Raw genomic sequence first — 57,671 nt, forward strand, 5'->3', positions numbered from 1 at the left:
TCCCCAGTTACTGCACTGACGCCCTGTTAACAATGCCACCCTCAAACACAGCCTAGGTCTGACTGAGTATCGGGCTTTGCGCTATTTTGCACGCTTACCCACCTAAACTGCCGAAGCAGGTTCACTTGCGTTGTGTACTGTTAACTTCCTATCGCTTCCTTCAGACCCTGCCGTTGGCCAGCAACGCCCTTGCGATTCGGATTCTCTTCCCCCCAGTCGGGGTGAGACAGGTTTCTTACAACCTGACGGGTTTGCCAGCTTCGCTGGGCAAACAAAAAAGGGCTGTGATTTCTCACAACCCTTGCATTTAAAAATGGAGCTACTTTAAGCAACTTTGGAGTTAGCTTCTTTTGAGCTGTCTTTTTGATGCTCAAGAACACCATTACTTGCTTGGTTAATGGCAATATTTCTTGGTTTCATTGCCTCAGGAATTTCTTTCACCAAACTGATGGTAAGTAGTCCATTTTTTAGCACCGCATCGGTTACCTCAACGTAATCGGCAAGGTTAAACTTGCGCTCAAACGAGCGGTTTGCAATGCCTTGATGGAGATATCTGTGCTCACCGGAATCCGCTTTTTCACCACGGATGGTTAACACATTTTTTTCCACCTTAATATCTAGATCGCTTTCTTCAAAACCTGCTAAAGCAAGCGAAATAGCGTAGCGGTTATCATCGACTACTTCGATATTATAAGGTGGATAACCCGCAGATACATTGTCGGTGGTTAGCGCATGGTCGAGTAAAGACGCCAATCGGTCAAAACCAATGCTACTGCGATAAAGTGGAGTAAAGTCAATTGAGTTCATAATAAGTCCTCCTAATTGAAGCAAAATACTAATCATCAAAAGGCGTAACAAAAGCTCTCTTTAAACTAAGACGAACCTGTCACATTGCTAAAAATAGGATCGCCAAGCAAATTTTCAAGTACTTTTTTTAGAAAAAAAAGTCCTACTTAAATAAGAATTTTTTATAAAGCATTTCGTAAAGCAAAGTATTTAATCCTCTAGCACACTTTTCTCTAACAATCCCTTATCTACTAATTGCGTTAAAAGCGCCTTAGCACGCTCTCGAAACATATCTCGCAAGAGGCGTACTGTTGGCGTAATGGATTGACGACTCGGACTAATTAACCAAAGCTCCACTTGGGGAATTTTATAATCCGGCATCAAAGAAACAACATGACCTGCAAGCAAGTCATTGGCAATGTCCAGTGAGGATTTTATTGCCACGCCTTTCCCTGCCACGCACCAACGCCGAACCAAATCACCATCGTTCGCCGCACAATAGGCTTTGGGCTTAATTTTATAAGAACGCTCTGCACCAGGCTTTTCACCCGACTCTGTACATAAGAAGTGCCAAGTATCGTTCAAGATATTTTGTAGCTGATAAAACAAACCTTGATGATTAAGCAAGTCTTTAGGATGTTCTGGCGTGCCATGCAATTCAAGATAGCTTGGACTCGCCACTAATAATCGAGGCACATTACATATTTTAAAACCGTATAAATTTGAATCTGCAGGCGCGCCATAACGCAGGGCAATATCCAACGCATCACGATAAAAATCTATATTGCTGTCGCTAACATGCGCTCTTAAGGTGACTTGTGGATACTGCTCCATAAAATCATCCACCCAAGGAATAGCAATATTTCGCCCCAAATCAGACGACACCGCTAAACGAATCTCACCGCTAATGATATCCAAATCATTGTGAATAGTTTGTTTAGCTTGATCCAACATAGACATGGCGGCAATACATTGTGGCAAATAGCGCTCACCAGCACTGGATAAACGTAAGTGACGCGTGGTTCGAACAAACAACTCAACACCAAGTGCAGCCTCTATTCGCTTAACCGCCGCACTTGCTGTCGCCATTTGCATATCTAAATGTGTTGCAGCAGCCGTGATGCTACGAAACTCTGCGACTTTCAGAACGACTCGAAGATCTTCAAGTTGCATGGTTTAGTCCTTATTAACGAAGAAAACTACCATCTATTATCAAATAATATTTGATAATAATTCAATAAAAACCCTGTTCTTCATTTAATAAAGTCTCGTTACTATAGCGCCATTAATTTTAGCGCTGCTAGTTTTCAGAGTGCTAAACACTTTTGCTTATTGTGGAGATAGAACATGTCACACCAGATTATCACTGACTTAGAAAAACGTCATACAGCAAAGCAATACGACGCTTCGAAGAAAATTTCTCAGGCCGATCTAGAGGTTATTTACGAAGCAATGCGCCTATCGCCTTCTTCTATTAACTCCCAACCATGGAAATTTATCGTGATTGAAAGTGATAAAGCGAAACAACGCTTTCACGATACGTTTGCGAACAAATTCCAGTTCAACCAAAAGCACGCCAAAGATGCGTCACACATCATCTTATTTGCTCACAAAACCCATTACAAACGTGAGGACTATGCAAAAGTTGTAGACAAAGGCATAGAAGACGGCCGTACTAAACCTGAAAACAGAGAACAGGCCTTCGGTGGTTTTGCCTTTGCAGAAATGAACATGGATGAGAACGGCAACAACGCAGCGTGGACAAAATCTCAAGTTTACATCGCTCTTGGTAACGTCATGCACACCGCAGCGCGTCTTAGTATCGATTCAACCCCAATGGAAGGTGTGGACCCAGAACTGATCGGAGAAATATTCAGCGCAGAATTAGAAGGCTACCAATGCGACGTAGCTCTCGCTATTGGTTATCACCACAAAGACGAAGACTACAACGCAGCGTTACCAAAATCGCGCTTAACTATGGAAGACGTAGTAACCGTGCTTTAAGGTTAGCTCAGTTTCTATAGACAAAAAAGAGCAAGCGATGAAGGCTGCTTGCTCTTTTTTATTGGCGAATAAAACTCTTTTTATTAGAGGATCAATAAATACGTCGTCAGCATTAATTTAATCAAGCTCTAGTTTATCTCTGAATATTTGAATTAATTCGCTATTCAACGACTGTACGATTCCGCCCCTGATTCTTTGCTTGATAGAGCAGCCTATCAACCCGTTTTAAAAATTGATCTTGGCTTTCATCTTGCTTTACTTCGGCCAACCCTGAACTAAAAGTAACAGGACCATTTAACAGTTTCATCTCTGCAAATCGATCATGTAATATCTGTATATGTTGATAAGCTTCGTTGAGTGAGTATGGCATCATCAACATAAATTCTTCGCCGCCTGTACGAAACGCTAAAACATTGTTTTCTTTGGCAATTTCAGCTAATAAAGTAGAAGCTTTTATAAGCACTTCATCACCATATTGGTGACCCCATTGATCGTTAACCTGTTTAAAGAAATCAATATCTACTGCCGCAATAGTAAAGTACTCTTTAGTTTCCTTCCATTCGACAAAGCTATTTACAAAGCTTCGACGGTTAAGTAACCCCGTCAATGCATCTTGCTCAGATAATTGCCTAAGTTGTTCTGACAATTGCTCTACTTTTGACTGTCTTAACAGAAACTTTTTAGTCTGATTTTCCATCATTAACAACATAAAGATGCTAGTGACAACAGAAGTTGAAGCGAGGTCAATTAATCGTGTTTCGTTATCCGTATAAGGCGAAATTAATTCAGGAAAACAATACTCAATAGTAACCAATGGGATGGGGACAAAAACAGAAAAAAACTGGCCAAAATAGCGATACGGTGGATTGTTGCGAAATGCCACAGTGATGTACATGAAAACACAAATATTTAAGAAAAAGGTTGGCCCATAAGAACCACCATTCAAGAACCAATTAATAGGTAATGTGATCGTCGTAATCATGACCATAAAGGTAACGGCCATACGCTGATAATCATTATGCCAACGAGAACGATACCAAACGCCTAATGTACCGACAGACATCGCTAACTGTATGCTAATATTTAAATAACCAGATGCACCAGTGACGTAGTTGATTGCTGCAGCATATAAGAAAGCTACTGAGACAATTAATTGCACCGCATGCTGAATATATTGCTGCGGGTTATCCTTACTTCCAAGTAACCAACTCCTTGTTTTTTCGATCATGTTTCTTCAATCCATTATTAGGAAGTAAAAAATATACCACTGGACCATTGTTAGTTTTTCTACTTCAGGGGTCAAATAAACTGAATACAAAACCATCAAGTTTCCTAACTCATTCCGCTATATAATTTGAAAGCGCTTCCGGCAGTTAAAAAAATAAACGGTGAGCCTGAGCCATTATGTTGAAGAAACTGACCAAGGGTAACTGTTGCTGGGGATATGCTTTCAAAATCAGTGGGTATATACAGTGACCAGTTAAACCAAATTTCACCAGTCACATCACCAGCCGAATATTCATGGCGTTGACGATCATTTTTGCAGTCACTCCACCCCGCTCCATTATGACCGCAATCTCCATCTCGTACTTCAAACCGAAAGGCACTATCACCGGTACGGACTGGCTTCCATCGAATACACTTACCGTTGCGACACCATAAGGCTTAAATCCAACAGATAAACTCTTTTTAACCGATAAATTGGTATTGGAATCCAAGGTAAAGCAAGCACTCAGAAATAAAAAGCAGCTTAAAAATAGTAATATTTTAATCCGGATTATCAATTTACCCATGAAAATAAAGCGTTTTATCAATCTAATACACTAGCCTTTTTTCAGATCAATTTATTATTGATCAAAAAACACTCTTTACATTATAAAAATGAACACTGGATAAAAAATCAATACATAAAAAGAGAGCTATGAGAATTAGAAACTAGAATTTGGCCCAGCCAAAAAAGCTAATTCCTCAGGGGTAGATGTTCGGCCTAAAATGGCATTTCGATGTGGATAACGGCCAAAACGATCCACAATTTTTTTGTGCTTTAACTCGAAATCCAAGTTGTTAACAATTCCCAAGTCTCTATAGAGATTTACCGCTTCTTCATGAATCACAGTGGACTCACTGTGCATAAACGGCATGTATAAAAAGCTTCGCTCAGTTTGCGTCAGCTCTTGGTCAAAGCCTTTGGAGATAGCCACTTGAGCCAAGACTAAAGCCATTGGATCAGCCGCAAAGGACTCGGGCTGATCACGATAGATATTACGAGAAAATTGATCGAGCACGATGATTTCTGCCAATGCACTTTTGGCGGAATAACGCCAAGAAGACAGCTCCCCCTGAACAGCTTGGCGATGGAGTTTGCCAAATCGAATGATGATTTTATTATCAAAGTCGATGTCTTTCTGAAACCATTGTTTTGATTCAATATCGTTAAACCAAAAATCCAATACTTCTTGATACATTACGTCAGCCTCAAACTACCAAGTAACTTAAAATATAGTGCTTGGAACCGTTATATTCCAATCACTGTATGCTAAACCTACCCATGCAAAGTCTTTAGGGCATACTCCGAATCAGCATCGACGATTTTTAGCAAAGCTCGTGCTGGTCCAGTTGGATGACGGCGACCTTGCTCCCAGTTTTCTAAAGTACGCTTGCTGACACCAAGTAGGTTAGCAAAACGACTTTGACTTAAACCTGTTTTAGTGCGAATTGCCTTCACTTCTGGGTCTGCAAATTCTGTGATATGTGTTGCTGTGGCTTGGCCTTTTATAATGTTGTCAGCTTGTTGTACGCTTTCCAGCAATTCATTGAACATGCCGTCATTCATCGAGACATCCTTTCAAAAACTACCATAATATCACCAAACTATACGCCATTGACGTAATGATTCGGTTGATAATTGAACAAAAATACATAAAAGCAGGCGACAAGCCATTACAGTATCGTCAAGACAATGGGGCTAGGAATTCTTTTGCCAAAAAAATCCCCACATCGTTTTCACAATATGGGGACTCTTAAACGATAAAATTCAGATATCAAAAACGAAGGTGCTGACAAGCCTCAATTACTTCACGCAGCTGCTGTTTAATAAAAGGCAGTTTCGTTTCATCCAATTGATATTCATGTTGCTTCGCCATTTCATCATTTAGATAAGTTGCTTGAGAAAGTTCTAGCTGTATTGCGTGAATACCATTCTCTGGTTGTCCGAAATGACGAGTAGTGTAGCCGCCTTTAAAACGTCCATTAAGTACTTGCGTGAAATGTGGTGTTAAAATTTGTGTTGCTGCGTTTGCCAGTAAAGGATCACAGGCTTTGCCGTCGTTTGTTCCCCAGTTAAAATCAGGAAGAACACCATCAAACAGCATAGGTACTTCTGCTGCAATGCTGTGGGCATCAAACAAAATCGCGTAACCGAATTTTTCTTTCAAACGCGCTAATTCTTGCTCAATCGCAGAGTGATAAGCTTTCCAAATATGTTCTTTATAGAACTCTTTTGCTTCCTCGGATGGTTTTTTTCCTTCAAGAAAAACAGGACTGTCTTCGAACAAAACATCAGGAAATAAGCCAGTTGTTTTCGTTTCATATAGAGGTTTATCGTCGTAAGGTCGGTTCAAATCAATCACAAATCGAGAGTAATTGGCTTTGATGTATCCCACGCCAAGCGGCGTTAAAAAGTCATACAATTCCGGCATAAACCAGTCGGTATCCGGCAGTTTTTTCGCTAAATCGGTGAGACAATCATCGACCTCTGGCGTCAGGTGCAAGCCAGGATGCGGCATACAAACCAACAAAGGCGAGTCTCCTTGTACAAAATCAAATGCTGGTACAATCAGCGTCTTGTGCGTTGTCATCTTATCTTTCCCCTTATTCTTTCTCGCCTTGGTACACACGAGCTTTTAATAAACTGCCACCTAGCCAATAGCTTAGTTCACCCGGACTTTCCACGTCCCAACAAACAAAATCCGCGACTTTACCAACTTCCAAGCTCCCATGAGTATCAGACAGACCCAATGCTTTTGCAGCATGAATGGTCGCGCCCGCAAGGGCTTCTTCTGGCGTCAGTGCAAACAAGGTACACGCCATGTTCATCATCAGTCGAAGCGATAAAGCTGGCGAGGTGCCAGGGTTAGCGTCAGTAGCAACCGCCATGGGAACGCCATATTGTCGAAGTAAATCAATCGGAGGACGTTGAGTTTCTTTTAGGGTAAAAAATGCCCCAGGCAATAACACCGCCACTGTGCCCGATTCTGCCATGGCTTTGACGTCTGATTCTTCAATAAATTCGATATGATCGGCCGACAAGGCTTTGAAGGACGCGGCCATGGCCGTTCCACCTAATGACGACAACTGCTCCGCATGAATTTTCACTGGTAAGCCTAAAGATTCCGCCGTTTTAAAATAGCGGGCAACTTGTTCTGTGCTAAAAGCAATTCCTTCACAAAATGCATCCACGGCATCCGCCATGCCTAGCTTAGCTGCCTTCGGCAGCAAGGTCTCGCATAAATAATCTATGTAGTCGTCTTTCTCCACAAACTCAGGAGGCATGGCATGTGCCGCCAAACAAGTACGCTTTACAGTCACCGGAAAATCATTACCTAGTTGACCTGCCACTCGCAGCATTTTCAACTCAGCATCCAGTGACAGTCCATAACCTGATTTGATCTCAACTGTGGTCACACCATCGGCTATTAAACTTTTCAGACGACGAGAAGCACTGGCGATTAACTCCTCTTCGCTGGCCTCACGAGTGGCCTTTACAGAGGATGCTATACCGCCGCCCTGCTTGGCGATTTCTTGATAACTTACGCCATTCAATCGTTGTTCGAATTCACCTGCACGGTTACCACCAAAAACAAGGTGCGTGTGGCAATCGATCAAGCCAGGTGTAATCCATCCGCCATCCAGATCATGTTCGCTTTGAGTCTCATGGTCTGGCAGATCTTGCGCTTCGCCAATCCAAACGATACGGCCGCCGACGACGCCTATCGCTGCGTTTTCAATCACGCTATAAAGGCCATCTTTCATGGTGGCGATATGAGCGCCACGCCATAAGCTGTCTAATTTCATTGGAGTATCGTTTGTCATAGCTGTCCTTTTAAATATTTACTTTTCGCTTTACCTATAAGCTTTGCTATTTATACGCTAGGTTACTTATAAACTAGGCTATTTAACACTAGGTAATAGCCATTCAGGCATCGTTTCGTTATGCACCGCTTCCAACAACAGCTCATTCGCTTTTTCAATATCGGGCGCGAAGTAACGGTCTTTATCGTAAAAAGGCACGCGAGCACGTAACGTTGCACGAGCATTCTCTAGACGTTTGCTGGATTTCAAAGGTGCACGGAAGTCTAAGCCTTGTACCGCAGACAAAATTTCCACCGCCAAAATACCACGGGTATTTTCCGCCATGTCTTTCAAGCGACGCGCTGCGAAGGTCGCCATAGAAACGTGGTCTTCTTGGTTCGCCGAGGTCGGCAAACTATCAACAGACGCTGGGTGCGCGTAGGTTTTATTCTCGCTCGCCAATGCCGCCGCCGTTACTTGCGCGATCATGAAACCTGAGTTCACGCCGCCGTTGTCCACTAAGAATGGTGGTAATTTACTTAGATTACTATCGATCAGCAAAGCCATACGACGCTCAGACAAACTACCAATTTCAGCAATCGCCAAAGCAAGGTTATCTGCGGCCATAGCCACTGGCTCTGCGTGGAAGTTACCACCAGAAATGATGTCACCTTCCGCGGCAAATACTAATGGGTTATCCGATACTGAGTTCGCTTCCACGCGCAAGACTTTTGCAGTGCTGCGAATTTGTTCAAGGCATGCGCCCATCACTTGCGGCTGACAACGCAGAGAATACGGATCTTGGACTTTCTCACAGCCTTGGTGAGAATCGCCAAGCTCGCTGGTTTCACCTAATAGATGACGATACGCAGCGGCTGCATCGATTTGTGTTTGATGACCACGCACTTCATGGATACGCGCATCAAATGGGCTACGGCTACCTAACGCAGCTTCTACAGACAAAGAACCACAAACAATGGCAGAGGCGAATAAATCTTCCGCTTCAAACAATCCTTCAAGAGCAAACGCGGTAGAAGCTTGCGTACCGTTTAACAACGCCAAACCTTCTTTAGGTGCTAAAGCGATTGGCTCAAGACCGGCAATGGACAACGCTGCTTGGCCTGAAATCACTTCGCCACGGTAACGAGCTTTGCCTTCACCTAACAAAATCGTACTCATGTGAGCCAATGGCGCTAAATCGCCAGATGCGCCAACAGAGCCTTTTTTCGGAATACATGGATACACTTCTTTGTTAATCAAAGTAAGTAGTGCTTGAATCACTTCCAAACGAATACCAGAAAAACCACGCGCTAGACTGTTTACCTTCAACGCCATGATCAGTTTGACGGTTTTGTCTTCCATCAAAGCACCGATACCTGCAGCGTGAGATAGTACGATACTACGTTGTAACTCATCCAAATCTTCTGGGGCAATACGCGTATTCGCCAACAAACCAAAGCCTGTGTTAATACCGTACACCGTACGATTTTCCGCTATTACATCGTTAACCACTTGCGTGCTAGCATGAATCGCTGGGAAAGCGCTTTCGTCTAAAGTCAATTTAACGTGACGACGGCTAATTTGACGCAATTCGTTTAGAGTCAATTGACCTGGTTTTATGGTTAATTCAAACATAGTGCTCTCCAATCTTGATGTCATATTCTGCCATCAAATAATTTTTATAATATTGTTTTGCGCCCTTGTGAGGCTTCTTCTATAGGCAGTACACAGCACTTAAAACAAATAATATTTAAGTGCTGCGTCGTATATTAAGATCTTGTAACTGTCTATTACTTTCCGGTAATCATAGGCAGATTTAATCCCTGCTCTTTCGCACAATCGATAGCAATCTCATAACCCGCATCTGCATGACGCATCACGCCTGTCGCTGGATCGTTATGAAGAACACGAGCAATACGCGCTGCCGCATCATCACTGCCGTCACACACAATCACCATGCCAGAATGCTGAGAGAAGCCCATGCCTACGCCACCACCGTGGTGCAAAGATACCCAAGTTGCACCTGATGCTGTGTTCAATAAGGCATTCAATAATGGCCAATCAGATACGGCATCTGAGCCATCTTTCATGCCTTCCGTTTCGCGGTTCGGGCTAGATACAGAACCAGAGTCCAAATGATCACGACCAATAACAATTGGCGCAGACAATTCACCGCTACGCACCATTTCATTAAAAGCTAAGCCAAGTTTGGCACGTTGACCAAGACCAACCCAACAAATACGCGCTGGCAAACCTTGGAATTGAATGCGCTCACGTGCCATATCTAACCAACGATGTAGATGTTCATCATCAGCGATCAATTCTTTTACTTTGGCATCCGTTTTGTAGATATCTTCTGGATCACCAGACAAAGCCGCCCAACGGAAAGGACCTATACCACGGCAGAACAAAGGACGAATGTAAGCAGGTACAAAGCCTGGAAAATCAAAGGCGTTTTCCACGCCTTCTTCCATCGCCATTTGACGTATGTTGTTACCGTAATCAAACGTCGGCACACCCATTTTTTGGAAATCCAACATAGCTTGAACGTGTTTCGCCATGGATTTTTTCGCGGCGGTTACGATTTCTTTTGGCTGAGTTTGTGCTTTCTCGCGGTACTCTTCCCAGCTCATACCTAATGGCAAGTAGCCGTTTAATGGATCATGAGCCGATGTTTGGTCTGTCACCATATCTGGACGAATACCACGTTTTACCATTTCAGGTAGAATTTCTGCGGCGTTACCGCAAAGCGCGATAGAAACCGCTTTGCCTTCCGCTGTGTATTTTTTGATGCGCGCCATTGCATCGTCTAGGTCCGTCGCTTGCTCATCCACATAACGAGTACGTAGACGGAAATCGATGCGGCTTTGCTGACATTCGATATTCAACGAACATGCGCCTGCCAAGGTTGCTGCTAGAGGCTGTGCGCCCCCCATGCCACCAAGGCCCGCCGTTAATACCCAACGGCCAGCCAAGTTACCATCGTAATGCTGACGACCCGCTTCAACGAAAGTTTCGTAAGTGCCTTGCACAATGCCTTGGCTACCAATGTAGATCCACGAACCCGCTGTCATTTGGCCGTACATCGCCAAGCCTTTGGCATCCAACTCATTAAAATGTTCCCAGTTGGCCCAATGTGGCACTAGGTTTGAGTTGGCAATAAGTACACGCGGTGCGTTGCTGTGGGTTTTGAATACACCCACTGGCTTGCCAGATTGCACCAATAAAGTTTCGTCTTCTTCTAGTTCTTTTAGGGATTCAACGATCTTGTCATAACATTCCCAATCACGCGCCGCACGACCAATACCACCGTAAACCACCAATTCTTCTGGGTTTTCAGCCACATCAGGATCTAGGTTGTTCATTAGCATACGCATCGGCGCTTCAGTAAACCAAGATTTTGCAGTAAGTGTCGTTCCTGTTGCCGCTTTGACGACACCTGCGCGGTAACGTTTTTGAGCGAGTGTTTGCTTAGTCATTTTTTCACCTATCAAAGAATGTCTTTTTATTCTGATTAGAAGGAAGATTTAACGAACATGTATATACAATTAACCCAAAGATAAAATCTAATTTTTCTGGATGCAAGCCATTTTTTAAAATAAATCGCCTTCTCATCTTTAAAAATAGAGAAAAAAACCATCTACACAACAAAAAAACCTTAATAAACAGTCACTAAATAAATGAGTAAATAGATAACTCATAAACCCATTAAAAACACACTTGTATATACATTATATTTTCTATTACACTCAAAGTATCAATATTCATTAGGGAATGACTTGTGACGGGCCATAACTCAACTCATTGCGATAGCACTCAATACTATTTTTCTGAACGCGCTTTGCTTTCTTCTGGCTGGTCGAATAATGTGCTTTTCTCAGTAAAAGACGGACAATTTCATTCTTTTAAAGCAGACAGCACACCGACAACAGACTGCCATGTATTATCTGGCCCAGTCTTGCCAACGCTTGCCAACGTTCATTCTCATGCCTTTCAGCGAGTGATGGCTGGTGCCGCAGAAGTCAGCTTAAATCCAAACGATAGTTTTTGGAGTTGGCGCGATTTGATGTACAAGATCGTGCAAAAACTTACGCCAGACGATGCTCGTATTATTGCCAAACAACTTTATATCGACATGCTAAAAGCTGGTTATACACAAGTCGGAGAATTCCACTATCTGCACCACGATATTGGCGGAAAGCATTATGGCCAGCTTGGTGAGATGTCGAATCAGATTATCGCCGCGGCAGATGAGTCTGGTATGGGCTTAACTTTGCTACCAGTGCTGTATTCGCACTCTGGTTTTGGAGGGCAAGCACCTAACGCCGGACAAGCGCGTTTTATCAATTCCACAGATTCTTATTTGGCATTACATCAAGCCTGCGATAAAGCGTTAGCGAATCATGCTCGCCATAAATTGGGGATTTGCTTTCACTCATTGCGCGCGGTGACCAAACCGCAAATAGACACCGTCTTACAATCTCTCGCTAAAGATTGCCCGGTTCACATTCATATCGCGGAGCAACAAAAAGAAGTTCAAGACAGCCTAGCCTTCAGCGGACAACGTCCAGTGGAATGGCTTAGCAACGAAATAGGTTTGAATGAGCGCTGGTGCTTAGTTCACGCCACTCATCTAACAGATGCAGAACGCCAAGCCATTACGAAGAGCAAAGCCGTTGCTGGATTATGCCCAACTACCGAAGCGAATTTAGGCGATGGCATTTTCCCTGCTGTGGAATTCGAGAAAGAAAATGGCCGTTGGGGAATTGGCTCTGACAGCCATGTTAGTTTGTCGATTGTAGAAGAGCTCAGAACACTGGAATATGGACAACGTTTGCGCGATCAACAGCGCAACCGTTTATACCGTGCGGACCAAACCAGCGTCGGCGACAACCTATACCAACAAGCCTTATTGGGTGGTAATCAAGCTTGCGACGTGTCATTGGGATTAAGCCAAGGTAACCGAGCTGACTTTATGGTGCTCGACGAGTCTCACCCTTTTATCGCCGCAAGCGAATCAAAGGACTTACTCAACCGTTGGCTATTTGCCACCAATGAAAATCTCGTTAAAGACGTTTTTGTCGCTGGCAAACACACAATAAAAGACTTCCACCACCAGCAAGAAGAAAGCAGCCGTCAGGCTTTTATTCAAGTGATTAAAAAGGTGATGTATGACGTTTAATACTTCGTTGCCATACCAGATCATTGCGCAAAGTGATTACCAACGCATGCCTTGGAAAAACGGCCTTGGCGAAACCCTAGAGATGCAACGCCATGAAGATGAAAGCGGCCTGCGTTTTCGTATCAGCCAAGCTTCTGTGGTTGAAGACGGGGTATTTTCAGACTTCAGCGGATTGCATCGCACCTTAGTCTTGTTGTCTGGCGAAGGAATGACACTCGAACATGCTGTCAAAAACAACAGCCACACAAACAAGTTAAGTAATGCATTGGATATAGCGCGCTTTTCAGGTGGAGATACAACTTACGCAACCCTGAAAAATGGCAAGATTGAAGACCTTAACATCATGGTGCGAGAAACCGACACTCAGGCCAATGTTCAAGCTTTCACAGCACCTTGCTCGCTCTTATTTTCAAATAACAGCACCTTGTTTTCAAATGACCACTTCTTGTTCTGTGGTTTCTATGTTTGTGAGGATGGCGTACTGGAAATTGAGAATACCGCCTTGACGATAAGTGCACACAGCATGGTGGTTTTCTCGCAAAACGCCAATGCAAAATTAACTAAAGGCAGTGGCGTTTTTATCAGAATTACTGAGTTAGATTAACGACCAAAATGCCCGAAAAGTTGGAAACGAGAACCAGGATGCAATAAACGCGCAGCGGTGACGATGTCATCGCCCGCCCAAGTACGGCGTTTTATTTGCAAACACGGCTCTGATGCTTGAATTTGTAAGCGTTCACATTCGACTGCATTAGGTAAAATAGCTTCCACCAAATGCTCGCCTTCTGTCATCGGTGCAGCACTCATCAAATATTCGTAAGACGTATGCTTTGCAAAATCCTGTTTATCGTATTCTGGTGCTAATGTCGCGTTCACAACACGTTCTTCGATTTGAATTGGCAAATCATTTTCGAAATGTAAAACAACCGAACGGAAAATCCCATGATTGGTACGAACGCCTAACGTCATCGCTTCTTCCATTGTCGCTTTGGCAGATTCCAAGACTAATAATTCAGAACGATGTTTATGACCGCGAGCAGCCACCTCCTCCGCGATGTTATGAACATCAAAAAGTGCTGAATGAGCTTTTTTCTCGGCAACAAAAGTGCCTAACCCTTGGTGACGAACAAGAAAACCTTCAGCAGTTAATTCGCGCAATGCGCGGTTAACTGTCATACGACTCACCCCCAAAGCTTTCACGACTTCAGATTCCGAAGGTATACGCTGATTTGTCTGCCATTCTCCTGATGAAATTTTCAACGAAATCGCCTGCTTTAACTTGGCATATATGGGCAAAGGGGCATCCGGTAAATCATCGAATAAATTCGCTAAATTGGGAGCAGTTACGTCAGACACTAAAGATTCCATATGTTCGTGAATTTAAGGAAGAATTATATCGTGAGTCGATAAGAACAAACAATCAACTTGTCTATACATCTAGAAAACAAGTCTTTTTAGATAGGCGCTAGCCATAGTGCTGCCAACCAGGAAAGACCCATCAACAAAGAAAATATCACGCCCCAGCGAGGCGTCTTCACTTCAACTGATGTTATTGTATGATGTTTTTTACGTCCGAGAATCATAGCTTCAATAAGGCGCTCTTTAAGACACAACTCATGATAGAACACAGCCAGTACATGCATGGCAACTAAACCAAGTAACACGTTAGGTAAAAAATGATGAATCGATGCCAATTGGCTAGCCAAATCTTCTGAAATAAGAGAATAAAAAGGCCCAAACCAAAACACTTCATCACTGGTAAATAAGCCTGTTCCCCACTGCACAGAAAGCGCAAGCAATAAAACTACCACCATCAATGCACCAACTGGATTATGACCTAAGTATTTTTTGGGTCGACCTGATAACAACGACATAGCAAAGCGAAAAGCAACCTTTGGCCCCTTAACAAACTGACTAAAACGCGCGTAATAAGAGCCATAGAAACCATAAAGTACGCGAGCAATAACTACCGCTGACAAACCATACCCCATGTAAAAATGGTACTGAATATAATTGCCTTCTGATTTACCCGTAATAATCAAACCAGTAAATAAAAGCACAATCAGCCAGTGGCTAATTCGCACAGGCCAATCCCACACCAGTGTTGATTTCATCTTAACTATCCTCTCATGCTCTCATTAAAGTGTTCTTTCATAGGAACCTATATAGGCTGCTCAAAAAACGCGCGCTTGCAAAATAGTGACATTAAACACTATGCTGTGAAAAGCAAGATTCTGATTGCCTATTTTCAACACTTAGCGAATAAACGCTTCTTTAAATGTATTATAAGGATGAGATATGTATGCTTGTCACGTTATTCTTGATCACGCTTTCCTGCGTTGTATTATTAGCGTATTTATTGTTATTTAAAGGTCGCTTTTTTAGTAAACAAAGTGCGGTCATAGGTGCACCGATTGATAAGATTGCAGAAGATTTAAGTGACCTTACCAATTGGCAAAGCTGGCTACCTTGGCTCATTTATGAATCTAAGCCCTATGTAAACTTTGAATACTTAAACTCAGGCATTCATTCCGTTTTTCCTTCCTGCTTGGCTTGGCAAGGCAAGCTAATTAAAGATGGGCACATTACTTTAGAACCGGCTCGCTCAGGCGCCCATTATTTCCATACATTATTAGAAGCACCTGCGTTTTACCCAAACGACGTACACTTCAACATTGACCTCACTAAACAAAAAGAACGTACTTTAATCACCATTCAAATAACGGGCAAGCTGCCTTTTTTTACCCGTTGGAAACAAAAAAATTACAGCATTCGCGCTGATAAAGACGCAGAACTCGCACTACTAAAATTATTGGCTTACCTAAACAAATACAGCAAAGCATCTAGCCATGAATACAACGCGCCAACCTTTGAATGGCTTAACAAGACCAAACTAGACAATGTTGATGCGGTGACTCGACCTTTCGTGGTGAGCAACCAACCTATGTCGCAAAAAATGGATCAAGGCTTTCATGACTTGATTACCGAGCTTGGTCCAGAAAACCCACCCGCTGGCCCAAGTTTCGCTCTATATAAAAAAGCCGACATCGCCCATCATTATTTTTCTGGTCGATTAGGTATTCCCGTACAAAACCTTGTGCCTTGTGAACTCTGCCCTGAACGTATTGTCTTACGAGGTAACTATTTGCATTTACGCTATATTGGTTGCTACCAAAACTTATCTTTAGCTTGGCATGTGTTGTACAGTTTTATGAGACTACACAACTTAAAGCCCCATCGCCGACACTATGGTGTGGAAGTTTTTGAAGCTGGACCAATGCAAAAAAATAGCTCAAAGGATTATGTGACTTCGGTGTACTTACCTATCAAATAATTGGCTTAACGGCCTTTTTATGGGAAGGTCTCATTTTCGCCTAATAAACCGCAAGGAAATACAAACGTGGCAAAACTTTATCCTCTTATCGACAGCTTGATTCGCATCATGCTGACCATCGCCTTTTTCTATACTTTCAAACACTTCATGAGTGTACAAAATGATTTGTTGTTGGCCTTTATTTCTGTGCTTTGTGGGTTCGTGACTTTTCGTATTTTAATGTTTGCTTTTAATAAAATAACTACTAAAAAGTAGTTCTGTCCGTTTACAAATTTAGCGTATCCTAATGGCTTATCCCCTGAATACACAATGCAGATTTAATGGATAAAAATCTGCATTCTTGCTAACACTTGAAGATAATATGAGTCCTTCTATGACCACACTCTATCAAGAACATCTTGCCGTTCTCTGCAATCGATATGAAAACGCTATGGCGCATTTTTGCCTAGACGCCATTGTTTTAGCCTCAGGGGAAAAAAGCTACTATTTCCAAGATGATCACACCCATCCTTTTCATGCCTATTCTGGCGCACAACAGTGGTTGCCATTTACACTAGGGGCAGAAACCTATGTCATCTTAAAAACGGGCGAAAAACCGACGTTAATTTGGCCTGTTCGTGACGATTTCTGGCACGCTCCCAATCCTGTTCCTAGCGGCGATTGGCAACAAAACTGGAACATTGTAACGGCGAAGAAAACAGACAAATGGTTCTCCGATTTACCCAATAAAACCGCTTGGCTTGGTCCGCAAGCAATGCCATTTGCTATCGTTTGTGCAGGATTAAAAGCTTATGTAGATTTTGCTAAAGCCGTAAAAACAGACTTCGAAATTCAAGCCATGCGCCAAGCAAGCAAACGCGGCGCCGCAGGTCATATCGCAGCAAAAGAGGCTTTTTTAGCTGGCTGTAGCGAATTAGAAATTCACCTCGCCTTCTTAAAAGCTAGCCAGCAAAGCGCTTTCCAAGAACCCTATCCAGGCATTGTCGGCTTAGACGAGCACGCTGCTGTGTTGCATTATGAACATAAGTCCATAGAGCAAGTCGCAAACTCTCGTACGCTACTGATTGATGCAGGTGCCAACGAACATGGCTATGCCAGTGACATTACCCGTACTTTTACGCGTCACGATGATGACTTTAACGCCTTGATCAATGACCTTGATGTAATGGAACAAAAGCTTTGCCGTAGCGCCATATCTGGTGTTGCCTTCCAGGATTTGCACCAAAACACGCTAGCAGGTATTGCGGCATTACTGCTTGAACATAAGATTTGTGCTTTAAGCGTTGAAGAGCAATTAGCAAAACGCATTCCACAAGTTTTCTTTCCTCACGGCTTGGGTCATTTATTAGGCTTGCAAGTTCACGATGTGGGCGGCCATCAAATTGATCAAACAGGCACATTAAGCATGCCTGACGACAGCGCTCCCTTCTTACGTCTGACTAGAAAACTAGAGAAAAACATGGTGATCACTATAGAGCCAGGATTGTATTTTATTCCAATGTTACTAGATAAAATGCAGGCCGACATACTCGGCCATGGTTGTGATATGGCACGGATCCAACATTTTATGCCTTATGGAGGCATCCGCATCGAAGACAATGTGGTGGTGAAAAACGACCTGCCAGAGAACCTTACTCGTAACGCTTTTTCCAACCAAGCTTAGGTAATATCGATTCCTTTTCCATCAGTATCAAAAGACTGATATTGATGGAAGCCCCCCCTACCTTTTCTAGCCACATAATCCGTAATTTACATATTAAAACTTAGCCACCTATAACTAAAAGATAATAAAATGAGTAAAATATGGAATACATACAGTCTTTATCAATAATCACTCATCGGCTAGAGTTATAACGGTTACGAAATACTCGCTCAAGGATTGGCCAAGTATTATCTATCGCTAATAATAAAAATACTAACCAAGCCAACCATCGAAAGATGGATAGCACAGAGGCCCCCTAATGAAAAAAACAACGATTGCGTTACTAGCAGCACTATCTCTTTCTTCCTCTTTAAGTTTGGCAGATTATCCAACCAAAGACATACAAGGCATTATTCAATGGGGCGCTGGCGGCTCAACCGACACGGTTATGCGCTCAATTGCCCCTCACGTTGAAAAAGAGCTTGGCGGAGACATCATTCTAACGAACAAAACTGGCGGTGTTGGTGCCATTGCAACCAAATATGTCAATGCGAAAAAAGCTGATGGCTACACACTTTTGATGGGGGCTGAAAACCCTCAGATGTACAAAATTTTAGGGCTTTCAGATATTGACTACAGCGACATGATCGCGATCAATGTACTGGCTCGTGGTACGCCAATTATTGTGGCAAATAACGATGCTCCATTTAATACAATGCAAGAACTGATTGAGTATACAAAAGCTCATCCAGGCGAAGTTAAATTTGGTTCTACAGGCCCTGGCGGTTTAACATCGATAGTTACCGCTATGATAGATTCTCAAGTCAAACTAGACTACACCAGCATTCCGTACAATGGTGATGGCCCAGCGTTAACAGCTCTTCAAGGTGGTGCTATTGATGTAATGCCAGCTGTGCTAGGTGCTACTATCGAACAAATCAAAGCTGGCCGTATGAAAGCCATCAGTATTGTAGATATTGAAGCCAATAAACTTTTGCCTAACCTTGCTCCTATCACTGATGCACTACCAGGCATGAAGTCTTACCTACCATGGGGGCCTTTCTTTGGCGTGTTCGTGAAAAAAGGCACTCCTGATGAAGCGGTAGAAAAACTACAAGCTGCCTTCCAAAAAGCGGCTTACAACAAAGACTTTGTTGACCTAATGCAGAAGCGTGGTTTCACTATTATGAATATTTCAGGTGATGAAGCCGATTACTTTCTAGAGGCATACCGTTCTACCTCTTCTTGGTTAGTGCATGATGCGGGCTTTAGTAAGTTCTCACCTGAAGATTTTGGCATCCGTAAACCATAAGATTATCGTTCCATTTTGATCCCTAGGTGCAGCTTAATTGACAATAAGTTGCACCTCCTCTTTTCGCTTTATCTGGAGTTATCATGTCCAGTCAATCACCTATGATAAAAACCCGTAAACCTGGTGAACGCATATTCTGTTTTCTATTGGTTTTAGGAAGTGTTTATCTATTTTGGCAAGCTTATAATATTTCAGGGTTCAGTTCGTTAAGTTCTCCTGGCGCGTTTCCACTCGCGGCTTCTGCCGCTATGGTATTGGCATCTTGTGTGACTTTTTTGAACACATTGAAATTACCAGCAGCAAAGGATGTTAGTTTCGCTTATCACTGCTTCCCGCCAGTTATTGCAACCATTATGGCATTGATTTTGATCTACTCAGTGGTGCTAGAAAGCTTAGGATTCATTCTTACAAGTTTTGCTTTCCTATTCATTTCCATCCAATTTTTATATCGACGCAGTCCACTCATAACACTCGCTATTACGCTGTTCGCACTGATTGTTGTATACATTATTTTCCGCCTCGTTTTTCAAGTCGTGCTTCCAGAAGGCATAGTACCTGAGCGCGAAATCCTATCCTCAATAAAGTCTTTGTGGAGATAGTCATCTTATGGATGCTTTTAATTATTTCGCCATGTCTTGGTTGTCCCCAGAATTACTAGGCTTAACCGCATTAGGGACATTTTTAGGAATATATGTCGGCGCCATTCCCGGTTTATCGGTCACTATGGCCGTTTCTATCTTGATCTCATTTACCTTCTCATGGGATGTAAATTACGCGCTGTGCCTTATGGTTGGTGTCTACATGGGTGGGGTATATGGAGGTTCTCGTACTGCTATATTACTTAATATCCCAGGTGCTCCTTCTGCTATTGCTACGGCTCTAGATGGTTATCCTTTGGCGAAAAAAGGCCTAGCTGGGGAAGCCATTGGCTTGTCTACAATTATGTCCGTGGTCGGTGGCTTTGTCGGCATTATCGTCTTGGCCATTGCCGCACCAACGGTAAGTGAATTTGCTATTACCTTTCAACCACGTGATTACATGATGTTAGGCATACTCGGCATTATGTTAGTAGGCTCTTTGTCTGGCAGCAGTTTGGCTCGAGGTATTTTTGCTGGCGCTCTTGGACTATTGATCGGCACCGTTGGGCTAGATCCTATGACAGCCGAAGAGCGTTTCACCTTTGGCGTTGTCGAGCTTTGGGATGGTATTAACCCTGTTGCCGTCATGATAGGTATGTTTGGTATTTCTGAAGCCCTACATCAGTTACACCACATGAATAAAGCAGTTATAAAGCAAAAGATATCTCGCATAATTCCAAAATGGTCAGACATTAAAAAGTACATGCCGTTGAGCTTACAAACGTCTTTCATTGGAGTCATCGTAGGAGCGCTACCCGGAACCGGTGGTGATATTGCCGCGCTGATGGCTTACGACCATGCTAAACGTATAACCAAGAATCCAAAAGTTCCATTTGGTGAAGGCGCTAAAGAAGGCTTGATCGCACCAGAATCGGCGAATAACGCTGCTGTAGGCGGTGCATATATTCCAATGTTAACCTTGGGTATCCCTGGGGATGCAGTAACAGCGGTATTTATCGGTGCCTTGTTTATTCATGGCTTAAACCCAGGGCCACTTTTACTGGTCGAACAACCCCATATGTTCTGGTTTACAGTTGGAAATCTAACACTGGCCAATATTTTCGTGCTGATTTTTGGCTTAACTGGTATTAGACTTTTCTCGAAAATTGTCGAATGCCCTAAAGGCATTTTGATTCCGTTAATTTTCCTTTTGTCTATTGTTGGTGCGTATGCAATTAACAATGCTATTACAGATATTTGGTGGATGTTAGCCTTTGGCGTGTTTGGCTATTTTATGCGCCTCTATAACTTTCCTGTTGGCCCTGTAATCTTAGGTGTTATTTTAAGTTCCTTGACTGACGAAAACTGGCGTCGAGCGATTCTGTCCGAACGTGGCAATATTGGGGACTTATTTATTAGCCTATTCCACAGCCCACTTTCAACTGTGCTATTTAGTGTGATTGTTTTAATTCTATTTACGCAATCGCCTCTTTGGACAAAATGGCTAAAGCGTAAGTTTTTCCGTTAATTCATTTAGTTGTTAATTAGAAAACATCGATTCCCTTATGAAATAAATCAGGGAATCGGTGCTTTTTACCTTCAAGTAGCTCAAAAGATTCGCTCTATATCTTCACACAAAATCCTTATTAAATACCCAAAAACGTCAATTAATTGCCTTTCTCCATCAAATCGAACCAAATTAAAGCAATATAAATCAATAAAACACCAATAGAGTGCAAGGCAAAAACATCCGTTTTAAATAAATCACTGCTTTCTAAAACATATATAGACGAATGATAAGGTATTTTTATACGTTAGCAGTACATCAAACTAAAGTTTTATATTGAAAAAACAATGGCAAAAAAATTGCTTTTTATAAAGCTCCCCTAAGCGCATGCAACGAAGTAGTGCTTAACGCAACGGAGCAATATAGATATGAGTTTGAAAAGCAATCAGATGTTACTTTCAGCAAAAGAACGTCGTTGGTTACCTTGGTTTGGCAATACTGGCCGACTCTCTCTCTTTTGGTCATGCTACTTAAATAAAGAAACCTACCCTAATATTGAAAAAACCTTTGAAAACATCGCCAACACAAGGGTAAAACTGCTCAACACTTGGGTAAATAACCAATGGTCGCAACTCGATGTTTTATTAGAAATCATCACAAACTCATTCCCACATATTGAACAAGAAGCGCTAGAAGAACGTCTAAACATAGTACCTGAGGTGTCTGAATACTTTGTGATTGATACCCAAGGAAAAGTCCTCAAATCCACCTACAAAGATCGCGTTAATAAAATAGACTTACAAGCTAAAGCAGTAGAAGCTGGCTTAAATCAGCAGTTCCTCCATGGACCATACGTGGACCCAAACACGCTAAGCATCGGCGCTTCCAGCTCAAAGTTCCATGATGCAGTGACCCTAATGTTCTACCTACCCATTAAACAAAACGGCGTCAGCGTTGGTGCTATTTGCGCTCGAGTTCCCAATGATGTAGTTGGCGACCTAATTCAACGGGAAGCGGGACATATTTATAAAGAATCCGGCGACAACTATTTATTCATGGTGAAGTCTGAATTCGATAATTCCATACAGGCCGGTACCGCTCTTTCTCGCTCACGCTTTGAAGATAATACTTTTAGCCACGGCGAAAATCTTAAAAGTGGAATAACGACCAACTGGGGAACGGTTAAGGTTCAGCAACACACAGAGTTTGAAATCCATTTCACTGATCCAGCCACAAAAGAGCTGCACCCTGGCGTAAGAGAAACCATTAAGAATGGTCAAAATCTCTTTGTGACTTATCCCGGTTATTCTGACTATCGACACATTCCTGTTATCGGCAAAGGCGTTACCTTTCAGTTAAAAGGCAGCCCAGACACTTGGGGAATGATGTGTGAAGGCGATTTGGAAGAAGTCTATCGTCGTCGCTCTATCAATCTAAAATTAATGAAAAGCTACCTACTGGCTTCCAGCGTGCCTCTGATCGTCAGCACTTCATTACAGGCTTACACCAGCTTATCCATTGTCTTGACCAGCTTGGCGGCTTTCTCCAGCTTAGCCGTCGCAGGGCTGCTGTTTAATAGGCTCAGCACCAAAAAAATAAGCAGCAGCATGAGCCAAATGACAGAAGTAATTCAAACCATCGCAGAGGGTGAAGGCAACCTTAAGCAGCGTCTTGACGACAATCTTGCCAACGACGAAACCGGCGATATGGGACGCTGGATGAACAGTTTTATAGATAATCTTGATACCACTATGGGACAAGTTATCTCTGCCAGCACCAACGTCAAAAAATCTAATGACTTTATGGTTCGCACTAATGAAGAAGCAAGCCAAGCTTCCCAATACCTCGAAACGACGGTCGAAAGTATGCTGAATGTTTTTCAGCAACAAATAGATGAAGTGCAAAACGCGTCCAAAACCGCGGATGATTTGAAGCAAGCGATGAATAATGTAGCTGCAGAGACACAATCTCGCTTAGAAGACGCTAAAACAGGCACACAAGAAATACGCGATGTAGTGCGGGCTACGGCGGAATCGGTAAAATCACTAGATCAAAAAACCAATGAAGTCGCAGGTATCATTACCACTATTTCGGACATTACCAACCAAACCAACCTATTGGCATTAAATGCCGCCATTGAAGCCGCAAGAGCGGGCGAACATGGACGTGGATTTTCCGTGGTGGCCGATGAAGTACGCAGTCTAGCGTCCAAAACAGCCGCCGCTGCAGAAGAAATACAAGCCATGCTAGAAGGTATTCAGGAAGAAACACGCAGTGCGGTGAGTTTTATGGAAAAAGGCGCAGAAAATGTCGATAAAAACCTCATGGCAAACGAACAAACCAACACGGGCGACAGTGCTTTATACGCCTTAGTCGACACCATGTTTGAGGCTATTTTACTGCTCAACGAAAGCAATAAAGAAAACGCAAAAACCGCACATGAAATGGGTGCTGCGACAGAACAAATGCAGCGCTCGATTGCGGCACTACAAAGACGTTCGTCCCGCGTTGGATTGTCAGCATTAAAGCTCAACTCGCTGGTTGGTCAGTTCCAAGTAACCGCCAAATAACAAAAAGACGCAGCTGTCTTTTCCACTTTTTAAAGCAAAAAAAACCGGAGGAAATTTCCTTCCTCCGGCAATTTCCTCACAAAAGCATACGCCTAAAATACATCATTCCCCGCAATGACAATGATTTATTTTTGCTCTTGGCGCGCCTGTGAGGCAAGTCGAACAAATGCATTCGCTTCGCCATATCGGCTGTAATCACCAACTCGTTGTACAACTTCAAAAAAGACGCCATGTACTTCTTCTGTGTAAAAATGGAAGAATTCACCTTCGTCATTTTTGTCATACATGATGTTGTGTGACTGCAATTTTTTAATCATCTCTGCAGGCAAACCAAAGCGCGCTTCAATATCACGATAATAGTTCTGTGGGATTGGCAGCTGTTTTTCGCTATCAATGTTTTTTGCCGCCGCAAAAATATCATCACAAGCAAAAGCAATTTGATGCACACCCGAACCTTTTGACTTCTGCATAAAACGCTGTGCCGACGCACCACGAGCATTGGTCATATTCAATGGAATACGCACCCGCTTGTCTTTGCTTAGCGCCGTACGACTCACGACCAATCCATGAATGTCCGGCAAGTCTTGGCTGGCATCGATATCGAAACCAAACAACGATTTATAAAAGAAAGTCGCCGACAAAAAGTCGGTATTGGAAACCGTTTGGCCGATATGATCGAAACGTGTTAAACCAACGCCTGTTTCACCTTGAATACCCTGAATTGGTTTGAAATCCACTTCGAAAAAACGCACTGCAGCGTCTGCTGAAACAAGGTACACCAAGCTATCACCAATACCGCGAAGCGCTGGGATATTTAATTCACCAGGACCTGCCTGATTATCAAAACGCTCAACTCTATATCGTTCAGCAAGTGACAAAGTAGCTTTGACGTTTTCAGAGGCAAACGCCATCGCACAAACCGATACTCCGTGCTTTTGGAAATGCTCGTGGGCTTGACTTTTCGGCTCGCGATTGAGGATCAGGTTAATATTGCCTTGACGCATCAAGCTAACGTTTTTAGAGCGATGTTTATGTGTTTCATGGAAGCCCAACTGAGCCAAGATGTTGATCAGCGCTTCACCACTTTCGCCCTCAATCGCAAATTCAATAAATTCCACATCGCTGACTTGTGGCGCCACAATCGGAGTGGTTTTTTCTTCACGCTTACTCACTGTTTGGTCATCAAGCCAAATCAATGAACGCATGCCATCAATGGCTTTTTCTAATGGAGAAGACGAACGAAATTCATCATTGAAAATTTCATGAGACAAATAGTCATCAAAGCCTTTGTCTTTCAAAGCTTGTAAAAACTCAACTACAGGCATATCGCCTTGGCCAGGGAAGCAACGGAAATGTCGGCTGTATTGCAACACATCCATTTGTAGACTTGGCGCATCGGCCACTTGCACAAGGGCTATCTTGTTTAAAGGAATGTCATCACGCAAAACATCTAGCGTATTACCACGGGAAAACATGTGGAAGGTATCTAAAATAATACCCAAATTCGGGTGATCAACTCGTTTAATTAAATCCCATGCTTCATGATAGTCAGCAATATGGTAACCCCAAGCTAAGGCTTCATAACCCAGCATGATGCCTTCTTTTTTGGCTATTTCAGCCAGAGCAAATAAGTCTGCTGCGCAAACGTCACGATCAGCAGAAGAGTAAGGCTGCACGTTACTGCAAAACAACAAACGATTCGTACCCAACTCATGAGCTACATCGATTTTATGCTGCAACATCTTTGCCTTTTGCGAACGCATTGGCTCAGGCATACCTTCCATATCACGGAATGGTTGTAAGGCAATAATTTCCAAGCCTAGATCTTGCGCCATCCGACGCACATCTTTTGGCGAACCATCGAACTGAGTTAAGTCATTTTCAAAGATTTCCACGCCTTGGAAACCGGCTTTTGCCGCCGCTTCGAATTTCTCTCTCAGCGTGCCAGATAGGGTAACGGTTGCGAGTGCTGTTTTCATTCTTACGCCCTGACTGTCTATTTTTCATAACGAAAACGATATATGAGAAACAAACCTGATTTTTGTTTCTATATTTACTAATGTCGATGCTAGCACAAGATTTTTATGTTGAGAGTCATATTAAGAATGAAATAAAGTGCTAAAAATATATCGAAAAAGGAATACATAGCACCTTTCCAAAAACGTGATATAGGAGTGTAATATAGGAAAATTATTCCCTTATTAGCACTTATAATGAGCCTAATTCCTTAGTGTTTCTTACTTAGTGGCTGACTACCTAATAGCCAATTAGCTGCGACTGAAACCATGCGAGTACGATGGGAGACTTTTTATGTTAGAAAACCGTATTAAATATCGCCACCTTCAGTGCTTTTTAGAAGTCACTCGCCAAGGCAGCGTGGTTCGCGCTGCTGATGTACTGGCCCTAACCCAACCCGCCGTATCGAAAAAACTCAAAGAACTAGAAGATATTCTGGGTGTTAGACTATTAGAGCGCAGTAAAAAAGGCGTTGAACTTACTCCATTCGGCAATGTGTTTCTAGAACACGCCAGCACTAGCGTCGCCGCATTACGAGAAGGCACAGAACGTATTGTACAAGCGCAACAAAAAGGCATCAGCCGTATTAGTATTGGTGTATTGCCTACTGTTGCGACCAGTATTTTGCCAGAATCCGTGAAACGCTTTCGCACTGGCGGAATTGATGTACGCCTGCATTTAGTATCTGGCCAAAATGCTTTATTAATGAGTCAGTTACGCGTTGGTGAGTTAGATTTAGTGGTCGAACGTTTAGGGGTTCCGGAAGCCATGTCGGGCTTGTCATTCCAACATTTGTACTCTGAGCAAGTGGCTTTTACTGTTCGCCCAAATCATCCATTGCTAACAAAGGAAAATTTCCAGATCAGTGATATTGCCAATTACACGGTTCTTTATCCGCCGAAAGGTTCTATTACCGCACCCTATGTAGACCGTTTTTTATTATCCCAAGGCGTTAGTACTCTCAACGATAGAATCGATACTGTATCAGACTCATTTGGTAAGGAATTTATCCGTAATAACGATGCAGTATGGATCATTTCGCGTGGTGTGGTAGCCCGCGAAATTTCTGATGGAGAACTAGATGAATTGCCTATCGACACAAAAGAAACGCTAGGAGCAGTTGGCTTAACAACACGAGCGGACTCGGTTCCCTCTATGGCGCTTAAACTTTTTATGAATGCGATTCGAGATACTGCACAAACCTTAGACAGCTATTACAAACCAATTGATCATCATCATAAAGATGAACCCGCAATTTAAACCGCCCATACAGGAACCATAGATGCTGACCATTATTGCGATCACAACCCCGATTTTTATCATGATAATGTTGGGATACTTTGCGGTTCGCGTTAAATTGGTTCCTGGTGACACCATTGCGGGCATGGCAAAAATCGTCATGTATTTCACGCTTCCTGCGTTGATTTTTAGTACCTTGGCCAGAATGGAGTTTGATGAGGTCATTGTTCCAACCTATCTCGCCACTTACGCCATCGGCTCCTTATTAACCATGCTAATCGGCGTATTAATCAGCTTAAAAATAATGAACCGTTCTTTAATCGAGAGCACATTAAAAGGCGTGGGGATGGCAAATTCAAACTCTGCGTTCTTTGCCTATCCGGTGATGTTGCTGGCATTCAGTAATCCCCCAACGGCGGCGTTTGCCATGTCGTTAATCATTGAGAACATTTTGGTTCTACCCATCACTTTTGTGATTTTAGAAATCAGCTCATCCAGAGGCCAAGGTCTTAAACCCACCTACATGTTCTATACTGTGGTAAAAAGGTTGATCAAAAATCCGTTAATTCTAGCCGTCACTGGCGGGGTATTAGCATCGACTTTTCACCTAGAACTGCCTGCAGTAATTGATCGAGTATTAGTCATGTTATCCGGCGCATCCGCGACTCTCGCACTCATTGTGCTTGGAGGTTCATTAGTCGGAACCAGTCTAACAGGCAATGCCAAAGACATTTGCTTTGTCACCACAGGAAAACTAGTACTACATCCATTGATGATTGCTGTCGTGGCGCTCTTTATGCCAGAAATAGACCGCAACCTTTTGCTCGGCGGCATCTTGATTGCGGCAGTTCCTATGATGAGTATTTATCCAATTATTGGTAGCCAATATGGTTTTCGCTCGATTTGTGCGAGTATTTTATTGGTTACCACATTAGTCTCATTCATAACACTTGCTGTGATCTTGTCATTAATGGGATTAAATTAATTATTGCTGAATACAAAAGCTATTATCACGCTTTAAGCTTATGCACTAAGCCCTGAATACCCAATACATACCCTTGTATACCCATTCCAACGACAATTCCTGCCGCTGCTGGAGATATATAAGAATGATGACGGAAAGCTTCACGAGCGTGTACGTTAGAGATGTGGACTTCAATCACAGGTACTTCAGCACCTTTTATTGCATCGTGAAGAGCAACAGATGTGTGAGTATAAGCACCTGGATTGAATACTACGCCCAATACTTCGCCCGCTTTAATACGGCGACCTGCTTCATGAATTAGATCAATCAATACACCTTCATGGTTAGATTGATGGCATTCCACCTCATGGCCTAATGACAATGCCGCTTCGCGACACATAACTTCCACATCAGCTAGAGTGTCATAACCATAAGTTGCTGGCTCACGAGTACCCAATAAATTTAAATTTGGACCGTTCAATACCATGATGGTAGACATAATAATTTCTCCTATAAATCAGCGTAAATATTCAATCAATCGCATTGCTATATTTTCATACAAAAAAGTGTAGTAAGACACTCAAGGTAAAAAATGACAACACGGTAGTAATTAGCAAAGTACTAGCACAAAAACTGCGCGATCCATATTCCCCACATACAATGGGATAAGAACTGAACATAGATACCGAGGCAAAAATAACCACTGCAATTTTTAATTCGTTTGGCATAGTGGGTGTAAGTAACAAGAGCAAGGTGACAATCAGTGGAAATAAGACCAGTTTGCCAATCGCCACCAGCAATATGGGAGCCCATTGACCTTTAATCGTCACACCCACCAAAGACCCGCCAATAACAATCAAGGCCACTGATGAGGCCGCTGCTGCCAGTAAATCAAACCCTTTACCTATAAAGCTCGGCAAGTTCAATTCAAAAACAGAAAATACCAGCCCTGCGGCCAAGGCAATTAATAACGGATTCGTTGAGATACGCTTCAGAACAACCATAAATAGGCTTTTCCCACTACTCTCGCTCTTACCCAACACAGTTTCGATAAAAATTAAGCAAACTGGCAATAAAATGATATTTTCGACCATCAATGACATCACAAAGGCTTGTGTCAAAGGGTAATCAAAAAACTGTAATAACACAGGAAAGCCAATAAAAGCGCTGTTTGACATGGTCGCCCCAACGCCTCTCACGCCAGCATCCACCAAACCACTTTTAAGTAATCGCCAGCTCAGTAACACAATAATAAAAAAGGTGGCTAAACCACTCGCTGCATACACGGCAAGATAGTCAAACTGTAGGACTTCTTTTAGCTCCATGCTGGAAAGCTTGATAAAAATCAAAGCAGGCAAAGCTAGGTATAAAACAAAACGGCTTAACCCAGGTATCGCTGCTTGAGGAAGGAAAGAGTATCGAATGCTGAGAAAGCCAATAAGGATCAGAAAAAAGATCGGGGCTATGATGCTAATTACAGCTTCCATGTCATCATTTCCTCGTTGTTACATGCATTAGATTGACCTTGAGTCTCTGTATTTTTCATTAGTTAGAATATCCTTACGAAGGATGAGTATTAGGCGATGGCTTTAGATTTCATTTCTAATGATGTTTTCTCAGGGTCCGGTAAAAACAAGCCTTTTTGAATATGCGAGTCCAAAATAGCTAATACAAACTCGGTTTCATCATCAAGAAGGTGTTTAAGCAATTTTTGGTGCTCTTCTACAGAGGCCTGTCCGCGAAATGGTCGACGATGCAACGCCAACACCTGATAACGCATGTAAAGCTCAATCACCGAAGCATGATAGCGAATCAGCTGCTGAGAACCACAATGAGACACCATGGTCACATGAAAATCTCGGTCTGCTTTTTCCCACGCCTGAACATGGCTGCCTTCATCTTCCATCATCAGCTTTTCAACACAATTCAAGCGAAAATGCGCGCTTATCAAAGCTGACTTCCACTCCATTTGACCCGCTTTATTTTCCATGGATTTACGCACAGCCGACAACTCTAACATCTGTCGAAGCTCTAATAATTCACGCAAATCTGCGGTAGAAACAGGTTTTACCGAAAAGCCTTTTTGATCAACAAACAGCACAAAACCGTCTGATACTAAGCGCATCAAAGTTTCACGCAAGGTATTCACACTAGCACTGTAACGGATTCGTAGAGCGTTTAATTTAAGCTTTTCACCGGGTAAAAGCTTTCCTGTCACAATATCAGAACGCAGTTGTTCATAGACGGATTGCCCAACCAATTTACGGTCATCGGAGTTAATCATATAAAATTCAAAGGGCCTTTTATTTTTTTTGTAAGACCTCTGCACTATATCATGAGCAAAGATATCTTAGTTGCTGAGCCCCATAGAATAAATGACTAAAAGACACCATTTAGCGTCTTCTTTTCATCATTTATCCTATGAATTTATTTAGTTACCAACAATCTCTAGATCAACGAACTGACGACATTGTATTTTTCACGGAACTGGTCCCAAACAGGTTTCACATCCGTTATTTCCTGTCCTGTGAAAATTTCGAAGGCATCGATGCCTTGATAAAAGAACAAATCAAAGCCTGACACAATTTGCAGACCTTTTTTATTAGCTTCCACTAAGAATTCAGTATCCATTGGGGTGTAAACCGCATCAAATGCCCATTTTTGTCCTTGAATCAGCTCCGCAGCCAATGGCATGCCTGGACTTTTCAAATGACCTACAGGTGTACAGTTTACCAATCCATCGACTTCTGCGGCGGCTTCTGCAATGTCTTCTTTGGCAACAACACGCGCCTTGTAGCCGGCTTCATTAATAGCATCAACCAAAGACTGTGCGCTACGTTCGCTCAAATCGGTGACTAATACTTCTGTCGCCCCCACTTCAAACAAGGCAAATCCAATCGCTCGCCCCACCCCACCAGCACCAATCATCAGCACTTTACCCGCTGGCACGTTTCCAGCGAGGGAATGTCCCACTCGACCTTTATAACCGCGAATAAAACCAGTGTAATCCGTATTAAAAGCACACACTTTGCCGTCTTTTAGCAGCAAAGTATTACTCGCACCGACTTTCTTCACCGCGTCGTTTACTTCGTCTGCGCTGTCGATGGCGATTTGTTTATAAGGAAAAGTAACATTAGTACCGACAAAACCTAAGGCACGAATTTCAGCAAGCTTGGCGTTAAAGGATTCCGCCGTATCATCTTCTGGCACTTGCAACTGATAATCCACTGGCAACTGCTTTAGTTCACCCAACATCATGTGTAAAGAAGGAGATCGAGAAGCGGCAATAGCCTGACCAATTAGACCTATATGTAACATTGTAATTGCCTCCAACGTATTCCAAAAAAGAATGTCATAACGTTAATAATTGAGAATTAGAAGATAAAAAGCGCTGCCGCTAACAGCATGTCAATACATTATTAAAAAGGCTTTCTTGAGTGAATACCCTTGTTCAGTGTTGCGTCAGCAGCAAAGGTCACTGATACAAAAACGCTTCTTTTATCAAAGATAGAAGAAGCGTATACCAAAACTCACGTTTTGTTGTATGACAATTTGACATGTATTTTGAATGAAAAAATTATATCAGCATTGCTAGACCTAAACAGCGTCGCTTGTCGCCAATAATTGCAACCCAGCCCCCGTATTTGAAATCGGCAAATGATAACTACGATGCAGTTCGGTTAACATCCCCTGTAATGCGCCACGCATCGCTAACCACATATTCAACTCAACACCTTGAGAGCCTGCTTGTTCTACCAAGTCAAAATTAGTGAGTTTGGTAAGCGCTTCCGGTTCATTCACAATTTTATCCATGCAATATAAATCGAATGGTTTATTAATGAAGCCCGCGCGCTGTCCATCTAGCTGATGAGACAAACCACCAGTTCCAAACACCACAACTTTCTGATTACCAGAGTAAGAACGAATAGCATCACCAATCGCCTTACCAAAATCAAAACATCGACTGGGCTTTGGCATAGGATGACGTTCACAGTTGATCGCAATTGGAATCACTTTAATATGACCGTATCTATGACCAGGCCACATGAGCGTCAGAGGTACTGTCAATCCATGGTCCACTTTCATTTCTTGGCAAACGGTTATATCAAACTCGTGCTCAATTAATTGATTAACGATATGCCAAGACAACTCAGTTTCCCCAGTTACTGGTGGAATTTCAGCAATTCCCCAACCTTCGTCGGCATTCTCATACTGAGCAGCAGCACCAATAGCAAAAGTCGGTTTGCGATCATGAAAAAACTCTAGTCCGTGATCATTATAAAAAATGACGGCGATGTCAGGCTCTTGCTTATACAGCCATTCACGCACTGGTGGATAGGCATCGAAAAAATCTTTCCAATAAGGTGTTTGCTCAAGACCTTTATCCATCGCTACACCAATGGCAGGAATATGTGATGTGGCGATACCGCCCAGTATTTTCGCCATTATTTTTCTCCCTGCTGTACTAAGAACGCTTTAAATTCGTCTGTTGTCATGCCCGTCTGTAAACCACCAACATCTTGTACATTTAATCCCAAGATCCCAGCAAATTTTGCTAGATAATAAATACTTCCACCGGCTTCTAGCATGGCAATGACATCACGATTTTTTACCGCCTGTTTTTGCTCTACAGAAAGTCCAAACTTTTCACAATAATCGTCTTCATTAGCGAGGAATGCTTCTCGCCCATCTGCGTTATTAAAGGAATAACACATTTTATTTAAAGGGTAGCCCTTCGTTGCCATCGGTCCATCAAACATAATATTGCCCGGAATATGACTCACCTGACTCATACTGTTACCTCGCTATAAGATTGTTTATTCAATGGCGTAAACGCCCATTAGGAGCGAGTATAAGAACAAACGAGCTGTACAAACCTTGATCTACATCTATTTTTCACTATTTAAAAAATAGAACGCATTATTTTTATACTTTTTAAATGAGAGGCCATTCTTGGCCATATATAGGAAAAAAGATGCAATTAATCCTTCAATTTGGTTTATTTGATATTCATTTTTGATATAGTTTATAAAAAATAAGGAGGTCTTATGGAGATAGCAATTCCCAACTTACGGCATTTGCGTGTATTTCTCGCGGTCGCAGAGCTAAAAAGCATCACCCGAGCTTCTGAAAATATCTTTTTATCTCAGCCTGCCATCACTCAAGCGATCGCTAAGCTAGAAGGATTATTGGGCGCGTCGCTTTTTGAGCGCCATTCAGATGGTATGTATCCCACTCCATCTGGTGAGGTGTGGCAAAAACGCGTCAGCCGCGCCATCGATCATATTCAAACCGCTACACAAGAAATCGTGAAAGACACGACTCAAAAAGAACGCACGCCTAAAAATCTTATCGCCTTAATTAGCACCACCCAATTAAGAGCTTTAATCGCTGTGAGCGAAGCACAAAACTTCAGCATTGCGAGCCGAAATTTGGCCGTGTCGCAGTCTTCCGTACACCGAGCCGCGCGAGATTTAGAACGTCTGCTCGGCGTTGTATTATTCGAAAAAAACAGCCTTGGAACCAGCGCAACCAAAGCAGCACAAACCTTGGCAAAAGCCACCAAACTGGCTTTCAGTGAATTACGCCAAGGCATTTACGAGATCAACGCTTTACAGTTTAAAGATGTCAGTACCATCACCATAGGCAGCATGCCTTTGGCACGTATGACCATTTTGCCCAAATCAATTTTGCAGTTCAACGAACGTCACCCTGACGTGAATATCAATGTAACCGAAGGTCCGTATGCCGATTTACTTCATCACCTTCGCCAAGGCGACATTGATATTATTTTAGGTGCATTACGTCATCCAACACCGGCTGACGATGTGGTGCAGGAAGAATTATGGGCGCCGCCATTGTCAGTAGTGGCTCGTAAAGATCATCCATTAATGAGCAAACAAAACATCAGCGCACAAGATCTTGCCGAGTTTGCTTGGGTCGTTCCAGCCAAAGGCACACCGACTCGACAAGCTTTCGAAGACATTTTCAAAGACGCTGGTATCGCCTTACCAACACGATTAGTTGAATCCAGTTCACAGATACTTATTCGTGAGCTATTAATCGAAAGCGATCGATTGACACTCATCTCGGCACACCAAGTAGAGCGAGAAATTAATATTGAATTGCTCAATATCATAGACTTTCCGTTGGACCATACACGCCGCCCAATTGGGCTTTGTGTGCGAAAAAGCTGGCTTCCAACCGTCACTCAATCCCACTTTCTTAGCTTATTACGAGATATCTCAGAACGTTTTCGATGAAAACTACAAAAGCCTCATTGCAAAAAATGAATAGCTTATGCGGTTTATGGATTATCCCCATTAGGTGTCGGATGCTAGATTTGTTATCAATATAAGACTCGGGCAATGTTACGCCCTTACAATAAACACTCGCACTTTTAGGAGTAGATTAATGAGAATTTGTATCGCTGGCGCATCTGGCGCTTTCGGCATGAAACACATGGACGCCATCGCGGCGATCGAAGGTGCAGAAGTCGTTTCTGTGGTTGGCACAAAAATCGATGCGATTAAAGCCTTCGCTGAAGAGCGCGGTGTTCCTCACTACACAACCGATCTAGCAGAAAGCCTAGCTCGTGATGATGTTGATGCGGTAATCCTAGCTACTCCGACTCAAATGCATGCTGCGCAAACTATCCAATGTCTTGAAGCCGGCAAACATGTTATGTCTGAAATCCCAATGGCAGACAACATTGAAGACGCTCGCAAAGTGGTTGAAGTACAAAAGAAAACTGGCCTGGTTGCCATGGCGGGACACACCCGTCGTTTTAACCCTTCGCACCAGTGGATTCATAACAAGATAATGGCTGGCGAATTAAACGTTCAACAAATGGACGTACAAACCTACTTTTTCCGCCGTTCAAACAAAAACGCCCTTGGCCAAGCGCGCTCTTGGACTGACCATCTACTATGGCATCATGCTTGTCATACAGTTGACTTGTTCCAATACCAAACTGGAGAAACAGCAAGCAAGGTTCAAGCACTTCAAGGTCCAATCCATCCAGAACTTGGCATTGCTATGGACATGAGCATTGGTATGAAAGTGCCAAACGGGGCAATTTGCACTCTATCTCTGTCATTCAACAACGACGGCCCATTCGGCACTTTCTTCCGTTACATCTGTGATAATGGCACCTATATCGCACGTTACGACGATCTATTTGACGGTAGCGAAAACAAGATTGACCTATCTGGCGTAGCGGTTTCAAATAACGGCATCGAACTACAAGACAGAGAATTCATTGCAGCGATTCAAGAAGGTCGTGCGCCCAATGCCTGTGTGACACAGGCAATCGAAGCGATGGAAACCTTGCATCGCTTAGAAGAATGCTTAGAAGCATAGAAACAGTGAAAAGCTCAATAAAGTAAGATACAAACAGGGAGCCTAGGCTCCCTGTTTTCGTTACACTGTTTTGCAATAGCAGTAGCGCAGTAAAACATAGCAAAGCAAACTAACAAGGACCCTTTTTATGTCAAAACATCCGCATTTAGCTAATCCAAACATCGGCCTTGGCTGCATGAATTTATCCCATGCTTACGGTTCACCTGTTGCAGAAGAGCAAGGCATCAAAGCACTTCATCAAGCCTTTGAAATGGGCTATCGCCATTTTGATACCGCGACATTATATGGTGGAGGTAACAATGAGCTCTTAGTAGGCAAAGCACTAAAAGATCGCCGAGATGAATTTTTCCTTGCCAGCAAATGCGGTATGGCCATGGTTGACGGCAAAAAAGAGATTAACGGCCGACCTGAAAATATTCGCAAGCAGTGCGAAGACAGCCTAAAACGCCTGCAAACAGACCATATCGATTTGTATTATTTGCATCGCTTGGACTTCAATGTGCCCATCGAAGAAAGCGCAGGCGCTCTGGGCGACCTGGTAAAAGAAGGCAAAATTGGTGCGATCGGTTTATCTGAAGTGTCTGCTGAAACGCTAACTCGTGCCCACAATGAGTTCCCGGTTACCGCGATTCAGTCCGAATATTCTTTATGGACACGCAACCCAGAAATTGCCGTGTTAGAAGCCTGTAGGAAACTCGGCGTTACCTTTGTTGCTTTCAGCCCATTAGCACGCGGATTCTTAACCGGCACATTAAAAGACGTTGCGGATTTAGAAGCTAAAGACATTCGCAACAACATGCCACGCTTTAACGCCGAGCATTATCCTAACAATCTAGCCTTGTTAAACGACTACTTTGCGCTAGCAAAAGACATAGGCTGCACACCATCGCAACTGGCTTTGGCTTGGCTCACCGCCAAAGATAAAAATATTGTCCCTATTCCGGGCACTCGTTCGGTTAATCATATGAGAGACAATTTTGAATCAGCGCAATTAAAGCTGGATGCCAAACAAGTCAGCCTGCTAGACGAGATGATTAATCAAAATAACGTACATGGCACGCGCTATACCGCTGCACAACAAGCTGAGATAGATACCGAAGAGTTTTAAACACGTTTTAATACCATAGTTAAATAAAAAATCCCTCTTTGTGGCTATTCTATAAAGAATAACAAGGCAGAGAGGGATTTTTCATATCTAGAGACGAACAGCTATTAAATTAGCCAATCTCAATCAATAGCTCTCCCGGTGTGACTCGGTCGCCTTTCTTAACGAAAACCCCTTTTACCGTACCCGCCACGTTGGCATGCACTTCAGTTTCCATCTTCATCGCTTCCGTAACGAGTACAGCTTGACCCGCTGTTACCGTGTCGCCTTCTTTGACCAAGACATCAATGATATTACCTGGCATTGCCGCACTAACATGACCTGGCTCAGTCGCACGAGAACGGCCCGTACCACCTTCGGCAACGTATTCATTCAAAGATTCGAATACCACTTCTTCTGGCATACCGTCCAAAGACAAGTACAGCTTACGCTTGCCAACACCAAAATCACCTACACCAGTAATTTCGACATTATAGACTTCACCATGTACGTCAATCTTGAACTCGGTAGCCAAGCCTCCTGCGGCTGCACCTTGACCCGCTTGCTCAGGAGGTAGCAAAACTTCTGGCGTCAAAGTACCATCGGCACGTTGCTGTAAAAATTCGCGGCCTAATTCAGGGAACATAGCGAAAGTCAGCACATCTTCTTCTGATTTCGCTAATTCACCGATTTCATTGCGTAATTTATAAAGCTCTGGCGACAACGAATCCGCAGGACGAGCATCATTAACCGCTTCATTACCCACAGCTTTTTTCTGCACATCAGGGTTTACCGCTGCTGGCGGCTGACCGTAACCACCCAATAAATAACGTTTTACTTCATTGGTGATGGTTTTATAACGCTGGCCTGCCAACACATTATAAACCGCCTGCGTACCAACGATTTGCGAGGTAGGCGTTACTAAAGGCGGATAACCAAGATCAGCACGCACACGTGGAATTTCTTCAAATACCTCTCGGATCTTGTCTAACGCATTTTGCTCTTTCAGCTGATTTGCCAAATTCGACATCATGCCGCCCGGCACTTGGTTAACCTGTACCGACACATCTTCACGAGTAAACTCACTTTCGAATTGATGGTATTTTTTACGCACATCTCGAAAGTAATCGGCGATTTCTGACAACAAGGCCAAATCAAGCCCTGTATCATAGTCCGTCTCTTTCAAAGCTGCCACTTGAGTCTCAGTCGCTGGATGGCTAGTGCCACTGGCAAAGGATGATATCGCCGTATCAATACGATCCGCCCCCGCTTCAATAGCTTTCAACTGACACAAAGGTGCCAAACCAGACGTTGAGTGACTATGAACTACCAGTGGCAAATCAACCGCTTCTTTGATGGCTTTAACCAAATCATAAGTCGCATAAGGTGTTAACAATCCCGCCATATCTTTAATGGCAATAGAGTCCGCACCCATGGCTTGCATGGCTTTGGCTTGCTCGACAAACAAGGCTGGCGTATGTACTGGGCTGGTCGTATAACAAATCGTACCTTGCGCATGTTTACCGGCTTTTTTCACCGCTTTCATGGCAGTTTCGATATTGCGAAGATCATTAAGAGCATCGAATACTCGGAACACATCAATGCCATTGTCAGCCGCTTTTTGTACAAAGGCTTCCACCACATCATCGGCATAATGGCGATAACCCAAAAGGTTTTGACCACGCAACAACATTTGCAAACGGGTATTTGGCAAAGCCGCACGAAGCTGACGCAATCGCTCCCAAGGGTCTTCTTTCAAAAAACGTACGCAAGCATCAAAGGTCGCGCCGCCCCACACTTCTAAAGACCAAAAGCCGACTTGATCGAGTTTTTCACAAATAGGTAGCATGTCCTCCGTGCGCATACGAGTAGCAATAAGTGATTGGTGAGCATCACGCAAGGTTACATCTGTCACTTCTATTTTTTGTTTAACTTGACTCATTTTTCTTCCTCCTGCGGATTATCGACCAACATGTGCAGCGATAGCTGCTGCCAGTACGAGTGCTATATCACTTGGATCACGTTTAACGGAATAATTCAGTAACTCAGGATGCGCTGGAACAAACCCAGTATTGAATTCACCCTTAATAAAGTCTGGGTGCTTCAGAATTTGTTGATAATAATTAGCTGTGGTTTTAATACCGTGCAAACGCATATCGTCAATAGCACGACGACCTCGTGCCACCATCTCATCCCAGGTCAGCGCCCACACCACCAACTTCAAACACATGGAATCAAAGTAAGGTGGAATGTCATAACCTGTGTAAATCGCCGTATCGACGCGAACCCCTGGACCACCTGGTGCGTAGTAGTGGGTAATACGCCCAAAACTGGGTAGGAAATCATTCTTCGGATCCTCCGCGTTAATACGGAACTGCATCGCATAACCACGATAACTAATGTCTTCTTGGCGGAAACTAAGCGGTGAACCAGCCGCGATACGAAGCTGTTCACGGACAATATCGACACCCGTGATTTGCTCGGTAATTGTATGCTCGACCTGTACTCGTGTATTCATCTCCATGAAATACACTTCATTGCCAGACAATAAAAACTCCACAGTACCAGCGTTAACGTAATCCACCGCTTTGGCTGCTCGCACCGCAAGATCACAAATATACTGGCGCTGCTCTGGGGTAAGTTGCGGACTTGGCGCAATTTCGATCAATTTTTGATTACGGCGCTGAATCGAACAATCACGCTCATACAAATGAATCGCATTGCTGTGGGAATCCGCCAATATTTGAACTTCAATATGACAAGGGTCGACAATACACTTTTCTAAAAACACTTCCGCTGAACCAAAAGCCTTGGTCGCTTCAGAAATAACACGAGGGTATTGAGAAGTTAATTCTTCCGGGGTGTCACAACGTCGAATACCTCGACCGCCACCGCCAGAAGTTGCCTTGATCATCACTGGATAACCAACCCTCCCTGCTAGAGCAAGCGCCTCTTCAAGGTTGGCTAAATTTCCCTCTGAGCCAGGTGTGATTGGAATACCAGCGGCACGCATACTGTCACGGGCTTGTGTTTTATCCCCCATTTTATGGATGACAGAAGAATGAGGTCCGATAAAAGTCACCCCTTTTTGCTCACACAACTCCGCAAAATGGGCATTTTCAGACAAAAAGCCATAACCAGGATGAATCGCGTCACAACCCGTTTCTATGGCTAAGTTCACTAGACGCAAAGGGTCTAAATAACCGGCAAGTGGATCATCGCCTAACGAGTAAGACTCGTCTGCACGCTTAACGTGCAACGCATATCGATCCGGTTCCGTAAATATCGCAACAGAGCGAATCCCAGCCTCTGAGCAAGCGCGAATGATACGAACCGCAATTTCACCTCGGTTAGCGATCAACACTTTTTTTAACATGAGTCACTCCTTTCTTGTTTGAAGAGATCACTGCACAACGTAGTGAGCACAACTTTTGTACAAATATCTCTGAATATTCAGACTACTCAAAGATCAACCAAAGTAAAAATTGATATTACGACATTTATGTATAAGCTATTCCTGATAGATAAAAGCTGATAGATAAACCAAGGGGAAACAAAAACAATGCCTCAAAGCGTACAAAGTTTAGTGAACCGACTCACATTTAGACAATTACAAGTATTTAAGAGCGTTTATGAATTGAGTAGCTACAGTCGAGCTGGAGATATGCTGGGGTTGAGTCAGCCTGCCGTTAGCAACCAAATACGACAACTTGAACAAGCACTAGAACAACCACTTTTTGAATACGTTGGTCGCCAGCTTTACAGCACAGCGACGGCCAAGCGATTAGCTAAATGCATTCACGCCATGTTTGATGAAATACAACGCTTTCAAGACGACTTATCAGAGGAAACTGGCCTAATATCTGGTGAGTTAACTTTGGTGGCTGTGAGTACGGCGCAATATGTGGTGCCTTACTTACTTCGGGCTTATACCAGCTTGCACCCAAACGTCACGATAAACGTGAAAGTCATGAACCGCGCAGCGGCCATTGAACGACTCAATGAAAACCATGATGAATTAGCGATCATGGGCATGGTACAGAATGATAAACCTATGTTTAGCATACCTTTTTTGAACAATGAGTTAATCGCTGTTGTACCACAAAACCATCCTCTTCTCGCTTTGGAAGACATCTCATTAAGCACCTTTTTAGAACACAACTTACTGCTTCGAGAAGCAGGGTCAGGCAGTCGATTAGCACTAGAACTGCATTGTCAAAAGCAACGTATTCGTCTGCACGCAGAGATGGAAATTGGCTCCAATGACGCGATCAAACATGCCGTTATTGCAGGGCTTGGCGTCGCAGTATTACCCAAACTAGGCATACTCTCTGAGCTTACTCTTGGTACCTTAATCGAAGTACCAATCAAAGATTTCCCCCTTCGCCGATCATGGTGTTTGATCCACCCTCAAGGCCGTCATCCAACTCCGACCATGCGCTCCTTTATTGACTACATTCAACAAAACATTGGTCAGTTTGAAACCATGTTCTCTCGAATGACTGAAAAATAATCTACTCGATACTATTATCGTTAGACAAGAGTAATGCCTTATTTAGCCAGTTCAATCCCCCATCATTTTTTCCTGCAACAAAGCAAACAACCGCTAACAAAGAGTTACTCAAAATAAGTAAACCATTAACAAACATCACACGTATATGACACTTAACACACATTAAATCCAAGCATTGCAGTGTAAAATTCGACCAGTTTTGTAGGAAAACACCTACACAAAACAATGGGGAATGCGACTGTCATACTGACAAAACACCCCTAGCGAGGAACTGTCATGTTTTTTACCAAACAAAAGAAAGCCATCGAAAAAACTCTACCTCAAAGCGAAAACTCTGCTTTCATTACGGCTATGAAGAAATTTTGTGCGTCCATAAGCTTTTTACCAGATGGCACAATACTAGATGCCAATGCACTATTCCTCGATACTGTGGGCTACTCATTAGAAGAAATCCAAGGACAGAAACACGCTCTATTTTGCCCGACTAAAGTCACCTCTAGTCTCGATTACAAACATTTTTGGTCAGATTTAGCAGCTGGACAAAGCAAACAAGGTACGTTTTTACGCAAAAACAAAAACGGCTCGGATATTTGGCTTGAAGCCACTTACTTTCCAGTTGAGATAGATGGGAAAATCGTCAAAGTCATAAAAATTGCTTCCGATGTCACTCGAAACAAAATAATGGCAGACAGTCAAAGTGCAGTCTACAACGCTATAGACAGATCTTCAGCAACCATAGAATTTATGCCTGACGGTACCATTATCACGGCTAATGATAACTTCATTAAAACTATGGGATATCGATCTCAAAAAGACATCATAGGCCAACATCATCGTCAATTTTGCACGCCAGAGTTTTACCAAGAAAACCCTAATTTCTGGGCAGAGCTGGCCCAAGGTGACTTCAAAACTGGACAGTTCAGACGTATAAATAAACAAGGTAAAACGATCTGGCTAGAAGCAAGCTACAACCCAATTTTTGATCAATTTGGCAAAGTAATTAAGATACTCAAGGTCGCGTCAGATATTACCGAACGAGTCAATACGCAGCTAGCCATTCAAAATGCGGCCGAAGTAGCACATTCAACATCTGTAGAAACCGCTAAAGTTTCAGAAAATGGTGCAGATATTTTACGTCGCACCGTTGAGACATCTGACAAAATCGTCGCAGATATTGAAGTATCTACAGATCTTATTGAGCAATTAAATCATCAGTCGGAAAACATAGCCAAGATTGTAACCTCTATTGGATCCATTGCCGATCAAACTAACTTATTGGCACTAAACGCAGCGATAGAAGCTGCTCGTGCAGGAGAAAATGGCCGAGGCTTTGCCGTTGTCGCAGATGAAGTTCGCACTCTCGCCGCCAGAACAAGCAAGTCAACTATCGAAATTGAAGACATGGTAAAACAAAATAGTAATTTAACCCTGCAAGCAAAAAACAGCATGAGCAAAGTAAGTGAACGCTCAAGCGAGAATGCGCAACTGATTAATGAGGCATCAGGCATCATAGATGAAATTCAAAAAGGCGCGAAACACGTATCAAACACAGTGAGCAAATTACTGCATACAGAAAACTAGTTGCCTTTTCTAATCTAAAAGGTAACCAACCGTTACATTTCAGGACACTTTCACTACAGCTATAGAAATAAACACCATTTATAGTCTGATTATTAACACAGTAATAAACACTAAAAAGTATGCAAGTCTAGGGAGAAGAAGCAAATGTTTTTCAATAAGAAGCAGACCGAAAAAAAACCAGCTCAATCTGTCGATCACGCAGCTATAGAAGCGATGAACAAGTTCTGCGCAACCATTAGCTTCTCACCCGATGGCACTGTTTTAGAGGCAAATTCACTGTTTCTTAATGCTATTGGCTATTCTCTTAAAGAAGTAGAGGGACAAAAACATGCGTTGTTTTGTCCAAATCAAATAACCTCTAGCCCTGAATACAAAAATTTCTGGCCGGATCTAGCATCAGGAAAAAGCAAAGAAGGTACGTTTTTGCGTAAACACAAAGACGGATCAGATATTTGGCTTGAAGCCACTTATTTCCCTGTTGAAATAGATGGCATAGTAGTAAAAGTAATAAAAATTGCTTCCGATGTAACCAAAGCTAAACTTATGGCTGACAGTCAGCTAGCTGTTTACAATGCTATTGACCGCTCTTCAGCCACTATTGAGTTTACACCTGACGGTACCGTAATTACTGCAAATGACAATTTTTTAATGGCATTAGGCTATCAGTCAAAAAAAGAAATTGTTGGCCAAAATCACCATAAATTTTGTACTGATAAATTTTACCAAGATAACCCAAGATTTTGGACAGAACTGGCTCATGGTGACTTCAAAACAGGCCAATTTGAGCGTATCGGCAAACAAGGCCAAACTGTATGGCTAGAAGCCAGTTATAATCCAATTTTCGACCAATTTGGTAAAGTCGTTAAAGTACTTAAAGTCGCCTCTGATATTACCGATAGAGTTAATACTCAACTAGCTATTCAACATGCCGCCGAAGTAGCTCATTCAACTTCGGTAGAAACCGCGCAAGTATCAGAAAATGGCGCACAGATTTTACGCCGTACCGTTGAAACCTCAGACCAAATTGTTGCTGATGTTGAAGTATCTACAGACCTAATAGAACAACTTAATCACCAGTCTGAAAGTATCGCGAAAATTGTGACAACCATTGGCTCTATTGCTGACCAAACCAACTTATTGGCACTTAACGCCGCGATAGAAGCAGCTCGCGCAGGTGAACATGGCCGTGGTTTTGCTGTAGTAGCGGATGAAGTGAGAACACTAGCCTCTCGCACCAGTAAATCTACTATTGAAATTGAAGATATGGTGGCACAAAACAGCAACCTAACACGCCAAGCCAAAACCAGCATGAGCAAAGTAAGCGAGCGCTCCAGAGAGAACGCACAATTAATAGATGAAGCCTCTGGTATCATAGATGAAATATTGAAAGGCGCTGTTCACGTTTCTAATACTGTTAATAACCTTTTGAATATCGAAAAATAAAAAAATCCGCTGTCTATTTTTTTATAGATAGCGGATTCTTATATCAAAGAAATCCCAGTTAACCTATACACTTTTTCAACATATATACTGCAAAATAATCTCAAGAAGTGCTTCACATTCTTTAGTCATTCTCTGATCTGATTGATGTACGTAATAAGAAATATCGGGTAAAGGCGGCAGGCCAATTTTAGAATCCAAAAGCTGAATTTCCGGAGGAAAACCGCTTATTGTCCTCGCCGTCACACCAAGACCGGCGATTACTGCTGAACGAACACCTAACATAGAAGATGAAACAAATTTTTCGTAATAAGGCAGTCCACTTATATCTAAAGCAGATAAGGCCATACGACGAAACATACTAGGCTCATCTGTAAGAATTAAAGGTAAAGGTTCTCTAGGAATATATTCCCAATCTGCTGCTGCAATCCAATTGACGGCTAAACTAGTTAGTGGTTTTCCTTTATGAGCCCCCAAACGACGGGTACTAATTGCCAGATCTAGCTCCCCACTTTCCAACAATTGCATTAATAAAGGACTGCGTTCTACATGCAGAATTACCCTTGTATTTGGCCAGGCCTCATTAAAAACTCTCAACACTTGAGGCCACAAATCTTCTGCTATCTCTAAGGGGGTACCTACTCTAATTGTTCCTATGTTGAAATTTTTTTCGGCTGCTGAAACAGCTTGATTACATAAAGCAATAATTTCATAAGCATGCCGCAACAGTGTTAAACCAGCATTTGTTAGCTCTCTATTTCTTCCATTCATTGCAAATAAAGGCGTCCCAATAATTTGCTCTAGATTTTGCATCTGGTGTGTAACCGCAGATTGAGTACGTCCAACACGTTCAGATGCGGCACTAAAGCTCCCCTCTTCGTTAATAGCTATCAAGGTTTTCAAATGACTAATCTGGAGACTTTGATTCATAATGATCATCCCAACATATCAATAATACTAATATATAAAGGAATAATATTAATTATACAAATGTAAAATTTCTTTGATACAGTGTTTGAACAGCAAAAATAAAAAAAGCAAACACATACTAAAAACACAAAGGAACAATACATAATGAAAAAACTAATAGTCCCAATACTCGTCTCTGGATTAATTTCCGCTTCGGTTAGTGCTTATGCAATTGACTACCCGACTAAACCTATTGATTTAGTTGTCCCCTTTGAACCCGGTGGTTCCGTTGACACGACATCTCGTATTATTGCTGAAACAGCCAACACTTATCTAACAGGAAAAGGAAAAATTAGCATTGTCAATCGCTCTGGAGGGGGTGGAATCGTTGGACAAACGTTAGTCGCCAAAGCAAAGCCTGATGGTTATTCCATTCTTGCAATGACAAGCTCAGTCATCACCAACCCACTCACAAAAGGTGCAAGCTATTCTATAGATGATTTTGAGCCTATTGCTCTTTACAACTTGGATCCTGAAGTTATTGCAGTACCAAAAAATTCACCGTTCAAGACAGCAGAAGAATTCATATCTGCGGCTAAGGAAAAAAGACTAAATATCGTCGTAGCAGGTATTGGAACATCTCACCATATGTCTGGTCTTGCCATCGAAAAAGTGACAGGAGTTAAATTTAACTATATCCCTACTAACGGCTTTGGCTCTCAGGTACAAGCTATTGTGGGAGGCCATTCTGACGCTGTTCTTTGGCCATTGGGCGAGGCTGTTGAACAACTTGGTAATGATGGAATCCGTATTCTAGCGGTTGCTAGTGAAGAGCGTAGTAATAGATTTCCTGATATCCCAACATTCCAAGAAGTGGGTATCAATATACCAATATGGGCAACTTTTCGGGGCTGGGCCGTTCCTAAAGGAACACCAAAGGATGTCATTGCAAAACTATCAGCACTTATGAAACAAGTATATGAGACACCAGCTTATGTACAGAAGATGAAAAATAGCGGTTTTGTTGCAACATATCGTGACGCTGCCGGATTCAAATTTGTTATAGATAATTATGCGAAGCTCACTTCAGTCATTATTAATGAGGAAGGCTTTGGTAAAAAGAAATAACGTTCTGAAGTAAAAACAAACTAAAGAATCACTAATTTCTTTACTGCCCATTCATCTTAAATTGAATGGGCTATCCATACACATATTTGGAAGACCATATGAATATTAATTCTCATAGTCGCGCCGAAATACGCTCTATTACCTCGCACAGTGATACATGGACAGGATTAGTACTACTCACTATAGGGTTAACTGCAGCTTGGTTGGCAAATGATTTCGACACTATTTCCCGTCCCTATCCATTAGCACTAGGGATAATAATGGCCGTTCTTGGTCTTATTATTATCACTAGAGTATTTTTGAATAAAGGTAACCACACTTCTTTCGCATTACATTCTAAAGTAGCGGTATCTGCTGGAACTATTATTGCCCTTTGGATCCTCGCCATGACTAATGGATTAGGTTATATCATTCCGACTTTTTTCATGGAAGTCGCATTCTTATTGATATGTGGTTTCCAAAAACTATATAGAGCAATCATCGTTGCCTCTCTTATCAGTGGCATTAGCTATATGATTTTTATAGTGGGCTTAGGGGTTCGTTTACCAGAACCTTTTTTATCATGGCTTCTATAAGTCGTACTTTTGAGAAAAGATTATGGATGTAATTTTATTAGGTTTTCAAACACTAGTTTCACCACCAGTCATACTAATGCTATTACTTGGTGTTATCGCTGGGATGATTGTTGGATCTATTCCTGGAATAAATGACAACATTGCATTTGCAGTATTCATTCCGTTCTCGTTTTCTATGCCAGCAGAACAGGCTTTAGCCTTGATGGTCGGCGTCTATTGCGCAGCTGCAACAGGCGGAGCAATACCTGCCATTATGATAAAGGTACCAGGCACAGCATCTTCGCTGCTGACCTCAATTGATGGCAATGCAATGGCTCGAAAAGGATTTGGCGGTAAAGCCCTCTCTATTGCTATAACGTCATCTGTTATTGGTGGCGTCATAAGTTCGATTGTCTTGCTGTTATTTGCTCCATCACTTGCAAAAGTCGCATTACAGTTTGGCTATGTAGAAAATTTTGCACTCGCCATTCTGGGACTATCAAGTGTTGTTGGCTTATTAAAAGGTAATGTTATTAAAGGTGCTGTGGCAGCTATTATTGGGCTAACAGTAGCAAATGTTGGCTTCAGTCCAGTCACTGGATTTCCACGCTACACCTTCGATAATGTAAACCTTATTGAAGGCATACCTTTTGTCCCCATGCTCGTCGGACTTTTCGGTATCGCGGCTATGTTCGAACTAATGTCCGATATATTTAAAGAACGCCATTCACGTGCTGAAATATCTAAGCCTTTAAAAATGGGATCTCTGGTATTACCAAAATCCCTGATGCGTAGACTCTTACCCGTTTGGATTAGTGGTTCAGCTATTGGCAATGTAATCGGTATGTTACCGGGTGCAGGCATGCTAATGGCAATATTTCTTGCCTATGATCAAGCTGCTAGACGCTTCAGTAATCGCTATGAAGGAAAGGAAGGTGAATCCAAATGGGGGGAAGGAGCACCAGAAGGAATTGCAGCGCCAGAAGCAGCTAATAATGCGGTAACAGCAAGCTCAATGGTACCTCTGCTATCTTTAGGAATCCCTGGAAATTCAACATCAGCCTTATTTATTGGAGCTCTTGCCATTCATGGCATGGTGCCAGGACCATTGCTTTTTTCTCAGCATGGCAATATTGCATGGATGATTATTGTTGCATTTTTAGTAGCCAACCTATTTATGTGGCCTGTCGCATTCGTCGTAATCAAAACCGTTTCCAAAACCATCTTTGCAATCCCTAAAGAAGCTATGGTTGGAGTGATAGCAATTCTCTGTCTAATGGGAGCGTATTCTGATGGCGCTAATGCATTCAATATGTGGGTGGCAATCATTTCAGGCATTGTTGCTTATGCAATGCGTTTAGCAAATATTCCATTAGGACCAGCCATTCTGGGTTTGGTTTTAGGGTCGCAACTCGAATCTTCTTTAAATAATTCTTTAACCATTTCACAAGGCAACTGGTTGGTGTTTTTTGACTTTTCAAATCACCCGATTAGTGCCGTTATGATGTTGGTATCCATTGCTCTTTGGTGTGTTCCCATCATTATGCGCAATCGAGCCTGATTACAACTCCCAAAAAAAGGAAAACATTCAATGAATCACTCATTAACAAGAGATCTTTTAGCAAAATCACTGTTAGAAAAAACCAAAGATATACTTGCTTCAAACCCTCTCAACAGAGAAACATTGGCTTTAATAGAAAAAGAAGTCACCAATCTATCTGATAAAACAGAACTGTGGGGTGAAGAATATTTTAAAGCACCATCACCAGAGGAAAAGCAAAATCGTTATTTAATAGCTCAAGATGGAAAAGATGGCTTATCTCTTTACTTAAATGTAATGCAGCCAGGAAAGAAAATACAACCGCATAATCATACTACATGGGCATGCGTAGGCGCAGTTGACGGTGTCGAAATTAATACTCTTTACGACCGAGTTGATGATGGCTCAGTACAAGGTAAAGCAGAATTAAAACAAACTGCAGTTGTGAATCTCGAGCCCGGAAACGCTATTTCAATGCTTGCGGATGATATTCACAGTGTCGAAATTGAAGGAACCGACATAATCCGACATCTCCATTTCTATGGACAATCCCTCGAAAGCCTAAAAGGCCGATACATGTATGACCTAGAGAAAGGGACATGCCACGTGATGGACATCGGCGTTAAGACAAAGTAGAGATTATGCAAATGAAAGAGCTAACTGCACAGCAATTAAAACCCTTATTAACCGATGGCGGTGAAATCGCATTTTTAGACATTCGAGAACATGGTCAATATGGCGAAGGGCATCCATTTTTCTCTGTACATTTACCATTTAGTAAAATAGAAACATTAGCACCAAGACTAATGCCTTGCCGATCTGTTCGTTGTGTATTAATGGATAATGGTGATGATGTATCTATCCGTGCCGCTGGAATATTAGAGTCCTTAGGTTATAGCAATGTCAACATTCTAAAAGGCGGTTCATTTGCATGGACTGAAGCCGGATATACTTTATTCAAAGGCGTTAATGTACCATCAAAAACCTTTGGCGAACTCGTAGAACATGAGTTTGATACAAAATCAGTTTCTGCTGAAGAACTCCATAGCATGCAAGCTGACGGAAAAGAGCTATTATTATTAGATGGGCGCTCTCGAGCAGAGTTCCACAAAATGTCACTTCCTCAGGCTAAATCATGCCCAAATGCTGAGCTCGGGTATAGGCTGCCTATGCTGGTTAGCAACCCAAATATTCCAGTCATAATTAACTGTGCAGGTCGTACACGCTCAATTATTGGTGCGCAATCCTTATCTCTTCTCAATATATCTAACCCTGTTTACGCACTAAAAAATGGTACTCAAGGCTGGAGACTTGCTGGCTTCGATCTCGTCAACAATATAGCAATCAATAATTTACCAACACCTACCAAAGAAGCACTAGAGCATGGTAGAGAAAAGGCAGAGGAACTTATTACTCGTTACAATTTAAACACAGTAACAGAGGATATTGTTCAAAATTGGCTAAAAGACAAAAATCAAACGAGCTATTTATTTGATGTACGAACTGAAGAAGAGTTTTCTCAAGGTCATGTGAAAAACTCAATTTCAGCACCTGGAGGGCAATTAGTTCAAGCCACAGATGAGAAGCTAGCGGTTCGCAATGCAAGAATAATTTTAAGTTGTGACAATGGCTTACGCTCTGCAATAACGGCAATCTGGTTAGCCGGTATGGGGCATAAGGTCTGGATATTACAAGATTCAGATATGAGTGACACCGCTGATATCACCCCTGAAAATGTTCGAGTTATTCAGACTATGGCATTACCCGAACTAAAAATGCATATCGATAATGGTCTGAAGATACTAGATGCCTCTACAGGATTAAATTACCGAAAGGGACATATCAAAGGCGCAAAATGGGTCACTCGAGCACGTATCAACTACGAAGAACTAGGTAACCCTGAAGATTGGGTTTTAACTGGAAGCTGTCGCATGCTAATGGGCGGTATTGCACGAGACATCGAAGCTACTACTGGTAAAAAATTTAAAGGAATAGTCAAAGGCTCTATTGAAGAATGGAAAGCACAAGGACTTGAGATTATTGCAACGCCAGATCAACCAACAGAACGAGAATGTATTGACTATTTGTTCTTCGTTCATGATCGCCACGACGGGAACCTTGACGCCGCACGACAATACTTAAAATGGGAAATTGGTTTACTTGCACTACTAGACGCACAAGAACGCAGTGTTTTAAGCCCCTTACACCCAGTTATTAAATAAGGCTGATAATAATGAACAAGAATATGCACCGTAGCACCAAATTATTACATTATGGACGCACACTATCCCCAGGCACAGCTAACCCACCGATAGTGAGAGCATCAACTATTTTACATGACACCGTAGCGGCCTATAAAGACACTAAAATACGTAGAGAAAACGATGATTCGGTATTGTCTTATGGACGTCGCGGCACAACTACAGCCCACGAATTGGCTGCTGCGATAAACGATTTGGAAGGCGGTGATGGTTGCTTCTTATTTCCTACTGGGATTGCAGCAATAGCTGGAGCTATTTCTGCATATGTCGGTGCAGGAGACCATTTATTAGTAGTAGATACTATTTTCTCTGCTACCCGTACTTATTGTGAAAAACAGCTAACTCGAAATGGCGTAGAAATAGAGTACTTCCCTTGGAACACTACTGACATTTCACCTTACCTAAAGTCAAATACAAAAGTGGTTATGATCGAGTCTCCTGCCTCTCAAACATACGAGGTTATGGATCTCCCCAAGCTGTGTGAAAGCGCTCATGAACATGACTTAATAGTAATAGCAGACAACACCTATGGCTCTAGCTGGCTTTATCAACCATTAGAGTTAGGCTGTGATGTGTCTGTGATAGCTGGAACAAAGTATCTAGGGGGACACGCTGATGTGATGATGGGAGCCGCTGTTGTAAAAAAACATGCTATGAACCCACTTCGATCTTTGGTGCATATTACGGGTCAAACACTTAGCCCAGATGAGGCCTATGCCTGCCTTCGAGGGATGCGAACTCTCGATTTACGTTTGCAACGCCATGGCGAAAATAGTCTCGCAGTTGCAAAATGGCTACTTCAACGTGCCGAAGTTAAATCTATTTTACACCCAGGCCTACAAGATCATCCGGGGTATAAAATCTGGCAACGTGATGCAATAGGATGCAATGGCTTACTAAGCGTTGAATTTAATGAAAATATAGATGTTGAAAAGCTTTTAGATAATTTGCGCTTATTTTCAATTGGGACGTCATGGGGAGGATTCGAAAGCCTAGCCCTTCCCATAGACCCTCAGAAGGAGCGAATATTTAATAATGAATTCACCTCTTACAATATGGTCCGGTTTCATATTGGCATAGAACATATTGATGACATCCTTGCTGATTTTTCATCTGCATTTTTCATCATAAAGGAATGAGTGGGATTTATTGAAAAACTACCATAGAGTTTTCTGTCATTATTTTCAGGCCTCTCTTAGATCTACATTTCATAAGATCATAAATATAAAATAGTAGGCCATTTTTTGACTTACTATTTTATTTATAAAACACAAATCTACTGCATTCTAAATATAAAATTCAATAACATTCCATCGTCAGCACTGCTATGAAATTGAAACTATTATCGATCTGAAAATGGGTACCTAATGAAAAAACCATCTAAGTTCTTACCCGCATTAACTTGGCTTAAAAACTATCAAGCATCTGATTTAAAAAGCGATACTGTTGCCAGCGTCGTTTTCACCATCATGGTCATTCCACAGAGTATGGCCTATGCCATGCTGGCTGGGTTACCTGCAATTACCGGTCTATATGCTAGCATTCTACCTTCTATTTTATATTCTTTTTTTGGTACTAGCCGCTCATTGGCAGTGGGCCCGGTTGCACTCTCATCTGTAATGACTGCTTCTGCAGTCTTACCCTTTGCGACAGCTGGAAGTGAGCAATATACAACAATAGCCATTTATCTAGCCTTTATGTCAGGTATATGTCTATTAGTATTGAGTTTATTGCGTCTAGGTTTTTTGACTAACCTTTTAAGTCACCCAGTTATTTCTGGCTTTATTAGTGCATCAGCTCTTTTAATCGTCATTGGCCAATTAAAGTACCTATTTGGCATTGAAGCTCATGGTGATACATTATTGCCTCTTGCAGAAAGTTTATATACCAACATAAATAATACCAACCTCCCAACTTTTATTTTAAGTCTAATTTCTATTCTATCGCTATTACTAATCCGACGTTACTTTTCATTCTTTTTAAATAAGATTGGGTGTTCTAAAAGAGCCATACAACTATTTGGTAAATCTGGTCCACTCTTAGTCGTAATTTCAGCAACATTAATAGTCGCAGCCTTTTCACTAGAAAATATGGGAATTAGTATTATTGGTGGTATTTCAAGTAAGCCATTGGAAATCAATGTAGAAGGAATAAGCTGGAAAATGACGAAAGAACTATTACCCAGCGCTTTCTTAATTAGTATCGTTGGCTTTATTGGCTCCGTATCTGTTGCACAATCTTTTGCGGCAAAACGCAATCAAGATATTGACCCAAATCAAGAACTTATCGGGCTTGGGTTAGCTAATATAGGCTCAGCCTTATGTGGCGCATTTCCTGTTACAGGTGGTTTTTCACGTACTGTATTAAATGTGGATTGTGGCTCAAAAAGTCCAATGACAGGCATTATTTCTGCACTACTAATACTCTTGATACTATTATTTTTAACACCTTTATTTTACTACTTACCTAAAGCTATTTTAGCTGCAATTATTTCTATATCAATGATGCAATTAGTAAATATACAGGACTTGCTATATCTATGGAGCTTCTCTAAAAAAGAAGCTTATCTCTTACTAATTACATTCAGCATTGTAATGCTTGATGGTATGGAAAGCGGTCTCATAGTAGGTGTTGTACTTTCTATATTATTCTTCCTTTGGCATACCAGCCATCCACACATTGCCGTTGTTGGACGCCTACCTGGCACCGAACATTTTCGTAATATTCAACGTTTCTCTGTTGAAACCAACCCAAGTATTTTAACAGTACGAATTGACGAAAACTTATTTTTTGCAAACGCAAGTATCCTTGAAGAAAAGCTACAATATCTGGTTTCACAAAACTCTGACGTTAGACATTTGATATTAATGTGTAATGCTATCAATATGATAGATGCGAGCGCCTTACAGAGTTTGGAAAAAATTGTATATAGATTAGCTAGTCTTGGGGTGAAATTACATTTATCTGAAGTTAAAGGCCCTGTAATGGATAGAATAAGAAATTCTCCATTAGTGAACAACTTAAGTGGGAAAGTTTTTCTCACACAGCATCAAGCAATAAAAGAATTAGAAGCTGAATAAGTAATAGCACAATAGGCAAAATAAAAAAATCCGCTGTCTATTTTTTTATAGATAGCGGATATTTTGATCTTAACAACAATCCTCTATTAAAGAAGATTTGTTATTTCGGCATCTCATGTTCTAACAACATCAACCCAGAGCCAGTGTTTGAAATCGGCGCATGGTAGTTACGATGCAATTCAGTCACTTTGCCTAATAAGGTACCACGCATGGCGATGTGCATATTCAGCTCAACAGCCTGAGCGCCACCTTGCTCAACAAGATCGAGATTAGTGTATTTTGTCAGTGCTTCAGGGTCACTGACGAGTTTGTCTAAACAATCGATATCAAAAGCACGATTGATAAAGCCAGCACGTTCACCATCAAGCTGGTGAGACATGCCACCTGTGCCAAATACAACCACATTGATGTCTTTTTCGTAGGACGCCACAGCGCGGCCGATGGCTTTGCCTAGTTCAAAAGTACGCCAAGGTTGTGGCATCGGATATTGCTCACAGTTAATACACACTGGAATGACTTTCACATGACCATATTGGTGCCCAGGCCACATAAGATTCAGTGGAACCGTTAGACCGTGATCAACGCGCATTTCTTGGCAGATAGTCATGTCAAAACCTTCATCGACTATACTATTAGCAATATGCCAAGATAATTCCGACTCACCAGTCACAGGCGGAATGGTCGGAATGCCCCAACCTTCGTCAGAGTTATGATATTCATCAGCAACCCCCATCGCGAACGTCGGTTTTTTATCAATGAAAAACTCTAAACCATGGTCGTTATAAAAAAGGATAATAACGTCCGGTTTTTTCTCATTTAGCCAGTCACGTACAGGTGGATAAGCATCAAAAAAAGGCTTCCAGTACGGTGTTTGCTCTAATCCATTTGCCATTGCATTAGCGATAGCTGGGATATGAGACGTCGTTATCGCACCAATAATGTTTGCCATTAGACTTCTCCTCGCCCATTTTTCTCAAGCATTGCTTTAAATTCATCGGTGCTCATGCCTGTTTGCAGGCCACCAATGTCTTGCATATTTAGCTTTAGTAAGCCGGTAAATTTTGCCAAGTAATAGATACTACCGCCTTCACGCAGAAGTCCGATTACATCTCTATTACGAATAGCTTCTTTTTGCGCCTCTGTGAGTTTGAATTTTTCACAGTACGCTTCTGGGTCCGCATTAAATTCATCACGTGCAGTTTGGTCATTAAACGAGTAACACATTTTATTTAAACCGTAGCCTTTTTTGGCCATTTGACCATCAAAAAGGTACGTGCCTTGGAGCTTTCGATCTGTATAGTTACTAGCCATCTTGGTAACCTCTATTCATTCACTTTGCTGCGAAGCTTGGATTATTTCCAGTAAAGACGCATAGGATTATCCACCAACAAAGCTTGTTGTAGCTCTGGTGTTGGGGCGATATGAGGAATTACATCCACAAGATGACCGTCATTTGGTGCTTCAACTTTCATATTCGGATGTGGCCAATCCGTTCCCCACAATACACGATCAGAGAACTTCTCAACTAGCGTACGGGCAAAAGGATAAACATCAGAATAATCTGGCGCGTGCTGCGTTAAACGCTCAGGGCAACTTACTTTGCACCAAACATTATCATTATCGGCCATGAAGTTAACAAAACGTTGGAAGTCTGGGTGATCAACACCATTGGCAACATTTGGTGTACCCATATGATCGACAACAATCGTTGTATTCAATTCTTTCAAGAAGGGAATTAGGTCTTCTAGATCCGCCGCTTCAAAATAGACAACAATGTGCCAGCCAAAAGGACGAATCTTATCCGCAATCGAGAAAAACACTTCTCTTGGTGTGCTATCCACTAAGCGTTTCACGAAATTAAAGCGCACACCGCGAACACCTGCTGCATGCATTTTTTCTAGCTCTTCATGGGTGATCGAGTCATCAACAAATGCCACGCCACGGGCCAGATCACCAGCGGTTTCCAGAGCATCGATCAGAGCCGAGTTATCGGTACTATGGCAAGAGGCCTGAACAATAACATTGCGCGCAAAACCTAGATGATCACGCAAGGCAAACAACTGCTCTTTGGAAGCGTCGCAAGGCGTGTACTTACGTTTTGGATGATAAGGAAATTTATCCGCTGGACCAAATACGTGGCAATGTGCATCTACAGCACCCGCTGGAGCCTTGAAGCTAGGCTTACTTGGGTTTGGATGAAATGGAATATAATCTTTGTCCATCATGTTCAAATACCTGTCTTATTATTCGTTCTAATTAACCAGTCTCGTTTTGCGACCCGTTGTTATGTCATTAAAAAAACACAGCTAAAGTCCGTTGCTATGAGCAAACACTTGACCATCAAACAGCTTTCTCGCTGTACGTAAAATCGCCGCAGAACCTAGGTCGCCGTTTTCATCTTGATCTAAAATCACCGTCATCGCGCCAATGGGATGCTCGACATCTAACGCCATACGAGCACTCGATTCATAATTTGCGACATCGTTTGCTGGCGAGCCTTTCAAAATCGCCGCAGTTGCTACACTTACCGCCCCTAACACACCAATCGAGGCATGACAGCGATGAGGAATAAAGGTACGCGTTGAAATCGCGCCACCATTCGTAGCCACACTTACCATGGTCATTTTAGGAACCGATTTTTCTTTAACATCACCCAAGTTCATCATAGGACCCACTTGTAAGCGAATCGACTCAAGTTTGGCTTTTAATGCTTCATTGGCTTCCAGTTCTTCACGAGATTCTGTACCCGTAATCCCCATATCCGCAGCACGCATAATGACCACTGGCATGCCGTTATCGATACAGGTCACTTCTACACCATCAATCACATCAACCACATTCCCCGTTGGTAACAAAGCGCCACAGCTAGAACCCGCGGTGTCTTTGAACTCAATGGGGACAGCGGCAGAAAATCCAGGAACACCGTCGATACGAGCTTCCCCTTCGTATTGAACTTCGCCGTCTTTTATTGAGACACGCGCTACGGCAATTTGTCCGGTATTTTCCATAAAGATTCGCACAGAGGTTTCGCCATCTTGTGCTGCAACCAAACCACGCTCTACCGCAAAAGGCGCCACACCAGCAAGAATATTGCCGCAGTTTTGTGCATCAGTAACAACCGCTTGATCAACAAATACTTGCAGGAATAAATAGTCCACATCGGCATCGTCACGGATCGATTTTTTCACTACCGCCACTTTCGATGCCAATGGATCCGCACCGCCAATACCATCAATTTGACGATCATCTGGGGAGCCCATCACCCGCAATAAAAATTGCGCCCGAGCATCCACATCGGCTGGCAAATCATCCGCTAAAAAATACGCCCCTTTTGATGTGCCGCCACGCATCCACATACAAGGCGCACTCTTTAAAACGCCAGCCTGCTTAGACATACTTCAAACCTTTCTCTTCTAGGCGTGGGCGCATTTCATAAATGTCTAAGCCCAATTCGCCATTCGCCATTCGTACTCGTTTTGACTCTTCATTTGCCATGCGTTTACGAGACAGCTCTAATACCTCTGCGGCATTTTCACGGCGCACAACAACCACACCATCATCGTCAGCCACAATGACATCGCCAGGATTAACCAAAGCGTCGGCACAAACAATTGGCACATTCACGGAACCAACGGTTTCTTTGATCGTGCCTTCAGCAAAAACGGCTTTTGACCAAACAGGGAAGTTCATTTGACGAAGGTCGCGAGTATCACGAACGCCCCCTTCGATAATCAAACCCACCACGCCACGAGATTGCGCTGATGTCGCTAACAAATCACCAAAGAAGCCGTGATTCGAAGGAGACGTTGGTGCAAATACCATCACGTCACCAGCCTTACACTGCTCAATTGCAACATGCATCATCCAGTTATCGCCAGCGGCACCTGAAATAGTGATTGCAGATCCAGCAATAGTTTTGTCCATTTGAATTGGGCGCATGTAATGAGCCAATAGACCAACACGACCTTGAGATTCATGAATGGTTGCTACACCGCACTCTGCCAAACCATCGATT

The 57,671-nt window shown here is 42.5% G+C and carries 52 protein-coding genes (1 of these 52 running past the window's edge); 25 read left to right on the plus strand and 27 right to left on the minus strand.

The window, feature by feature from the left end; genetic code table 11:
* Positions 1-324: 324 nt before the first annotated feature.
* Positions 325-807, minus strand: a complete 483-nt coding sequence (locus tag B6N13_RS19370; RefSeq protein ID WP_012071555.1) for an Hsp20 family protein — start codon at positions 805-807, stop codon at positions 325-327.
* Positions 808-996: 189 nt separating this feature from the next.
* Positions 997-1,959 (minus strand): LysR family transcriptional regulator, encoded by a 963-nt coding sequence (locus B6N13_RS19375; protein ID WP_169460318.1) that lies wholly within the window; start codon positions 1,957-1,959, stop codon positions 997-999.
* Between the two features lie 174 nt (positions 1,960-2,133).
* Here B6N13_RS19375 and B6N13_RS19380 point away from each other — a divergent pair, with 174 nt between their 5' ends.
* Entirely contained in the window at positions 2,134-2,790 is a 657-nt protein-coding gene (locus B6N13_RS19380; RefSeq protein WP_169460319.1) for an NAD(P)H-dependent oxidoreductase, read from the plus strand.
* Positions 2,791-2,950: 160 nt separating this feature from the next.
* Here the strand turns inward: B6N13_RS19380 and B6N13_RS19385 are convergent, their stop codons facing one another.
* The 8 genes from B6N13_RS19385 to hutU all read right to left on the minus strand — a co-directional run bounded on the left by B6N13_RS19385 (position 2,951) and on the right by hutU (position 11,339).
* Positions 2,951-4,018, minus strand: coding sequence for a diguanylate cyclase (locus B6N13_RS19385; protein ID WP_169460320.1), 1,068 nt, complete (start codon positions 4,016-4,018; stop codon positions 2,951-2,953).
* A 271-nt stretch (positions 4,019-4,289) separates the two neighbouring features.
* Positions 4,290-4,583, minus strand: coding sequence for a hypothetical protein (locus B6N13_RS23450; protein ID WP_248280391.1), 294 nt, complete (start codon positions 4,581-4,583; stop codon positions 4,290-4,292).
* Positions 4,584-4,718: 135 nt separating this feature from the next.
* Complete coding sequence (locus B6N13_RS19395) at positions 4,719-5,255, minus strand: DUF924 family protein (RefSeq protein ID WP_169460321.1); 537 nt, start codon at positions 5,253-5,255, stop codon at positions 4,719-4,721.
* 77 nt (positions 5,256-5,332) lie between these two features.
* Positions 5,333-5,623 carry a NadS family protein gene (nadS, locus tag B6N13_RS19400; RefSeq protein WP_169460322.1) on the minus strand — a complete coding sequence of 97 codons (291 nt, stop codon included), beginning with the start codon at positions 5,621-5,623 and terminating at the stop codon, positions 5,333-5,335.
* Between the two features lie 208 nt (positions 5,624-5,831).
* Positions 5,832-6,647 (minus strand): N-formylglutamate deformylase, encoded by an 816-nt coding sequence (hutG, locus tag B6N13_RS19405; RefSeq protein ID WP_169460323.1) that lies wholly within the window; start codon positions 6,645-6,647, stop codon positions 5,832-5,834.
* Between the two features lie 13 nt (positions 6,648-6,660).
* The gene (gene hutI / locus B6N13_RS19410) at positions 6,661-7,881 is read right to left on the minus strand and encodes an imidazolonepropionase (RefSeq protein WP_211172946.1); all 1,221 of its coding nucleotides are present in this window, start codon (positions 7,879-7,881) and stop codon (positions 6,661-6,663) included.
* Positions 7,882-7,959: 78 nt separating this feature from the next.
* The gene (gene hutH / locus B6N13_RS19415) at positions 7,960-9,495 is read right to left on the minus strand and encodes a histidine ammonia-lyase (RefSeq protein WP_169460324.1); all 1,536 of its coding nucleotides are present in this window, start codon (positions 9,493-9,495) and stop codon (positions 7,960-7,962) included.
* A 155-nt stretch (positions 9,496-9,650) separates the two neighbouring features.
* Positions 9,651-11,339 (minus strand): urocanate hydratase, encoded by a 1,689-nt coding sequence (gene hutU, locus B6N13_RS19420; RefSeq protein ID WP_100186455.1) that lies wholly within the window; start codon positions 11,337-11,339, stop codon positions 9,651-9,653.
* Positions 11,340-11,641: 302 nt separating this feature from the next.
* Between hutU and B6N13_RS19425 the strand changes: the two genes are divergently transcribed.
* Both B6N13_RS19425 and B6N13_RS19430 read left to right on the plus strand, forming a co-directional pair.
* Positions 11,642-13,042, plus strand: coding sequence for a formimidoylglutamate deiminase (locus tag B6N13_RS19425; protein ID WP_169460325.1), 1,401 nt, complete (start codon positions 11,642-11,644; stop codon positions 13,040-13,042).
* Positions 13,032-13,646, plus strand: a complete 615-nt coding sequence (locus B6N13_RS19430; RefSeq protein ID WP_169460326.1) for a HutD family protein — start codon at positions 13,032-13,034, stop codon at positions 13,644-13,646. The genes B6N13_RS19425 and B6N13_RS19430 overlap by 11 nt, the downstream gene beginning before the upstream one ends.
* Here the strand turns inward: B6N13_RS19430 and hutC are convergent.
* A complete protein-coding gene (gene hutC, locus B6N13_RS19435; protein WP_232617082.1) occupies positions 13,643-14,398 on the minus strand; it encodes a histidine utilization repressor in 756 nt (251 codons plus the stop codon). The genes B6N13_RS19430 and hutC overlap by 4 nt on opposite strands.
* 98 nt (positions 14,399-14,496) lie before the next feature.
* A complete protein-coding gene (locus B6N13_RS19440; protein WP_012071568.1) occupies positions 14,497-15,156 on the minus strand; it encodes a cytochrome b/b6 domain-containing protein in 660 nt (219 codons plus the stop codon).
* A gap of 188 nt (positions 15,157-15,344) precedes the next feature.
* On the opposite strand from B6N13_RS19440, the gene B6N13_RS19445 reads away from it, so the two are divergent.
* The 7 genes from B6N13_RS19445 to B6N13_RS19475 all read left to right on the plus strand — a co-directional run bounded on the left by B6N13_RS19445 (position 15,345) and on the right by B6N13_RS19475 (position 23,985).
* Entirely contained in the window at positions 15,345-16,376 is a 1,032-nt protein-coding gene (locus B6N13_RS19445) for an AraC family transcriptional regulator (RefSeq protein ID WP_169460327.1), read from the plus strand.
* A 66-nt stretch (positions 16,377-16,442) separates the two neighbouring features.
* Positions 16,443-16,631, plus strand: coding sequence for a hypothetical protein (locus B6N13_RS19450; protein WP_048814133.1), 189 nt, complete (start codon positions 16,443-16,445; stop codon positions 16,629-16,631).
* Between the two features lie 106 nt (positions 16,632-16,737).
* Positions 16,738-18,039, plus strand: coding sequence for a Xaa-Pro dipeptidase (gene pepQ, locus B6N13_RS19455; protein ID WP_169460328.1), 1,302 nt, complete (start codon positions 16,738-16,740; stop codon positions 18,037-18,039).
* A gap of 298 nt (positions 18,040-18,337) precedes the next feature.
* Positions 18,338-19,330 (plus strand): tripartite tricarboxylate transporter substrate binding protein, encoded by a 993-nt coding sequence (locus tag B6N13_RS19460; RefSeq protein WP_012071571.1) that lies wholly within the window; start codon positions 18,338-18,340, stop codon positions 19,328-19,330.
* Between the two features lie 83 nt (positions 19,331-19,413).
* A complete protein-coding gene (locus tag B6N13_RS19465) occupies positions 19,414-19,929 on the plus strand; it encodes a tripartite tricarboxylate transporter TctB family protein (RefSeq protein ID WP_012071572.1) in 516 nt (171 codons plus the stop codon).
* A gap of 7 nt (positions 19,930-19,936) precedes the next feature.
* Entirely contained in the window at positions 19,937-21,436 is a 1,500-nt protein-coding gene (locus tag B6N13_RS19470) for a tripartite tricarboxylate transporter permease (RefSeq protein ID WP_169460329.1), read from the plus strand.
* A 407-nt stretch (positions 21,437-21,843) separates the two neighbouring features.
* Positions 21,844-23,985 (plus strand): methyl-accepting chemotaxis protein, encoded by a 2,142-nt coding sequence (locus B6N13_RS19475; RefSeq protein WP_169460330.1) that lies wholly within the window; start codon positions 21,844-21,846, stop codon positions 23,983-23,985.
* 125 nt (positions 23,986-24,110) lie between these two features.
* Here the strand turns inward: B6N13_RS19475 and B6N13_RS19480 are convergent, their stop codons facing one another.
* On the minus strand, positions 24,111-25,964 hold the full coding sequence (locus B6N13_RS19480; protein ID WP_169460331.1) for a sugar phosphate isomerase/epimerase and 4-hydroxyphenylpyruvate domain-containing protein: 1,854 nt from the start codon (positions 25,962-25,964) through the stop codon (positions 24,111-24,113).
* Between the two features lie 331 nt (positions 25,965-26,295).
* Here B6N13_RS19480 and pcaQ point away from each other — a divergent pair, with 331 nt between their 5' ends.
* Both pcaQ and B6N13_RS19490 read left to right on the plus strand, forming a co-directional pair.
* Positions 26,296-27,261, plus strand: coding sequence for a pca operon transcription factor PcaQ (gene pcaQ / locus B6N13_RS19485; protein WP_169460332.1), 966 nt, complete (start codon positions 26,296-26,298; stop codon positions 27,259-27,261).
* Positions 27,262-27,283: 22 nt separating this feature from the next.
* Complete coding sequence (locus B6N13_RS19490) at positions 27,284-28,225, plus strand: AEC family transporter (protein ID WP_169460333.1); 942 nt, start codon at positions 27,284-27,286, stop codon at positions 28,223-28,225.
* Between the two features lie 25 nt (positions 28,226-28,250).
* Here B6N13_RS19490 and aroQ read toward each other — a convergent pair whose 3' ends face one another.
* From aroQ to B6N13_RS19520, 6 genes are all read right to left on the minus strand, one after another.
* The gene (gene aroQ / locus B6N13_RS19495) at positions 28,251-28,703 is read right to left on the minus strand and encodes a type II 3-dehydroquinate dehydratase (RefSeq protein WP_169460334.1); all 453 of its coding nucleotides are present in this window, start codon (positions 28,701-28,703) and stop codon (positions 28,251-28,253) included.
* Positions 28,704-28,758: 55 nt separating this feature from the next.
* Entirely contained in the window at positions 28,759-29,691 is a 933-nt protein-coding gene (locus tag B6N13_RS19500; RefSeq protein ID WP_169460335.1) for an AEC family transporter, read from the minus strand.
* Positions 29,692-29,780: 89 nt separating this feature from the next.
* Positions 29,781-30,488 (minus strand): GntR family transcriptional regulator, encoded by a 708-nt coding sequence (locus B6N13_RS19505; RefSeq protein WP_169460336.1) that lies wholly within the window; start codon positions 30,486-30,488, stop codon positions 29,781-29,783.
* A 164-nt stretch (positions 30,489-30,652) separates the two neighbouring features.
* Positions 30,653-31,522, minus strand: coding sequence for a shikimate dehydrogenase (locus tag B6N13_RS19510; protein WP_169460337.1), 870 nt, complete (start codon positions 31,520-31,522; stop codon positions 30,653-30,655).
* Positions 31,523-31,801: 279 nt separating this feature from the next.
* Positions 31,802-32,650: a class III extradiol dioxygenase family protein gene (locus B6N13_RS19515; protein ID WP_012071582.1), complete on the minus strand. Its 849-nt coding sequence runs from the start codon at positions 32,648-32,650 to the stop codon at positions 31,802-31,804.
* On the minus strand, positions 32,650-32,997 hold the full coding sequence (locus B6N13_RS19520) for a protocatechuate 4,5-dioxygenase subunit alpha (protein ID WP_012071583.1): 348 nt from the start codon (positions 32,995-32,997) through the stop codon (positions 32,650-32,652). The genes B6N13_RS19515 and B6N13_RS19520 overlap by 1 nt, the downstream gene beginning before the upstream one ends.
* 255 nt (positions 32,998-33,252) lie before the next feature.
* Between B6N13_RS19520 and B6N13_RS19525 the strand changes: the two genes are divergently transcribed.
* The 3 genes from B6N13_RS19525 to B6N13_RS19535 all read left to right on the plus strand — a co-directional run bounded on the left by B6N13_RS19525 (position 33,253) and on the right by B6N13_RS19535 (position 36,674).
* Complete coding sequence (locus tag B6N13_RS19525) at positions 33,253-34,467, plus strand: LysR family transcriptional regulator (protein WP_169460338.1); 1,215 nt, start codon at positions 33,253-33,255, stop codon at positions 34,465-34,467.
* Positions 34,468-34,618: 151 nt separating this feature from the next.
* Positions 34,619-35,566 (plus strand): Gfo/Idh/MocA family oxidoreductase, encoded by a 948-nt coding sequence (locus B6N13_RS19530; protein ID WP_012071585.1) that lies wholly within the window; start codon positions 34,619-34,621, stop codon positions 35,564-35,566.
* A 127-nt stretch (positions 35,567-35,693) separates the two neighbouring features.
* A complete protein-coding gene (locus B6N13_RS19535; RefSeq protein ID WP_012071586.1) occupies positions 35,694-36,674 on the plus strand; it encodes an aldo/keto reductase in 981 nt (326 codons plus the stop codon).
* Positions 36,675-36,783: 109 nt separating this feature from the next.
* Here the strand turns inward: B6N13_RS19535 and oadA are convergent, their stop codons facing one another.
* Together oadA and B6N13_RS19545 are read right to left on the minus strand one after the other, a co-directional pair.
* Positions 36,784-38,592: a sodium-extruding oxaloacetate decarboxylase subunit alpha gene (gene oadA / locus B6N13_RS19540; protein WP_169460339.1), complete on the minus strand. Its 1,809-nt coding sequence runs from the start codon at positions 38,590-38,592 to the stop codon at positions 36,784-36,786.
* A gap of 18 nt (positions 38,593-38,610) precedes the next feature.
* A complete protein-coding gene (locus B6N13_RS19545) occupies positions 38,611-40,026 on the minus strand; it encodes an acetyl-CoA carboxylase biotin carboxylase subunit (protein WP_169460340.1) in 1,416 nt (471 codons plus the stop codon).
* Between the two features lie 186 nt (positions 40,027-40,212).
* Between B6N13_RS19545 and B6N13_RS19550 the strand changes: the two genes are divergently transcribed.
* The 3 genes from B6N13_RS19550 to B6N13_RS19560 all read left to right on the plus strand — a co-directional run bounded on the left by B6N13_RS19550 (position 40,213) and on the right by B6N13_RS19560 (position 44,187).
* Entirely contained in the window at positions 40,213-41,163 is a 951-nt protein-coding gene (locus B6N13_RS19550) for a LysR family transcriptional regulator (RefSeq protein WP_012071589.1), read from the plus strand.
* Positions 41,164-41,439: 276 nt separating this feature from the next.
* Entirely contained in the window at positions 41,440-42,744 is a 1,305-nt protein-coding gene (locus tag B6N13_RS23605) for a PAS domain-containing methyl-accepting chemotaxis protein (RefSeq protein ID WP_012071590.1), read from the plus strand.
* 144 nt (positions 42,745-42,888) lie between these two features.
* The gene (locus B6N13_RS19560; RefSeq protein ID WP_169460341.1) at positions 42,889-44,187 is read left to right on the plus strand and encodes a PAS domain-containing methyl-accepting chemotaxis protein; all 1,299 of its coding nucleotides are present in this window, start codon (positions 42,889-42,891) and stop codon (positions 44,185-44,187) included.
* A 75-nt stretch (positions 44,188-44,262) separates the two neighbouring features.
* Here B6N13_RS19560 and B6N13_RS19565 read toward each other — a convergent pair whose 3' ends face one another.
* Complete coding sequence (locus B6N13_RS19565) at positions 44,263-45,114, minus strand: LysR substrate-binding domain-containing protein (protein WP_169460342.1); 852 nt, start codon at positions 45,112-45,114, stop codon at positions 44,263-44,265.
* Positions 45,115-45,258: 144 nt separating this feature from the next.
* Here B6N13_RS19565 and B6N13_RS19570 point away from each other — a divergent pair, with 144 nt between their 5' ends.
* The 7 genes from B6N13_RS19570 (at position 45,259) to sulP (ending at position 53,656) form a co-directional block, all read left to right on the plus strand.
* Positions 45,259-46,221, plus strand: coding sequence for a tripartite tricarboxylate transporter substrate binding protein (locus B6N13_RS19570; RefSeq protein ID WP_012071593.1), 963 nt, complete (start codon positions 45,259-45,261; stop codon positions 46,219-46,221).
* 98 nt (positions 46,222-46,319) lie between these two features.
* Positions 46,320-46,796, plus strand: coding sequence for a tripartite tricarboxylate transporter TctB family protein (locus B6N13_RS19575; RefSeq protein ID WP_169460343.1), 477 nt, complete (start codon positions 46,320-46,322; stop codon positions 46,794-46,796).
* Positions 46,797-46,818: 22 nt separating this feature from the next.
* Positions 46,819-48,336 (plus strand): tripartite tricarboxylate transporter permease, encoded by a 1,518-nt coding sequence (locus B6N13_RS19580; protein ID WP_012071595.1) that lies wholly within the window; start codon positions 46,819-46,821, stop codon positions 48,334-48,336.
* Positions 48,337-48,366: 30 nt separating this feature from the next.
* Positions 48,367-48,951, plus strand: coding sequence for a cysteine dioxygenase family protein (locus tag B6N13_RS19585; protein WP_012071596.1), 585 nt, complete (start codon positions 48,367-48,369; stop codon positions 48,949-48,951).
* A gap of 11 nt (positions 48,952-48,962) precedes the next feature.
* Positions 48,963-50,537, plus strand: coding sequence for a rhodanese-like domain-containing protein (locus B6N13_RS19590; RefSeq protein ID WP_169460344.1), 1,575 nt, complete (start codon positions 48,963-48,965; stop codon positions 50,535-50,537).
* An 11-nt stretch (positions 50,538-50,548) separates the two neighbouring features.
* Entirely contained in the window at positions 50,549-51,715 is a 1,167-nt protein-coding gene (gene metC / locus B6N13_RS19595) for a cystathionine beta-lyase (RefSeq protein ID WP_012071598.1), read from the plus strand.
* 228 nt (positions 51,716-51,943) lie between these two features.
* Positions 51,944-53,656, plus strand: a complete 1,713-nt coding sequence (gene sulP / locus B6N13_RS19600) for a sulfate permease (RefSeq protein WP_169460345.1) — start codon at positions 51,944-51,946, stop codon at positions 53,654-53,656.
* Between the two features lie 100 nt (positions 53,657-53,756).
* On the opposite strand, the gene B6N13_RS19605 is transcribed toward sulP, so the two are convergent.
* The 5 genes from B6N13_RS19605 to B6N13_RS19625 form a co-directional block, all read right to left on the minus strand.
* Positions 53,757-54,605: a class III extradiol dioxygenase family protein gene (locus B6N13_RS19605; protein WP_012071600.1), complete on the minus strand. Its 849-nt coding sequence runs from the start codon at positions 54,603-54,605 to the stop codon at positions 53,757-53,759.
* A complete protein-coding gene (locus B6N13_RS19610; RefSeq protein ID WP_012071601.1) occupies positions 54,605-54,967 on the minus strand; it encodes a protocatechuate 4,5-dioxygenase subunit alpha in 363 nt (120 codons plus the stop codon). The genes B6N13_RS19605 and B6N13_RS19610 overlap by 1 nt, the downstream gene beginning before the upstream one ends.
* Positions 54,968-55,008: 41 nt before the next feature.
* Positions 55,009-55,881 carry an amidohydrolase family protein gene (locus tag B6N13_RS19615; RefSeq protein ID WP_211172947.1) on the minus strand — a complete coding sequence of 291 codons (873 nt, stop codon included), beginning with the start codon at positions 55,879-55,881 and terminating at the stop codon, positions 55,009-55,011.
* An 81-nt stretch (positions 55,882-55,962) separates the two neighbouring features.
* Positions 55,963-57,051: a 4-oxalomesaconate tautomerase gene (locus B6N13_RS19620; protein ID WP_169460346.1), complete on the minus strand. Its 1,089-nt coding sequence runs from the start codon at positions 57,049-57,051 to the stop codon at positions 55,963-55,965.
* Positions 57,044-57,671, minus strand: the 3' portion of a protein-coding gene (locus tag B6N13_RS19625) for a 4-carboxy-4-hydroxy-2-oxoadipate aldolase/oxaloacetate decarboxylase (RefSeq protein ID WP_012071604.1). 50 nt of this gene lie beyond the right edge of the window; the window shows 628 of its 678 coding nt (coding positions 51-678); the start codon falls outside the window, past its right edge — the gene reads right to left on this strand; the stop codon is at positions 57,044-57,046. The genes B6N13_RS19620 and B6N13_RS19625 overlap by 8 nt, the downstream gene beginning before the upstream one ends.

This window comes from Marinomonas sp. UCMA 3892 (assembly GCF_012726345.1).
GTDB lineage: Bacteria > Pseudomonadota > Gammaproteobacteria > Pseudomonadales > Marinomonadaceae > Marinomonas.

Excerpts from the sequence above, each read along its gene's own strand:
- B6N13_RS19370 (WP_012071555.1), bottom strand. The coding sequence starts at position 807 with ATGAACTCAATTGACTTTACTCCACTTTATCGCAGTAGCATTGGTTTT.
- B6N13_RS19375 (WP_169460318.1), bottom strand. The coding sequence starts at position 1,959 with ATGCAACTTGAAGATCTTCGAGTCGTTCTGAAAGTCGCAGAGTTTCGT.
- B6N13_RS19380 (WP_169460319.1), top strand. The coding sequence starts at position 2,134 with ATGTCACACCAGATTATCACTGACTTAGAAAAACGTCATACAGCAAAG.
- B6N13_RS19385 (WP_169460320.1), bottom strand. The coding sequence starts at position 4,018 with ATGATCGAAAAAACAAGGAGTTGGTTACTTGGAAGTAAGGATAACCCG.
- B6N13_RS23450 (WP_248280391.1), bottom strand. The coding sequence starts at position 4,583 with ATGGGTAAATTGATAATCCGGATTAAAATATTACTATTTTTAAGCTGC.
- B6N13_RS19395 (WP_169460321.1), bottom strand. The coding sequence starts at position 5,255 with ATGTATCAAGAAGTATTGGATTTTTGGTTTAACGATATTGAATCAAAA.
- nadS (WP_169460322.1), bottom strand. The coding sequence starts at position 5,623 with ATGAATGACGGCATGTTCAATGAATTGCTGGAAAGCGTACAACAAGCT.
- hutG (WP_169460323.1), bottom strand. The coding sequence starts at position 6,647 with ATGACAACGCACAAGACGCTGATTGTACCAGCATTTGATTTTGTACAA.
- hutI (WP_211172946.1), bottom strand. The coding sequence starts at position 7,881 with ATGACAAACGATACTCCAATGAAATTAGACAGCTTATGGCGTGGCGCT.
- hutH (WP_169460324.1), bottom strand. The coding sequence starts at position 9,495 with ATGTTTGAATTAACCATAAAACCAGGTCAATTGACTCTAAACGAATTG.
- hutU (WP_100186455.1), bottom strand. The coding sequence starts at position 11,339 with ATGACTAAGCAAACACTCGCTCAAAAACGTTACCGCGCAGGTGTCGTC.
- B6N13_RS19430 (WP_169460326.1), top strand. The coding sequence starts at position 13,032 with ATGACGTTTAATACTTCGTTGCCATACCAGATCATTGCGCAAAGTGAT.
- B6N13_RS19440 (WP_012071568.1), bottom strand. The coding sequence starts at position 15,156 with ATGAAATCAACACTGGTGTGGGATTGGCCTGTGCGAATTAGCCACTGG.
- B6N13_RS19445 (WP_169460327.1), top strand. The coding sequence starts at position 15,345 with ATGCTTGTCACGTTATTCTTGATCACGCTTTCCTGCGTTGTATTATTA.
- pepQ (WP_169460328.1), top strand. The coding sequence starts at position 16,738 with ATGAGTCCTTCTATGACCACACTCTATCAAGAACATCTTGCCGTTCTC.
- B6N13_RS19460 (WP_012071571.1), top strand. The coding sequence starts at position 18,338 with ATGAAAAAAACAACGATTGCGTTACTAGCAGCACTATCTCTTTCTTCC.
- B6N13_RS19465 (WP_012071572.1), top strand. The coding sequence starts at position 19,414 with ATGTCCAGTCAATCACCTATGATAAAAACCCGTAAACCTGGTGAACGC.
- B6N13_RS19470 (WP_169460329.1), top strand. The coding sequence starts at position 19,937 with ATGGATGCTTTTAATTATTTCGCCATGTCTTGGTTGTCCCCAGAATTA.
- B6N13_RS19475 (WP_169460330.1), top strand. The coding sequence starts at position 21,844 with ATGAGTTTGAAAAGCAATCAGATGTTACTTTCAGCAAAAGAACGTCGT.
- B6N13_RS19480 (WP_169460331.1), bottom strand. The coding sequence starts at position 25,964 with ATGAAAACAGCACTCGCAACCGTTACCCTATCTGGCACGCTGAGAGAG.
- pcaQ (WP_169460332.1), top strand. The coding sequence starts at position 26,296 with ATGTTAGAAAACCGTATTAAATATCGCCACCTTCAGTGCTTTTTAGAA.
- B6N13_RS19490 (WP_169460333.1), top strand. The coding sequence starts at position 27,284 with ATGCTGACCATTATTGCGATCACAACCCCGATTTTTATCATGATAATG.
- aroQ (WP_169460334.1), bottom strand. The coding sequence starts at position 28,703 with ATGTCTACCATCATGGTATTGAACGGTCCAAATTTAAATTTATTGGGT.
- B6N13_RS19500 (WP_169460335.1), bottom strand. The coding sequence starts at position 29,691 with ATGGAAGCTGTAATTAGCATCATAGCCCCGATCTTTTTTCTGATCCTT.
- B6N13_RS19505 (WP_169460336.1), bottom strand. The coding sequence starts at position 30,488 with ATGATTAACTCCGATGACCGTAAATTGGTTGGGCAATCCGTCTATGAA.
- B6N13_RS19510 (WP_169460337.1), bottom strand. The coding sequence starts at position 31,522 with ATGTTACATATAGGTCTAATTGGTCAGGCTATTGCCGCTTCTCGATCT.
- B6N13_RS19515 (WP_012071582.1), bottom strand. The coding sequence starts at position 32,650 with ATGGCGAAAATACTGGGCGGTATCGCCACATCACATATTCCTGCCATT.
- B6N13_RS19520 (WP_012071583.1), bottom strand. The coding sequence starts at position 32,997 with ATGAGTCAGGTGAGTCATATTCCGGGCAATATTATGTTTGATGGACCG.
- B6N13_RS19525 (WP_169460338.1), top strand. The coding sequence starts at position 33,253 with ATGGAGATAGCAATTCCCAACTTACGGCATTTGCGTGTATTTCTCGCG.
- B6N13_RS19530 (WP_012071585.1), top strand. The coding sequence starts at position 34,619 with ATGAGAATTTGTATCGCTGGCGCATCTGGCGCTTTCGGCATGAAACAC.
- B6N13_RS19535 (WP_012071586.1), top strand. The coding sequence starts at position 35,694 with ATGTCAAAACATCCGCATTTAGCTAATCCAAACATCGGCCTTGGCTGC.
- oadA (WP_169460339.1), bottom strand. The coding sequence starts at position 38,592 with ATGAGTCAAGTTAAACAAAAAATAGAAGTGACAGATGTAACCTTGCGT.
- B6N13_RS19545 (WP_169460340.1), bottom strand. The coding sequence starts at position 40,026 with ATGTTAAAAAAAGTGTTGATCGCTAACCGAGGTGAAATTGCGGTTCGT.
- B6N13_RS19550 (WP_012071589.1), top strand. The coding sequence starts at position 40,213 with ATGCCTCAAAGCGTACAAAGTTTAGTGAACCGACTCACATTTAGACAA.
- B6N13_RS23605 (WP_012071590.1), top strand. The coding sequence starts at position 41,440 with ATGTTTTTTACCAAACAAAAGAAAGCCATCGAAAAAACTCTACCTCAA.
- B6N13_RS19560 (WP_169460341.1), top strand. The coding sequence starts at position 42,889 with ATGTTTTTCAATAAGAAGCAGACCGAAAAAAAACCAGCTCAATCTGTC.
- B6N13_RS19565 (WP_169460342.1), bottom strand. The coding sequence starts at position 45,114 with ATGAATCAAAGTCTCCAGATTAGTCATTTGAAAACCTTGATAGCTATT.
- B6N13_RS19570 (WP_012071593.1), top strand. The coding sequence starts at position 45,259 with ATGAAAAAACTAATAGTCCCAATACTCGTCTCTGGATTAATTTCCGCT.
- B6N13_RS19575 (WP_169460343.1), top strand. The coding sequence starts at position 46,320 with ATGAATATTAATTCTCATAGTCGCGCCGAAATACGCTCTATTACCTCG.
- B6N13_RS19580 (WP_012071595.1), top strand. The coding sequence starts at position 46,819 with ATGGATGTAATTTTATTAGGTTTTCAAACACTAGTTTCACCACCAGTC.
- B6N13_RS19585 (WP_012071596.1), top strand. The coding sequence starts at position 48,367 with ATGAATCACTCATTAACAAGAGATCTTTTAGCAAAATCACTGTTAGAA.
- B6N13_RS19590 (WP_169460344.1), top strand. The coding sequence starts at position 48,963 with ATGAAAGAGCTAACTGCACAGCAATTAAAACCCTTATTAACCGATGGC.
- metC (WP_012071598.1), top strand. The coding sequence starts at position 50,549 with ATGAACAAGAATATGCACCGTAGCACCAAATTATTACATTATGGACGC.
- sulP (WP_169460345.1), top strand. The coding sequence starts at position 51,944 with ATGAAAAAACCATCTAAGTTCTTACCCGCATTAACTTGGCTTAAAAAC.
- B6N13_RS19605 (WP_012071600.1), bottom strand. The coding sequence starts at position 54,605 with ATGGCAAACATTATTGGTGCGATAACGACGTCTCATATCCCAGCTATC.
- B6N13_RS19610 (WP_012071601.1), bottom strand. The coding sequence starts at position 54,967 with ATGGCTAGTAACTATACAGATCGAAAGCTCCAAGGCACGTACCTTTTT.
- B6N13_RS19615 (WP_211172947.1), bottom strand. The coding sequence starts at position 55,881 with ATGATGGACAAAGATTATATTCCATTTCATCCAAACCCAAGTAAGCCT.
- B6N13_RS19620 (WP_169460346.1), bottom strand. The coding sequence starts at position 57,051 with ATGTCTAAGCAGGCTGGCGTTTTAAAGAGTGCGCCTTGTATGTGGATG.